Source organism: Oceanisphaera sp. W20_SRM_FM3 (assembly GCF_052119705.1).
In the GTDB taxonomy this organism is placed as follows: domain Bacteria; phylum Pseudomonadota; class Gammaproteobacteria; order Enterobacterales; family Aeromonadaceae; genus Oceanimonas.
Map to the genome: position 1 here is coordinate 1 of NZ_JBGQOP010000029.1, position 41,924 is coordinate 41,924.

The 41,924-nt window shown below is 51.3% G+C and carries 38 protein-coding genes, 2 tRNA genes and 1 pseudogene; 19 read left to right on the top strand and 22 right to left on the bottom strand.

Annotation, left to right across the window (positions count from 1 at the left end; translation table 11 throughout):
* Window positions 1–2: 2 nt before the first annotated feature.
* The 15 genes from ACEN2G_RS12905 to ACEN2G_RS12975 all read right to left on the bottom strand — a co-directional run bounded on the left by ACEN2G_RS12905 (window position 3) and on the right by ACEN2G_RS12975 (window position 13,209).
* Window positions 3–75: transfer RNA gene (locus ACEN2G_RS12905), tRNA-Lys, on the bottom strand.
* Between the two features lie 209 nt (window positions 76–284).
* Window positions 285–1,082 (bottom strand): tol-pal system protein YbgF, encoded by a 798-nt coding sequence (ybgF, locus tag ACEN2G_RS12910; protein WP_442022182.1) that lies wholly within the window; start codon window positions 1,080–1,082, stop codon window positions 285–287.
* 16 nt (window positions 1,083–1,098) lie between these two features.
* On the bottom strand, window positions 1,099–1,626 hold the full coding sequence (gene pal, locus ACEN2G_RS12915; RefSeq protein WP_442022184.1) for a peptidoglycan-associated lipoprotein Pal: 528 nt from the start codon (window positions 1,624–1,626) through the stop codon (window positions 1,099–1,101).
* Between the two features lie 28 nt (window positions 1,627–1,654).
* Entirely contained in the window at window positions 1,655–2,953 is a 1,299-nt protein-coding gene (gene tolB, locus ACEN2G_RS12920) for a Tol-Pal system beta propeller repeat protein TolB (RefSeq protein WP_442022186.1), read from the bottom strand.
* Between the two features lie 2 nt (window positions 2,954–2,955).
* Entirely contained in the window at window positions 2,956–4,245 is a 1,290-nt protein-coding gene (tolA, locus tag ACEN2G_RS12925; protein ID WP_442022188.1) for a cell envelope integrity protein TolA, read from the bottom strand.
* A gap of 7 nt (window positions 4,246–4,252) precedes the next feature.
* Entirely contained in the window at window positions 4,253–4,678 is a 426-nt protein-coding gene (gene tolR / locus ACEN2G_RS12930; RefSeq protein ID WP_442022190.1) for a protein TolR, read from the bottom strand.
* Window positions 4,678–5,358, bottom strand: coding sequence for a protein TolQ (tolQ, locus tag ACEN2G_RS12935; RefSeq protein ID WP_442022192.1), 681 nt, complete (start codon window positions 5,356–5,358; stop codon window positions 4,678–4,680). The genes tolR and tolQ overlap by 1 nt, the downstream gene beginning before the upstream one ends.
* On the bottom strand, window positions 5,348–5,758 hold the full coding sequence (gene ybgC / locus ACEN2G_RS12940; RefSeq protein WP_442022194.1) for a tol-pal system-associated acyl-CoA thioesterase: 411 nt from the start codon (window positions 5,756–5,758) through the stop codon (window positions 5,348–5,350). Before ybgC ends, tolQ begins: the two co-directional genes overlap by 11 nt.
* A gap of 315 nt (window positions 5,759–6,073) precedes the next feature.
* Complete coding sequence (ruvB, locus tag ACEN2G_RS12945; RefSeq protein WP_442022196.1) at window positions 6,074–7,111, bottom strand: Holliday junction branch migration DNA helicase RuvB; 1,038 nt, start codon at window positions 7,109–7,111, stop codon at window positions 6,074–6,076.
* 16 nt (window positions 7,112–7,127) lie between these two features.
* Window positions 7,128–7,733, bottom strand: a complete 606-nt coding sequence (gene ruvA / locus ACEN2G_RS12950) for a Holliday junction branch migration protein RuvA (protein ID WP_442022198.1) — start codon at window positions 7,731–7,733, stop codon at window positions 7,128–7,130.
* A 246-nt stretch (window positions 7,734–7,979) separates the two neighbouring features.
* Window positions 7,980–8,501 carry a crossover junction endodeoxyribonuclease RuvC gene (gene ruvC, locus ACEN2G_RS12955; protein WP_442022200.1) on the bottom strand — a complete coding sequence of 174 codons (522 nt, stop codon included), beginning with the start codon at window positions 8,499–8,501 and terminating at the stop codon, window positions 7,980–7,982.
* A gap of 76 nt (window positions 8,502–8,577) precedes the next feature.
* A complete protein-coding gene (locus ACEN2G_RS12960) occupies window positions 8,578–9,318 on the bottom strand; it encodes a YebC/PmpR family DNA-binding transcriptional regulator (RefSeq protein WP_442022202.1) in 741 nt (246 codons plus the stop codon).
* 53 nt (window positions 9,319–9,371) lie between these two features.
* On the bottom strand, window positions 9,372–9,818 hold the full coding sequence (gene nudB / locus ACEN2G_RS12965) for a dihydroneopterin triphosphate diphosphatase (protein WP_442022204.1): 447 nt from the start codon (window positions 9,816–9,818) through the stop codon (window positions 9,372–9,374).
* Window positions 9,819–9,820: 2 nt separating this feature from the next.
* The gene (gene aspS / locus ACEN2G_RS12970; RefSeq protein WP_442022206.1) at window positions 9,821–11,638 is read right to left on the bottom strand and encodes an aspartate--tRNA ligase; all 1,818 of its coding nucleotides are present in this window, start codon (window positions 11,636–11,638) and stop codon (window positions 9,821–9,823) included.
* 287 nt (window positions 11,639–11,925) lie between these two features.
* Window positions 11,926–13,209, bottom strand: a complete 1,284-nt coding sequence (locus ACEN2G_RS12975) for an MATE family efflux transporter (RefSeq protein WP_442022208.1) — start codon at window positions 13,207–13,209, stop codon at window positions 11,926–11,928.
* Window positions 13,210–13,486: 277 nt separating this feature from the next.
* On the opposite strand from ACEN2G_RS12975, the gene ACEN2G_RS12980 reads away from it, so the two are divergent.
* The 6 genes from ACEN2G_RS12980 (at window position 13,487) to ACEN2G_RS13005 (ending at window position 19,752) form a co-directional block, all read left to right on the top strand.
* Window positions 13,487–14,329 (top strand): DUF72 domain-containing protein, encoded by an 843-nt coding sequence (locus ACEN2G_RS12980; protein ID WP_442022210.1) that lies wholly within the window; start codon window positions 13,487–13,489, stop codon window positions 14,327–14,329.
* 279 nt (window positions 14,330–14,608) lie between these two features.
* Window positions 14,609–15,337 carry a carboxy-S-adenosyl-L-methionine synthase CmoA gene (gene cmoA / locus ACEN2G_RS12985; RefSeq protein ID WP_442022212.1) on the top strand — a complete coding sequence of 243 codons (729 nt, stop codon included), beginning with the start codon at window positions 14,609–14,611 and terminating at the stop codon, window positions 15,335–15,337.
* Window positions 15,338–15,395: 58 nt separating this feature from the next.
* On the top strand, window positions 15,396–16,406 hold the full coding sequence (cmoB, locus tag ACEN2G_RS12990; RefSeq protein WP_442022214.1) for a tRNA 5-methoxyuridine(34)/uridine 5-oxyacetic acid(34) synthase CmoB: 1,011 nt from the start codon (window positions 15,396–15,398) through the stop codon (window positions 16,404–16,406).
* Entirely contained in the window at window positions 16,399–17,175 is a 777-nt protein-coding gene (locus ACEN2G_RS12995; protein WP_442022216.1) for an ATP-dependent zinc protease family protein, read from the top strand. The genes cmoB and ACEN2G_RS12995 overlap by 8 nt, the downstream gene beginning before the upstream one ends.
* Before the next feature lie 5 nt (window positions 17,176–17,180).
* Window positions 17,181–18,746, top strand: coding sequence for an inactive transglutaminase family protein (locus tag ACEN2G_RS13000; protein WP_442022218.1), 1,566 nt, complete (start codon window positions 17,181–17,183; stop codon window positions 18,744–18,746).
* Window positions 18,739–19,752 (top strand): alpha-L-glutamate ligase-like protein, encoded by a 1,014-nt coding sequence (locus ACEN2G_RS13005; RefSeq protein ID WP_442022220.1) that lies wholly within the window; start codon window positions 18,739–18,741, stop codon window positions 19,750–19,752. The genes ACEN2G_RS13000 and ACEN2G_RS13005 overlap by 8 nt, the downstream gene beginning before the upstream one ends.
* Before the next feature lie 198 nt (window positions 19,753–19,950).
* Here ACEN2G_RS13005 and ACEN2G_RS13010 read toward each other — a convergent pair whose 3' ends face one another.
* The 4 genes from ACEN2G_RS13010 to rnm form a co-directional block, all read right to left on the bottom strand.
* Window positions 19,951–20,400 (bottom strand): REP-associated tyrosine transposase, encoded by a 450-nt coding sequence (locus ACEN2G_RS13010; RefSeq protein WP_442022222.1) that lies wholly within the window; start codon window positions 20,398–20,400, stop codon window positions 19,951–19,953.
* Between the two features lie 263 nt (window positions 20,401–20,663).
* Complete coding sequence (gene rluB / locus ACEN2G_RS13015; protein ID WP_442022224.1) at window positions 20,664–21,602, bottom strand: 23S rRNA pseudouridine(2605) synthase RluB; 939 nt, start codon at window positions 21,600–21,602, stop codon at window positions 20,664–20,666.
* 22 nt (window positions 21,603–21,624) lie between these two features.
* Window positions 21,625–22,245: an L-threonylcarbamoyladenylate synthase gene (locus ACEN2G_RS13020; protein WP_442022226.1), complete on the bottom strand. Its 621-nt coding sequence runs from the start codon at window positions 22,243–22,245 to the stop codon at window positions 21,625–21,627.
* A 33-nt stretch (window positions 22,246–22,278) separates the two neighbouring features.
* Window positions 22,279–23,103 carry an RNase RNM gene (rnm, locus tag ACEN2G_RS13025; RefSeq protein WP_442022228.1) on the bottom strand — a complete coding sequence of 275 codons (825 nt, stop codon included), beginning with the start codon at window positions 23,101–23,103 and terminating at the stop codon, window positions 22,279–22,281.
* A gap of 417 nt (window positions 23,104–23,520) precedes the next feature.
* Here rnm and ACEN2G_RS13030 point away from each other — a divergent pair, with 417 nt between their 5' ends.
* The 8 genes and pseudogenes from ACEN2G_RS13030 (at window position 23,521) to ACEN2G_RS13065 (ending at window position 32,553) form a co-directional block, all read left to right on the top strand.
* A complete protein-coding gene (locus ACEN2G_RS13030) occupies window positions 23,521–25,089 on the top strand; it encodes an anthranilate synthase component 1 (protein ID WP_442022230.1) in 1,569 nt (522 codons plus the stop codon).
* A pseudogene (locus ACEN2G_RS13035) lies at window positions 25,082–25,678 on the top strand (aminodeoxychorismate/anthranilate synthase component II); the annotation flags it as partial. The gene ACEN2G_RS13030 and the pseudogene ACEN2G_RS13035, both read left to right, overlap by 8 nt.
* Window positions 25,679–25,687: 9 nt before the next feature.
* Window positions 25,688–26,683 (top strand): anthranilate phosphoribosyltransferase, encoded by a 996-nt coding sequence (gene trpD, locus ACEN2G_RS13040; protein WP_442022252.1) that lies wholly within the window; start codon window positions 25,688–25,690, stop codon window positions 26,681–26,683.
* Complete coding sequence (trpCF, locus tag ACEN2G_RS13045) at window positions 26,677–28,089, top strand: bifunctional indole-3-glycerol-phosphate synthase TrpC/phosphoribosylanthranilate isomerase TrpF (protein ID WP_442022232.1); 1,413 nt, start codon at window positions 26,677–26,679, stop codon at window positions 28,087–28,089. Before trpD ends, trpCF begins: the two co-directional genes overlap by 7 nt.
* Window positions 28,089–29,279, top strand: a complete 1,191-nt coding sequence (trpB, locus tag ACEN2G_RS13050) for a tryptophan synthase subunit beta (protein ID WP_442022234.1) — start codon at window positions 28,089–28,091, stop codon at window positions 29,277–29,279. The genes trpCF and trpB overlap by 1 nt, the downstream gene beginning before the upstream one ends.
* Entirely contained in the window at window positions 29,279–30,085 is an 807-nt protein-coding gene (trpA, locus tag ACEN2G_RS13055) for a tryptophan synthase subunit alpha (protein ID WP_442022236.1), read from the top strand. Before trpB ends, trpA begins: the two co-directional genes overlap by 1 nt.
* Window positions 30,086–30,609: 524 nt before the next feature.
* Window positions 30,610–30,684, top strand: a tRNA-Arg gene (locus tag ACEN2G_RS13060).
* Between the two features lie 660 nt (window positions 30,685–31,344).
* Window positions 31,345–32,553 carry an ammonium transporter gene (locus ACEN2G_RS13065; protein ID WP_442022238.1) on the top strand — a complete coding sequence of 403 codons (1,209 nt, stop codon included), beginning with the start codon at window positions 31,345–31,347 and terminating at the stop codon, window positions 32,551–32,553.
* A 1,129-nt stretch (window positions 32,554–33,682) separates the two neighbouring features.
* Here ACEN2G_RS13065 and ACEN2G_RS13070 read toward each other — a convergent pair.
* Entirely contained in the window at window positions 33,683–34,447 is a 765-nt protein-coding gene (locus tag ACEN2G_RS13070; RefSeq protein ID WP_442022240.1) for a MauE/DoxX family redox-associated membrane protein, read from the bottom strand.
* 336 nt (window positions 34,448–34,783) lie between these two features.
* On the opposite strand from ACEN2G_RS13070, the gene ACEN2G_RS13075 reads away from it, so the two are divergent.
* The gene (locus ACEN2G_RS13075; protein WP_442022242.1) at window positions 34,784–36,496 is read left to right on the top strand and encodes a 2-isopropylmalate synthase; all 1,713 of its coding nucleotides are present in this window, start codon (window positions 34,784–34,786) and stop codon (window positions 36,494–36,496) included.
* A 204-nt stretch (window positions 36,497–36,700) separates the two neighbouring features.
* Here ACEN2G_RS13075 and ACEN2G_RS13080 read toward each other — a convergent pair whose 3' ends face one another.
* Window positions 36,701–37,189: an MgtC/SapB family protein gene (locus tag ACEN2G_RS13080; protein ID WP_442022244.1), complete on the bottom strand. Its 489-nt coding sequence runs from the start codon at window positions 37,187–37,189 to the stop codon at window positions 36,701–36,703.
* Window positions 37,190–37,509: 320 nt separating this feature from the next.
* Here ACEN2G_RS13080 and ACEN2G_RS13085 point away from each other — a divergent pair, with 320 nt between their 5' ends.
* The gene (locus tag ACEN2G_RS13085) at window positions 37,510–38,340 is read left to right on the top strand and encodes an SDR family oxidoreductase (protein ID WP_442022254.1); all 831 of its coding nucleotides are present in this window, start codon (window positions 37,510–37,512) and stop codon (window positions 38,338–38,340) included.
* Window positions 38,341–38,385: 45 nt separating this feature from the next.
* Here the strand turns inward: ACEN2G_RS13085 and ACEN2G_RS13090 are convergent, their stop codons facing one another.
* Window positions 38,386–38,724, bottom strand: a complete 339-nt coding sequence (locus ACEN2G_RS13090) for a DUF1904 family protein (RefSeq protein WP_442022246.1) — start codon at window positions 38,722–38,724, stop codon at window positions 38,386–38,388.
* A 117-nt stretch (window positions 38,725–38,841) separates the two neighbouring features.
* Between ACEN2G_RS13090 and ACEN2G_RS13095 the strand changes: the two genes are divergently transcribed.
* The 3 genes from ACEN2G_RS13095 to ACEN2G_RS13105 all read left to right on the top strand — a co-directional run bounded on the left by ACEN2G_RS13095 (window position 38,842) and on the right by ACEN2G_RS13105 (window position 41,758).
* Window positions 38,842–39,738, top strand: coding sequence for a TraB/GumN family protein (locus tag ACEN2G_RS13095; RefSeq protein WP_442022248.1), 897 nt, complete (start codon window positions 38,842–38,844; stop codon window positions 39,736–39,738).
* A 161-nt stretch (window positions 39,739–39,899) separates the two neighbouring features.
* Window positions 39,900–40,025: a DUF3149 domain-containing protein gene (locus ACEN2G_RS13100; protein ID WP_442022256.1), complete on the top strand. Its 126-nt coding sequence runs from the start codon at window positions 39,900–39,902 to the stop codon at window positions 40,023–40,025.
* Window positions 40,026–40,282: 257 nt separating this feature from the next.
* Window positions 40,283–41,758, top strand: a complete 1,476-nt coding sequence (locus ACEN2G_RS13105) for a carboxypeptidase M32 (RefSeq protein WP_442022250.1) — start codon at window positions 40,283–40,285, stop codon at window positions 41,756–41,758.
* Window positions 41,759–41,924 lie beyond the last annotated feature (166 nt).

Below are 41,924 nucleotides of genomic sequence, written 5' to 3' on the forward strand. Positions count from 1 at the left end.
GGTGGGGCATGCGGGATTCGAACCTGCGACCAATTGATTAAAAGTCAACTGCTCTACCAACTGAGCTAATGCCCCGAGCGTGCTCTTTACATACTCTTACTTACTACTTAATTCTGCTTTTTCTCGTCCACATTCAAGCCACTAAAGCTCCCCTGCCAACGGCGGCCTATATTACGGATTTTATTTTTCGGTGCAACAGCTAAATCATCATTTTATGCTGTTTGCTTAAGGAGTGAGCACTCAAGGTGCTCAGTAATGCCAAATACCCTAGTTAAAGCTCGTCGTTATAGCCCGTCTAGCGTTTGCTTTGCCAGTGCGGCTGAACTACTGCTGCCGTATTCACTCAATACTTGCTCTAGATACAAACGCGCTTGAGGGATATTTTTTTGCTCTTGCGCTATCTGGCCTAGTTTTAATAACGACTCGGCACGCTTGGTTGATTGAGGATAGGCTTCTACCACTCGCGCAAACTGAGCCTTAGCCTGATCGAAGCGCTTTTGCGTAAACAGCAGCTGCCCCAACCAATAATGGGCATTGGGCACATAACTGGACTCTGGATATTGAGTGATAAAACGAGCGAAGGCAGGAATCGCCGCCGCATAGTCTTTATCCTGCAACACCAAATTTACCGCACTATCGTAGGCCGCTTGTTCATTACCGTGGGCTGTCGTAGTACTGCTGCTGTTAGTGCTAGCAGCAGGTTCGGCTTTGTTACTGGTACTTGCCGTCTTGGTGTCAGGCTCAGGCTTATCAGGAGCGGGCGCAGCTGGCGTGGCCGCCGCTTGAGGCTGTGCCATATCTTGTAACTGCAATAAGATATCTTTTTGCCGCTCAATAACTTGCTCGAGACGATAACCTTGTTCTTCCAATGATCCTCGCAGCTCATTCACTTCACGCTGCATAGAATTCAGCTGGTTCTGTTGGGTAATTTGCGCTTGGCTACGGGCATTAAACACCCGCTCTAGTTCTGCCAATCGATCATTAACCGAGCCGCTGCCACCCACGTTGCCTACTGGCGCTTGCGCCAAGCAGGCGGTGGATAAAACAGCGGCCATTACTATGGCCGCTAATTTATAGGTCATAAGATCAATCTAAACCTTAATAAACCAGAACCGCACGACGGTTCTTAGAGAACGCAGAGTCAGTGTGTGATGCGTCTGCTGGTTTTTCTTCACCGTAGCTAACGATGGCCAACTGAGCACCACTTACGCCCAAGCTCTGCAGGTAGCTGGTGACGGCTTTCGCACGACGCTCGCCCAGGGCAATGTTGTATTCTGGCGTGCCGCGCTCATCGGCGTGACCTTCCACCAAAATACTTACAGAAGGGTTAGAACGCAGGTAGTTAGCATGCGCTTCTAACACTTGAGCATAATGACCGCTCACTTCGTCTTGGTCAAATTCAAAGTAGATCACGTTTTCACGACGCAGGGCTTCGTACTGCTGACGCATCTGCTCGTCGGCTGACATAGCGCCGCCATTTTGCATGCCGCCAGTTTGTACGCCACCGCCGTTCTGATAGCTGTCGTCTGCGCCCATAGAATCTGAGTCACTGGTAGAGCTACAAGCGGCTAAGGTCAACATTGGCAAGGCTATGGCCAGACTCTGCAGCAATTTCTTCATTTGCATTTTTTATTTCCTTTCGTTTGTTATTAGATTAGTTGAGGTACGGTGACCATGCTGGAGCACGAACATCACCATTTCGTGCTGGAAGCCTGGCCTTAAAGCGACCATCCATAGACACCAAAGACAGCACCTGACGGCCCTGGTAAGTCGTACTATAGATAATCATAGTGCCGTTAGGAGCTGGGCTTGGGGATTCGTCGAGCTGTGTTTCGGTTAACACTTGCAACTGACCTCCATCCAACTCTTGACGAGCAATGCGGTATTTTCCTTGTGCGCGGCTGACCAGCACCATGCTTTTGCCATCACCGGTAACACGAGGACCTAAATTAGTGTCACCTTGAAAGGTGACGCGGCGCGCTTCGCCAGAGTTAACGTTCGCCTGATAAACTTGCGGCTTGCCACCGCGCTCAGACACGAAGTAGACCGACTGACCATCCGCCGCCCAAGAAGGCTCAGTGTCTATGCTGCGGTTATTGGTAACGCGCGTATATTGTTTGTTGCCTAAGTTCAGCACATAAATTTCTGGCTGGCCATCACGAGATAATACTATCGCCAATTTACTGCCATCCGGTGAAAACTGCGGTGCACCGTTAATGCCCTGCTGTGAACTCACCACTTGGCGCTGTTGGCTATAGATGTCTTGTACCACAATCTCCGCTTTTTTGTTCTCAAATGAAACATAAGCAAGTTTGCGGCCATCTGGTGACCAAGCCGGCGACATTAGGGGCTCGCGAGAGCGCAGTAATAACTGCTCATTAAAGCCATCGTAATCGGCAATCATCAGCTGATAGGGGAATTCGGCACCGTGCTGCACATTAACATAAGCAATACGGGTCAAAAACGCGCCCTTAATGCCGGTCAATTTTTCAAATGCAATATCGGCCATGCGATGCGCGTATTGGCGTAACTGATTAGCAGGCACAGTCGCGGTGCGGCTTTCCAGTAACTGGGCGCCGTTTTGACCTAACACATCGGCCAACTCAAAGCTGATGCGATACTGATTGTTACCAGCAGGCTCAATAGAACCCACAACCACAGCATCCACTTGCTGTTGGCGCCACAGATTAGGATCTAACTCACTGGCGCTGGAGACGTTTTGCGGCAAACGATTACGATCTAACGGGCGAAACATGCCGCTGTTACGAAAATCACTGGCAATCACCTCAGCCACATCTTGTGGCATGGCGCCACCGCCGGTCCATTTAAACGGCACCACGGCCACTGGGCGCGCGCTGTCGGTGCCGCCAGTTATCTCTATTTCAAAGGCGGCATTAGCCTGACTTGTTAAGAACAGCAGCGGTATCCATAGCCACATCCATCGTTTTGTCATCGTTATAACCTCGGTTTCAGTGTTAGATTTAGGTTTTGTATTTGCTTAATTAGTTCTGGGTTCTTTGGCATCGGCAACGGGCTGGCCTTGCGGATTGCCACTATGCCCGCTTGGCACACGGCGTTATCGCCACTGCCCTCGCCTACCTGCAACACTAAGCCATCACTGGCCAAGCGCACATTCACTACGCACTGTTTACCTTGCATGGTTGAACTGGTTTGAAAATGGCGTTCAACCGCTTGTTGGATCATGGCGCGGGCTTGGTCAATTTCACCCTGTGACGGCGCGGCAGGGGCACTGCTCTTGCCGGCGTCGTCGCCCATCATGGCTTCTAAATCTTTTAATGCTTGATCGTTGCTGGCTGCGGCTTTGGCATCGGCCGCCGCCTTAGCTTTGGCATCGGCAGCAGCTTTAGCATCGGCTGCTTTCTTAGCTTCAGCAGCCTTAGCGTCTGCGACTTTCTTAGCTTCAGCGGCTTTAGCATCGGCTGCTTTCTTGGCTTCAGCGGCCTTGGCATCCGCCACAGCTTTAGCTTCTGCCGCTTTCTTGGCTGCTACGGCTTTGGCATCGGCGGCCGCTTTAGCATCTGCCGCGGCCTTGGCATCGGCAACCTTTTTCAGTTCCGCCGCTTTAGCATCGGCTTGCTTTTTAGCTTCAGCATCGGCCTGCGCTTTTGCATCTGCCGCCTTTTTAGCCTCTTGAGCTTTCGCATCGGCCTGCTTTTTGGCCTCGGCATCTGCGACCGCTTTTTCCTCCGCCAGCTTCTTCGCGGCTAAAGCTTTGGCATCGCTCACGGCTTTAGCTTCGGCGGCAGCCTTTGCATCAGCGGTTTTTTTCGCTTCTGCCGCCTTAGCGTCCGCCGCCGCTTTGGCCTCGGCGGCTTGTTTTTCTTGCGCGGCCGCTTGGCTTTGGGCTACTTTTTGTTGCTCAGCTTTGGCTGCGGCTTGCGCTGCTGCCACGGCTTTTTCTTGGGCTGCAGCTTGTGCCGCAGCTGCCGTTTGGGCCTGCGCTTGCGCTTGTTGGGCCGCTTTCGCTTCGGCCGCAGCCTCAGCAGCAGCTTGCGCCTCTGCTGCGGCTTGCGTTTGTGCTCGCTCGGCGCGCATCGCGTCTAACTGCTTCGCTTGTTGGGACATAATGCCGCTGTCAATCATGGTGGCTTCAATAATAGAAGCTTGCTGGGTCGGTCGCTTAGGCGCTTGAAAATCCATGCCAACCAGCAAGACCACACCCACCACCACATGTAACACCAGCGAGATGATGATTGATCTTTTGACTCCGTCTTGCTCCGTCATCACAGCCTTATGACTCCGGCTGCGTCATGAGGCCCACACTCGGCACGCCGGCCGCTTTTAGGGTGGCCATCAACTTGATCACCGCATCATAGGGCACCTGAGCATCACCTTTTACGACCACAGGAGATTTAGGCGTGACCTGTAATTGCGTCATCACCGCCTCAGATAAGGTCAATAAATCCAAAGGCTGCTCGTTATTGTCACCCGTATCGAGATAATAAATACCGGCCGCATCCACAGACGCCACAATTGGCTTGTCGCTGTCTTCGGGCAACATTTCCGCTTCGGCTTGCGGTAAGTCCACGTTCACGCCTTGGGTGATCACAGGTGCTGTGGCCATAAAAATAATCAGCAGCACCAACATAACGTCGATATAAGGCACTACGTTGATCTCGGCCACACTCTTACGTCGTTTGCGCTTGTAGCCTTCCATTATGCTTTACCTGCCGCCACTTGGCGGTTCAAGATAGTGGAAAACTCATCCATAAAGTTAGCCATGTTAGTCTCTTGGCGCTCCACCTGATAACTAAAGCGGTTATAGGCGATAACGGCCGGAATAGCGGCAAACAAACCCAGTGCCGTTGCAATCAAGGCTTCTGCAATACCCGGTGCCACCATGGACAGCGTGGCTTGTTTCACTTCTGCCAAGGCGATAAAGGCATTCATGATGCCCCATACGGTACCGAACAGGCCAATATAAGGACTGATCGAACCTACGGTGGCCAACATAGACAGGTTAGTTTCTAAGCGGTCCACTTCTCGAGACAGGGCTACGCGCATGGTGCGATAGGTGCCATCGAGCAAGCTTTCTTGCGAGCGACCTTGTTTTTGTAGACGAATAAACTCTTTAAAGCCGGCGTAAAATATTTGCTCCATGCCCGCCAAATTATCGCGGCGCGCATTGCTCTCATGGTAGAGGCGGCTTAAGTCTGAACCAGACCAAAATTTATCTTCAAAGCTCACCGAATCTTGTTGTGCCGTAGTCAATATCTTGCGGCGATTAAAGATCATGGCCCACGACAACACCGACATGCCCAACAAGAGCAACATCACAAACTTAACCAGCAAGCTGGCCTGTAAAAAAAGACCTATAAACGATATTTCAGCGTGCACCTGATATTACTCCCATCAGCGGTTCAGGAATGGCAAAGGGTTTCATATGAGCTATTTGAACACATGCAATCAGCACGGTTCCCCGCACCAGAGAAAGGCCCGCATCATCCAGAATTTCTTGTTCAAACACAATAGAGGCACGTTTCAGCTTTTTCACCGTGACGGTGACCGTTAGTGCATCATTAAAACGGGCTGGCTTCAACATATCCAACTCCACCTTGCGCACCACGAAAGCTATGCCCTGTTCAAGTAAGGTATCTTGTTCTACGTCCAGTGCTCGCAACCACTCGGTGCGCGCTCTTTCCATATATTTCAGATAATTAGCGTTATAAACAATACCACCGGCGTCTGTATCTTCGTAATAAATACGCACCGGCCATGTAAAGACTGCGTCAGACATAATTTGTTCAGCTCATTTGTTCAGCCCGACGGCTCAACCCATTTGTTTAGACAGTAAGAGAGGACCAAAAAGATGTGCTTACTATACCTGAGTGCAATTTAGGTGAGAAGACAATGCCCGATAGCGACGACAATTTTCGGCATTGATGCGCAAGGTGGGGCGTAAAGGGTGAAGGGTGAAGGGTGAAGGGTGAAGAGTGAAGAGTGAAGGGAACAAGCAAACTCGCTTTACGCCATACGCGATACGCGATACGTTGAGACCAATAACAATTTTATCTGCAACGTAAGGCGTACGACGTATAACGAAAGTCGGCGCTTAGCGCTGGGCGCTGGGCGCTATCAGTCGTCCTTCTGGCAACTCAAAACCAAAGTGTAGAAAAGCCCGTGGCGTGGCCATGCGTCCGCGCGGTGTGCGCTGTAAGAAACCTTGTTGGATCAAAAACGGCTCTATTACGTCTTCTATGGTTTCTTTTTCTTCACCTATGGCGGCGGCGAGGTTATCAAGCCCCACAGGACCGCCCATAAACTTATCGAGCAGAGCCAGCAACAGCTTACGGTCCATGTAATCAAAGCCTTGCTTGTCCACATCCAGCATATCCAGCGCTTGGCCAGCAATATCGGCATTGATCTGGCCGCTGCCTTTTACTTCGGCAAAGTCACGCACCCGGCGTAACAAACGGTTGGCGATACGCGGCGTGCCGCGCGCACGACGAGCCATTTCATAGGCCCCTTCGTCGTCAATAATCAGGCCTAACTTATTGGCGCTGCGACTGACGATATGCGCCAAGTCCGCCACCTGATAAAACTCCAGCCGTTGCACTATGCCAAAGCGATCGCGCAGCGGTGAGGTTAAGGAGCCGGCACGCGTGGTCGCGCCCACCAGCGTAAAGGGCGGTAACTCCAGCTTAATGGAGCGTGCGGCAGGCCCTTCACCTATCATGATATCCAGCTGATAATCTTCCATCGCCGGATACAATATTTCTTCGACGACTGGGCTTAAGCGGTGTATTTCATCGATAAACAGCACGTCGCCCGCTTCCAGATTGGTCAACATGGCCGCCAAGTCACCGGCTTTTTCTAATACCGGACCGGACGTCGTCTTAATGCTTACGCCCATCTCTAACGCTACTATATTGGCCAAGGTGGTTTTACCTAACCCCGGCGGCCCAAAAATCAGCAAGTGATCGAGCGCTTCTTCACGGCGGCGCGCCGCCTCAATAAAGATCTCCATTTGGCTGCGCACATGATCTTGGCCGCGATAATCCGCCAATGAACGCGGGCGAATGGCGCGATCGATCACTTCCTCTTCATGAGGGACAGGTGCGGGGTCAATAAAACGGTCTGCTTCTATCATGCTTATACCTGAGTGCTTATGCCAGAGATCGTAGTGCTTCGCGGATCAACTGCTCAACGTCAAGGCCAGGCTTGGCGACGTTAGTGATCATGGCTTCAGCGGCAGCAGGTTTATAACCCAGTGCTTGGAGTGCTGCTATGGCTTCATTCTTGGCGCCATCAATCTGGCCGGCTTGGGTGACTGAGTCGGGGCCCGGATTAAAGAGATCATAACCACCGAAGTTTTTCAGACGATCGCGCATTTCTACAACCAAGCGCTCGGCAGTTTTTTTACCCACACCCGGCAATTTCACCAGCGCTTTAATATCACCTTGATCGATATGATAAATAAATTGATCCGCCGTCATACCCGACATAATACCCAGCGCCAATTTGGGGCCCACGCCGTTGGTTTTGATCAGTTCGCGAAACAGCGCCCGCTCAGTTTTGGTAATAAAACCAAACAATAGCTGGGCATCTTCGCGCACCACAAAGTGCGTCAGTACAGTCGCCGTCTCGCCCACATTGGGCAAGTCATAAAAACAGCTCATGGGTAAGGTCACTTCATAACCTACGCCATTAATATCAATCAGCACCTCTGGCGGCTGCTTCTCACTGATGATCCCTGTTAACCGACCAATCACGGCATTTCTCCTAAACCTAAAACAAGGGCCAAGAATAATAAAATACTGGATGAATATCCAGTGAAACCCAAAAGTAGCGCCCGGCGCCCAGCTAACAAAAGACACCGCCCTTTGCCGTCTTACCGAACCTCGACCGTATCTCGGTTTTATATTATTAAAAGCGAGACCCTGATTTTCGTCAGGATGACGGCTTAACCACAAACACCCTTCTCTGTTTAGCTGGGTGCCGGGCGCTCGGCGCTGTATTCAACGCAACCTCCCCCGCACCGTGCCTCTTACTTGGCCGGCCATGCTGATCAGGCTCTGAAAAGTGTGGCCGTGGCACAGCGCCACCGCCAAGCCATCGGCCGCATCTTCTTGCGGTGTGCCGGGTAGGTTTAATAAGCGCACCACCATGTGTTGCACCTGCGCCTTAGCGGCACCGCCCTGCCCCACCACGGCTTGCTTGATTTGCCGCGCCGAATACTCGGCCACTTCCAAGCCCGCATTGGCGGCGGCAACTATGGCGGCCCCCCTAGCTTGGCCAAGCTTTAAGGCGGAGTCGGGATTTTTCGCCATAAACACCTGTTCTATGGCAAATAAGTCTGGTTGAAACTGTAAGATGATTTCGCTCACGCCGTCGTAGATTTTCTTTAAGCGCGGCGCTAATTCTGTGTCTGTCATGCGAATGCAGCCCGAGCCAAGATAGGTCATTTTACTGCCCTCTTGGCGAACCACGCCGTAGCCGGTGATGCGCGAGCCCGGATCTATGCCCAAGATGATGGCCATAATTGATAGCTATAAGCTTGAAGCTAAAAGCAAGAAGCCGGAATTTCTTCCAGCTTCAGGCTTATCGCTTCAAGCTTTAAAGCAACTCCGCCAACTCGTCGGAGATATCGGCGTTGTGATACACCTCTTGCACGTCATCCGCGTCTTCTAGCATGTCGATGAGTTTCATAAACTTAGGCGCACTGTCTTCATCAAGCTGCGCACTGGTGGTGGGGATCATGGTGACTTCGGCATTCACCGCCTCTAATCCTGCCGCGTCCAGCGCGTCTTTTACCTGACCGAAGGCTTCCCACTGGGTATACACATCAATAGAGCCGTCGTCGTTCACTTCAACGTCATCGGCACCGGCGTCTAACGCGGCTTCCATGACGGTGTCTTCATCCAGATCTTGATAACTGATCACGCCTTTTTTCTCAAACAGGTAAGCCACCGAGCCATCTGTGCCCAAGTTGCCGCCGTTTTTAGAAAAAGCGTGGCGCACTTCGGCCACAGTACGGTTACGGTTATCCGTCATACACTCCACTATGACAGCCGTGCCTGCTGGGCCGTAACCTTCATAAATGATGGTTTCCAGCACTTGGCCGTCCAGCTCTCCGGCACCGCGCTTCACCGCGCGATCGACAGTGTCGCGGGTCATGTTATTAGACAGCGCCTTGTCCACCGCTGCCCGCAGCCGTGGGTTAGTCGCGGCATCTGAGCCGCCTTCGCGCGCGGCCGTGGTGAGTTCGCGGATCAGTTTAGTGAAGATTTTACCGCGCTTGGCATCCTGTGACGCCTTGCGGTGCTTGATATTGGCCCATTTGCTATGACCTGCCATCAGTATTCTCTCCGTTTTTTATTAGCTAAGAGTGATTAAGAGCTTAGGTTTATTCAGAGCTGAGCGTTATTCCGAGCGAGTATTAGTCTGTCGATGGCCAGCTTATTAGTCCAAGAGCTGGCTTGCTCTCGGGCCTGCTCAAAAGGCAGCCAACACTGAGCCTGATGCTCGGTGAGTACGGCCGCAAGCGGCGTCGACAGTCGACAGTAAAATTCGTATTCCCAATTATGGGTCACGCCGGGCCGGTATCTGTGGCGCCAGCGTGGGTAAATCTCAAAGCGCACTCGGCGCCCAGTTTCAATCAGCTCGATATCCGGCCCCCATTGCAGGCCGGTTTCTTCTAGCAATTCGCGCGCGGCGGCTTGAAAGCGCGTTTCCCCCGCTTCTAGGCTACCGGTTACCGATTGCCAAAAGTCCGGATTGTCCAAGCGTTGCAGCAGCAACACCTGATCTTCGGTGTGGATCAACACCAATACCGACTCCGGGTGCTTATACGCCATGCTTATTGGTCGATCTTATCAGTTTGTCCAGCTGCGGCTTGCTCGTTCTTATCTGCCTTTGGCACTATGACGGTGCGCAATGCCAACTCTATTAAAGAATCAGGATTCGGCAAGCTAGGCGCATCGGTCAGCAAGCAAGACGCTGTGGTGGTTTTCGGGAAGGCAATCACGTCACGAATGTTGTCGGTGCCGGTCAGCAACATCACCAAACGATCCAGACCAAAGGCAAGACCCGCATGTGGCGGCGTGCCGTACTTCAGCGCTTCGAGCAAGAAGCCAAATTTCTCTTGCTGCTCGTCGGCATTAATACCCAGCAAGCGGAACACAGTTTGCTGCATGTCATTGTTATGAATACGCACAGATCCACCGCCCACTTCATAGCCGTTGATCACCATGTCATAAGCATTCGCCAGCGCAGTTAAGGGCGCGGCTTCCAGCTCATCTATGGTTAAATCTTTCGCCGCAGTAAAGGGGTGATGCATGGCATACAAACGGTCATTACCCGCTTCTTGTTCAAACATAGGGAAGTCGACCACCCACAGTGGGCGCCAGCTGTCTTCGAACAGGTCTAAGTCTTTACCTAACTTCAAGCGCAGCGCGCCTATGGCGTCACTCACTATCTTGGCTGAATCTGCACCAAAGAAGATGGCATCGCCGTCCACCGCGCCGGTGCGCGCCAGCAATTCCGCTACTATTTCTTCGTTTAAGAACTTAGCTATGGGTGACTGCACGCCTTCTAAGCCTTTGGCGACCTCATTCACTTTCATCCATGCCAAGCCTTTGGCGCCGTAGATGGTGACAAACTTGCCGTATTCATCAATTTGCTTGCGTGACAGTGCGGCACCGCCCGGTACGCGAAGTGCTGCAACGCGGCCATTGGCATCGTTAGCCGGACCTGAGAATACTTGGAAGTCCACGTCTTTGACCAAGTCGGCAATGTCCACTAATTCGGTAGCGATACGCAAGTCTGGCTTATCGGAGCCAAAGCGGCGCATGGCTTCTGCGTAGCTCATTACCGGGAAGGTGCCTAAATTCACACCCAGCACGTCTTGCCAAAGGCCGGTCACCAACTGCTCCATGATCTCGCGCACTTGATCGGCGGTCATGAAGGAGGTTTCTACGTCGATTTGGGTAAATTCAGGCTGGCGGTCGGCGCGCAAGTCTTCATCACGAAAGCATTTCACGATTTGATAATAACGGTCGAAGCCGCTCATCATTAATAATTGTTTAAACAGCTGCGGCGATTGTGGCAGCGCATAAAAGTGACCTTTATGCACTCGGCTTGGCACCAAGTAATCACGCGCGCCTTCAGGGGTTGCCTTGGTCAGCATAGGGGTTTCTATGTCTAAGAAACCTTGATCATCCATAAAGCGGCGCACTAGGCTGGTCACCTTAGCGCGGGTCTTTAAATACATGGCCTGCTCGGGGCGACGTAAGTCGAGATAGCGATACTTAAGGCGCTGCTCTTCCGAGTTATTTTGGTTGAAGTCGAGTGGCAGAGCCTCGGCGCGGTTGATAATGGTCAGCTGGTGGGCAAAAATTTCCACCGCACCGGTCGCCATGTCTTTGTTGACTTGAGACTCGGGGCGCGCGCGCACCACGCCTGTCATTTGAATACAAAATTCCGCGCGCAAAGTAGAGGCAAGTTCATAGGCCTCGGCTTTATCGGGATCGAAAAACACCTGCACTAGGCCTTCGCGGTCACGCATGTCGATAAAAATCAAACCGCCTAAGTCGCGGCGACGATTTACCCAGCCGCTAAGAGTCACGCTCTGGCCTACCAGAGCTGCGTCAACCTGCCCGCAATAATGAGTGCGCATGGAGTTTTCCTATTATGTTGTGGTGCGCTAAGTGAGCACACCGCTTGAATGTGTTATTGAATAGCGCGCTAGTATAAGGGAAAGCAGCGAGCTTGGTAAAATCTTAAAGGACAACGCCCAGCACTCAGCTAAAAACGTGAAGTGTAAGGCGTGAAGAGTGAGGCGACAAACCCAGACATCAACAGCGTAAAAGATGAAATCGAGATCCTGATGTGCATCAGGAAGACGGCTAAAAGATAACACCTTGCTGAGTTTAAAATCACCGATCGGCTCTTTCTCCTCCCCCTTTACCCTTCACTCCTCACCGCCTGTAAGTGCCCTAAGCCGCGCTGGTAAAACTGCCAAGAGACTATTCCCGCGGCCACATTGCCCAGCAACACACCTATATATAAGCCGCTCATGCCGCCTAAGGTGGCCCCCAACCAAAGGGCGGGTAAATAGCAGGCAAACAAACGCAGCACCGAGATCCACACAGCGCGCATTGGCATGCCCAGCGCATTACACACCGACACCATCAGCATGCACACGCCAAGCGGCGCATAACTGATGGGCACCCATAATAAATAGCTGAGCAGATACTGCTCGGTATCGGCATCGGGCGCCAGCGCAGGCGCAAAGAGCACACGACTGGCCAGCCAAAATACGGCGATAAACACTTGTAAACCCAACACAAAGCGCAGCGCAATCAGCACCAAAGCCTGCACTCGCGCTAACTGCTGGGAGCCGAATAAACGTGCCACCATAGGCGGCAGCGCCATGGTTAGCGCCAGCACTATCACGATGGAAAATAATTCTAAGCGACTGCCGAGCGTCCAGGCTGCTATAGCCGAGCCGCCAAAGCCGGCGATTAAGCGAACGGCCAATAACGCCGCCAGTCCTGGCATTAATTGGCTGAGCATGGCGGGGGCACTGGTGTTAAAAATATCGCGCAGCGCCGGTGCTATCGGCAGCTTACGGGGGTTAAAGTCCAGCCAATGGCGCCGTAAGATGCGTGAAAACATAATGCCAGTGCCGACTACACAGGCGACAACAGTGGCATAAGCGGCTCCCGGTAACCCCCAGCCAAAGGTAAAAATAAACAGCGGATCCAGCACTATATTAATGAGGCTAGTGACCACCATCATTAAGCCGGGTAAGCGCATATCGCCATTAGCCCGCGCTATACTGCTGGCAAAATATAACAGCGCGCCCAACCAAGCACTGGCAAGCCAAGGGAGCCAATAGCTTGCTGTGTAGGGGAATAGTTCTGCACTAGCACCCAGTGCATTAAGCAGCGGAATACGCAGCCACCAGATCAGCGCGCACAATAAAAAAGTCACGCCACAGCCCACCAGCACCACCAAACCCGCCATGTGCTTAGCTCGGGTTGAACTACCCGCCCCCAAGGCACGAGAGATCAGCGCCGTTGCCGCTATTCCTATGCCCACTTGTACGCCAATCAGCAGTTGTTGCATGGGTAGCGTAAAGCCGAGTGCGGCCAACGGCTCTGTGCCCAACATACTGATAAACACGCTGTCGGCCAGCTGAAAACTCATTAACGCCACCACGCCAAACAACATAGGCCACGTCATGCTAAATAAGGCGCGGGGCAGCGATTGGTCCGCGAGATACTTTGTGGAGGTAGGCGTACTAATTAATGAGGGCTGAGAGGATGACATAACTGATTAAGCGCAAACAAAGGGTGGCGTATAGTAGCACTCATCACCTCTTTATGTGATGCTCTTGAGGTACAGCGCTAAGCGTCCAGCGTCCAGCTAAAAAAACGCTTGCTGTCATCTCTATTACCCAATAAATATCCGCTTTTATCTCATGTTAATCTGTAGCTCGGCGCTTCTGTAAGGATATTCTGTGTCGTTATATATTGGTTTGAGTCAGTGGTCACATCCGGCTTGGCCGGGTCAGCTGCTGAGCAAAGGTATTAAAAGCACCGAGCATTTACTGGATTACGCTCAAGTTTTTAACTGTGTCGAGGGGAATACCAGCTTTTATGGCGTCCCTGATACTCAAAGCTTAACGCGCTGGGCCAAGCAGACTCCCGATGACTTTCGCTTTACCTTTAAATTTCCCGCCACCGTCAGCCATCAAGGCCAACTGCTCGATAAGGTGCCTGAGGCCTTATCCTTTATCGAAGCGTTAGCACCACTGAGTGAGAAGCTGGGCATGCTAATGCTACAATTGCCCGCCAGCAGTGGCCCTGAGCAGCTTAATGGCCTCGCCCACTTATTAAGCGCCCTGCCCAATAACCTGCAATACGGTGTCGAAGTACGCCATTCGGCATTTTTTGCTAAAGGCGAAGCCGAGCGCATGCTTAATCGCTTATTAATAGAGCACAATGCCAATCGCATTATCATGGACTCGCGCCCTCTGTTCTCCTGCCCAGCCACTACGCCGGCACTGGCGGAGGCGCAGCACAAAAAGCCGCAAGTGCCGGTGCACATTATTAGTACTGGGTCAGCGCCCGTGATCCGCTTTATTGGCCATCCCGAGCCCGACTATAATCGCCGTTTTTGGCAGGCTTGGCTGCCGCGTATTCAAGGTTGGCTAGATGAGGGCAAGTCTGTGTATGTGTTTGTGCACACCGCCGATAATCAATTCGCGCCCATATTGGCGGCAGAGATAGCTGGCGCGCTGCAACAACCCTTGCCCGACTTTCCGGGGCTGGCACCCAGCCCACAAGGACATTTATTTTAGCCCCATAAACGGACTTTTTTTAAGCATGATGACGACTGAAAATAAGCCCCTAAGCGCTGAGGTTTAGACTAATTCCCCCTTCGCTTTCGTCGATTGAGGGACAAATAAATTCTTAGCATTTAAAAACGGCTATTTCCCGTCTTTAAAAATCCCAATCTCGCATAAATTGCGCTATTTTCACTCACGTTCAGCAAGACAACCCTGAGCGCTTCTTTTACAATAGCCGCCATCAAGTGCAGCCTAGGGCTGTCGTACACCACAGGTTATTAGTCGTTCGTTATGCAAGCAAAAGATCACATCTTCGCCGCCCCCATTGCCGAGCTTGGCGACTTTAACTTCGACCAAAAAGTGGCAGACGTTTTTCCTGACATGATAAAGCGCTCTGTGCCCGGTTATTCCAATATTATTGCCGCCATCGGCATGATGACGGCGCGCTTTGCTCAGCCCCACACGCAGCTCTATGACCTAGGCTGTTCGCTTGGTGCCGCCACCCAAGAAATGCGCCGTAACTTAACCCAGCCCGGTTGCACCATAGTCGCGGTGGATAATTCAGCCGCCATGTTGGCGCGCGCCGCCAGTCATTTGGCGTCGTTTAAATCTGAGGCTGTGGTTGAACTAACTGAAGCGGATATTTGCGAGATAGCCATTGAGAACGCTTCCGTGGTGGTATTGAACTTTACGCTGCAATTTATTGCCCCCGATAAGCGGGAAGCCTTATTGACGCGCATTTATCAGGGGCTAAATACAGGCGGCGTACTGGTGTTAAGTGAAAAGTTCATCAGCAGTGATGACACTGTTAACGAGCTGCTTATCGACTTGCACCACGACTTTAAGCGCGCCAACGGCTATAGCGAGCTGGAAGTCAGCCAAAAGCGCACCGCGCTTGAAAACGTGCTGCGCCCAGATACCCCTGAGCAACATAAGGCCCGCTTGGCCCGCGTCGGCTTTAGTCATGTGGACATGTGGTTTCAGTGCTTTAATTTTGGGTCTATGGTTGCAATAAAGTAGGGTTGCCATTAAGTAGGTTGCCATTAAGCAAGCTGCCATAAACAAACGGTTTTATTAAATGATTGATTTTAGTGATTTTTACCAGCAGATAGCCAAATGTCGACTGCAACATTGGCTGCATTGTTTGCCGGCTCAGCTACATGATTGGCAAAAAATACATCTGCACGGCGATCTTGCCCGCTGGGTGCGTGCGCTGCATAAATTGCCGCATCTAGAAACCGAGCGTATCGAATTGACGGACAGCGTCAGCATTGGACGCCCCGGCGAGATAAGCTCAGGCGAACAAAAAAAGATAACCAGCTTATTGGATCAGTTTCATCCGTGGCGTAAAGGCCCATTTGAAATACACGGCGTACACATAAATACCGAATGGCGTTCCGATTGGAAATGGGATCGGGTGCTGCCGCACATTACTCCACTCAAGCATCGTTATGTGTTGGATGTAGGTTGTGGCAATGGTTATCACCTGTGGCGCATGCGCGGTGCCGGCGCCAAGATGGCGGTGGGTATCGACCCTTCTGCGTTGTTTTTATGCCAATTTGAAGCCACCAAGCACTTCACCAATGGCCATAAAGGCATTCAAGTGTTGCCGTTGGGAATCGAAGATCTGCCCGAGCTGCGGGCGTTTGATACGGTTTTTTCCATGGGCGTGCTCTATCACAGACGCTCCCCTATCGATCACCTGCTGCAGTTAAAAGCGCAATTGTGTGATGGCGGCGAGTTGGTGCTAGAGACGCTAGTGATCGACGGCGATGAAAACCAAGTATTAGTGCCGGGCGAGCGTTACGGAAAAATGCGCAACGTCTGGTTTATTCCCAGCTCAGCTGCACTGGTGGGCTGGCTGCAAAAATGTGGCTTTGAAAACATCCGGGTGGTGGATGAAAGCACCACCAGCCTAGACGAACAAAGACGCACCGAGTGGATGCGTAACGAATCACTTGCGGACTTTCTAGACCCGAATGACGCGAGTAAAACCATAGAGGGTTACCCGGCACCTAAACGGACGATTATTATCGCCAACAAACCGGTTGACTCACAACATCACCAACAAGAGGCACAATATGAATAAAGTTGCGGCATCACTGATTTTTCCTTTGTTGCTCACCGCCTGTGTTAGCAATACATCACAGGTGGACACGCAGCCCCAGCCTCAACCTATCACAGAGCCGGAGCTCAGTGCGGGTTTGGCCAGTCTAGAAACCCGACTATTGAGCAGCATGGCTGAACAAAATCAGCAACAGAGCAACAATAGCCATGCTTTTATGGCGGCTTTGCAACAGGATATTAAAAATTTGAAAAAACAGATCAATCGTCCGATAGTCATGCCACAAACTACGGCCAGCACGGCTAAGGTCACAGAGCAGCGTAAAGAAGAAACCCTAGACGGCAAGCTAGTGGTCGGTGAAACCGAACAAGTGTGGCTGGATATCGTCAACGATAACTTTGCCGCCCGTATCGATACCGGTGCCACTACCTCATCTTTGAGCGCCCAAGACATTACGGTGTTTGAGCGCGATGGCAAACCTTGGGTCAGCTTTAACATGGCCCACGAAGGCGTGGATGAAAAGCTGCAGGTCGAAACGCCCTTAGTGCGTTATGTGCGCATTCGCCAAGCCTCCGCCGAAGACATTGAGCGTCGCCCCGTGGTCGAGCTAACCATGCGCTTGGGTCGTTTCGCCCAAAAAACCGAGTTCACCCTGACCGATCGTAGCCAGATGACGTATTCGGTGCTATTGGGTCGTGAATTCTTAAAAGACATAGCCGTGGTCGATATTGCCCGTCAAAACGTCCAAGGCAAACCGTTGCGCCCAGCTGCTGCTGCCGCTAAAAGCGAGTAACCCACATGTATTCTCGTAAACCCTTTTATATTATCGTGGCCGCGCTGTTTTTGATCGGCTTCGCCCTGATGTTACAGCGTCACTTCGTCTATGAAGTGCCGTGGCTGCCCGGCGAAAAACGCCAAATTTGGTCGATTGAAGCCAAAGTAGAATTTGAAGCCAAGGGCAAACCGGTGAAGGCCTCACTGGCGATTCCTGGCAGTCAGCCCGGTTTTACCCTGATGAATGAGTCGGCCGCCTCCCCTGGCTACGGCTTAGCCTTTGTTGAAGCCAAGGGGGGCAGCCGTGCCGAGTGGAGCATACGTAATGCCTCAGGCCCCCAAGAGCTGTACTACAAAGTAGACATGATGCACGACCCCTTCGCTAAGGCACCTTTGTCTACCGAAGTACCGCCCATTAAGCTTATCGAAGTGCCAGAGCCCTATGCTACCGCCATGGATCAGGTGCTGATGCAGGCTCAAGAGCGCTCGGCCGATGGCATAACGCTTACCCGTGAGTTGCTAAAAGAGCTGAAAAACAACAGCCAAAACGCCGTATTATTGGCGCAATATCAGGCGCCAGCTCCTTTGCTCATAGAGATGCTGCACAGAGCCGCCGTGCCCGCCCGCTTACTGCAAGGTTTGCAGTTAGAAGATGGTCGCCGTCGCCAGCCGCTGATTAACCTAGTGCAGGTATATGAAGGCAAGCAGTACGAGATTTTTAATCCCGAAACCGGTGAGCAAGGTAACCAAGACCAGCTATTAATGTGGGAATATCATTCTTCTCCGGTGCTGGACTTAGTGGGCGGCAGCAATTCCCGCGTCACCTTCACCATGCTCGAACAAGACCAACCGGTGAACGTGGCCTTGGCGAAAAAGTTTGACCAGCCACACTGGATTAACGTGTCGCTCTATAACTTGCCGCTCGAAGAGCAAGCGCTGTTTAAAGGCATATTGTTAGTACCGATTGGCGTACTGGTAGTGGTGTTCTTACGCATCATTATCGGTATCAAAACCTCCGGTACCTTTATGCCGGTGTTGATCGCCATGGCCTTTATTCAAACCAGTTTAATTACCGGTTTGGTAGGCTTCTTGATTATCGTGGGCACGGGTCTGGTACTGAGGTCGTATCTGTCGCACCTTAACCTACTGCTGGTGGCGCGAATATCGGCGGTGATCATCATGGTAATCGGCATTATTGGCTTCTTTAGCATTATTGCCTATCAACTCGGCTTGACCGAGGGCATGAAGATCACCTTCTTCCCGATGATTATTTTGGCTTGGACCATAGAGCGCATGTCGATTCTGTGGGAAGAAGAAGGCCCGAAAGAAGTCATTAAGCAAGGCGGTGGCTCACTCATGGTGGCGGTGGTGGCGTTTTTAGCCATGAACAGCGAAGTGGTGCGCCACATTACCTTTAACTTCTTAGGCCTGCAGTTAATCGTGATGGCTGTGGTATTACTGCTGGGTAACTACACCGGCTATCGTCTGACCGAGCTTAAGCGCTTTAAGCCTTTGGTAGACGAATACAATACCGACAGTAAAGCCGAGATTAAAACCGATAACAAAATCGAAGATAAAAAGCATGATTAAACGCTGGCTAGCCCAATACGCCTCCCCGTTTGCGCTGGGCGACATGGGCATTATGGGCATGAACCAGCGTAATATTTCTTATATCAGCCGCTATAACCCGCGTAATTTATATCCGCTGGTGGATAACAAGCTGGAAACCAAACGCATAGCACTGAATGCGGGCGTGACTGTGCCAGACTTAATTGGCGTGATTGAGTTTCAGCATCAGGTAACCGGCCTGCTGCAGCTGGTTAAAGACTGGCCGGGCTTTTGTATCAAGCCCGCCAAAGGCTCAGGCGGCAAAGGCATAGTGGTGATCGTCAGTCATGACGGCCAACACTTTATTAAGCCCAGCGGCAAGCCGGAAACCATAGTGGATCTGGAACGCCATGTGTCTAACATTTTGGCAGGCCTGTTCTCCTTGGGCGGCAAGCCAGATGTGGCGCTAATTGAAGCTTTAATTAACTTTGACGATGTGTTCGACGGCTTCTCTTATGAAGGCGTACCCGACACTCGCGTCATCGTATTTAAAGGTTTTCCAGTAATGGCCATGATGCGCTTATCTACCCAAGCCTCTGACGGCAAAGCCAACTTGCACCAAGGTGCGGTGGGCGTAGGATTAGATATTAACAGCGGCAAGGCCATTCGCGCCGTGCAGCATAATCTGCCAATCCGTTTTCACCCAGATACCGGCCGTGACTTGCTGGAGCTGGTGGTGCCAAACTGGGAGCAGATCTTAAGCTTATCTGCATCTTGTTATGAGATGTCGGGCTTAGGCTATATCGGCACCGACATGGTACTGGATAAGTTTAAAGGCCCCATGTTGCTGGAGCTAAACGCTCGCCCAGGCTTGGCGATTCAAACCGCCAACGGTGCCGGATTGGTGCCACGGCTGCGTACGGTCGAAAAGCTTGGCCGTAAGGCCACTTTTAGTCCAGAAGACAGAGTCAGCTTTGCGCGTCGCGAATTTGCCGCCGAAGTGCAGCAGTCCATGAAAACAGATCCGCCGATGCCGGAACCAAGCTAGAAGCTAGAAGCTAGAAGCTAGAAGCTAGAAAATAATAACCAACACCCAGCCTAGGCTGGGTGTTTTCTTATCTGGATAGGAATGCCTTCTATTGTAAGGTCGACTTATTTTAGGTAAGAGTATTCGACCAAAAACACAGGCACGGCCTGAAACGCAACGGCGTCTGTAGGGTCGAATTTATTCGACCGCGTTAACGTTTCATAGCCAGATTGCATCCCAGTGCGGATAGTCTTCTATTCGTTCTACCAATCCTTTACGCAAAGGATTGGCCACTATGTAGCGAGCTATAGGCTTAATCTCTTCTTCATGCCGTAGTGCATGATCAAAAAATCCTTTTTGCCAAATACTACCTTGCCTATTCATGGCCAAGTTTAGCTGTCTAGCAGTTCTACCTTTAAGTAATTTAATAACCTCAGATAATTCTAATGGATTACGTAAAACGAACAGCCAATGCAGATGATCCGGCATGAGTACCCAAGCCAGTGAACTTACAAAGTTAGCATCATGGATGCTTTTAAGTTCATTGATAGCCAGCCGAGCGTAGTAAATATCGGCAAATATGGGTCTACGCTGATCAGTGCAGACAGTAATATGGTAAGCGGTATTAGGCATAGAATAACGGCCTAAAAGAAGATTATCTCTCGACATAACGCCACCGCTAAATGGATGAGATTTATTTAAGATTAGGCATGTTTGGACGCGAGGACAAAATAGGGCTAGTGCACTGAATTTACTCATAAAACTATATAGCGTTAAAGTTTTTAAGCCGTGCCATGATTTTTAGTCGAATAAATTCGACCCTACAAAAAACGCGCATAAAAAAGCACCGAGTCTGATATAGACTCGGTGCTTTTTATTTAGCTGGGCGCTGTTTTTTCTTCACGCTCTCAGCTTCAAGCTTCGCGCTTAGATTAAATCCGCGTCTTCAGCTTTTGGCGAGGATTACGCGCGCGGCTTGCCGCAGGCTTTTTCTTCGGGCCGGCACCCGTGCTGGCGCCGGTACCTGTGCCACCAGTCTTGGTACGGGAGTTATGGCGGCGTACGGCCTTGCGAATTTGTGCCACTTGCTTGTAACGCTTAGGCGCGTCTACATCGACCTTAGACTCCACTTCTGGCGCTAAACCTACTTCACTACGCAAGTAGTTTAATTGGTCCAACGGCATTTCTATCCAGCCACCGCGCGGCACGTTGCGCGGCAACTCGATTTTGCCATAGCGTACGCGGATCAAACGGCTCACCTGCATCTCTTGGGACTCCCAAAGGCGGCGCACTTCGCGGTTACGGCCTTCTTTAAGGGTGACGTGGAACCAGTTGTTCATGCCCTCGCCACCGCTGTATTTAAGGGTGTCGAATTTACCCATGCCGTCTTCCAGCATGACGCCTTTGCGCAAGCGCTGCAGCATGGCTTCATCCACTTCACCAAATACGCGTACCGCATATTCGCGGTCTATTTCGTGGCGCGGGTGCATCAGGCGATTCGCCAGCTCACCGTCGGTGGTAAACAGCAATAAACCTGAGGTATTTACGTCCAAACGGCCCACAGATATCCAACGCGCGCCCTGTAATTTAGGCAGACGATCAAATACCGTTGGTCGGCCTTCTGGATCTTTACGGGTGCTCATCTCGCCTTCTGGCTTGTGATACATCAATACGCGGCACAATACGTCTGCTTCGGCTTGAGTTTCTACCTGATGGCCGTCTAAGCGAATTTGCTCTTTACCGGTCACGCGGTCACCTAATGCAGCTACCTTACCGTCAACACTCACTCGCCCTTGGCTGATCAGCGCTTCAATTTCACGGCGTGAGCCTTTACCCGCTCGCGCTAGCACTTTTTGTAATTTTTCAGTCATATTTTCACTTTTACCAAGGGACTTATTCAAAAGGAGTGGTGTCGCCGGCGCCAATGCGGGCAATCACAGGGGTTTCGTCGTAGAGCTCGATGACGGTAGTGGGCTTAGCGTCCAGCACGCCGCCATCTATGATCAAGTCCACCAGCTTCTCAAGCTGCTCACGGATCGTTTGCGGATCAAATTCCGCATCGGTTTCACCGGGCAAGATCAAACTGCACGACATTAACGGCTCGCCTAAGGCTTCTAACAACGCCAAGGTGATGGGATTATTTGGCACTCGCAGGCCGATGGTTTTACGTTTCGGATTTTGTAAGCGCTTAGGCACTTCTTTGGTGGCGCGCAAAATAAAGGTGTACGCGCCCGGCGTGTTATTTTTCATCAAGCGAAATGCGCCGTTATCTACCCGAGCGTAAAACGACAGCTCAGATAAATCGCGGCACACCAGCGTGAAATTGTGATCTTTTTCTAGCTTACGGATGCGACAAATGCGCTCCATAGCATTTTTGTCGCCCACCAAACAGCCAATGGCATAGCCAGAGTCGGTGGGATACACCAAGACGCCGCCTTGACGAATAATAGCCACCGCTTGATTGATCAGGCGTGGCTGGGGGCTCTCGGGGTGTAGTTCAAAATACTGACTCATGATTCCTCCCGGAATGATTAGGGTCTGTTGACCCTATATAAAACGCGTCCACACGGGCGTTCCTTCTTTGGGCAGCCATAACTGGCGCCCCAATTCGCGCCACTGGCTCGGAAAATGAAAATCCGATCCCACTGACGCCGCTAAATTATATTCTTTGCTCCACTCGCCCAGGGTAGCTCTTTCTTGCGGGCTTTGCTGGCCCATGGACACTTCCATGGCGTCACCGCCCGCCTCAGCAAAGGCGACGATCATTTTTCTCACCCACTTGTTCGACAAGTCATAACGGGTGGGGTGCGCCAACACCGCCACGCCACCGGCTTGCTGAATGGCAGCGATGGCCTCTTCTAGAGAACACCAATTGGGTGGCGCGTAGCCGGTATTGCCACGACTAATAAATTTCTTAAACACCTTAGGGATAGAATCAGCCGCTCCCTGACTCAATAACCATTTGGCCATGTGGGTACGGGTAATGGGCGCATCCCCGGCCAAGGCCCGCGCGCCTGCATAGGCACCGGGAAAATTGGCTTTCTCTAAGCGCTCGGCCATTAAGTGGGCGCGGCTTTCGCGGCGGTTTTGCTGCTCGGCCAACAAGGCATTTAAGCCCTCATTATCCAGCGTAATATTCAGCCCCACCACGTGGATTTCGAGCGCTTGCCATAAACAGGATATTTCTACGCCGTTAATTAACCGCACGCCATGTATTTCTGCCGCGACGGCCGCTTCTTTGAGGCCACCGAGCGTGTCATGATCGGTTAGCGCCAACACATCCACCTCTTTTTCGGCGGCGCGGGCCATTAATTCGCTGGGCGTTAATTGACCATCGGAGGCAGTAGAATGACTGTGCAAATCGATGCGCATAAAAAAATCCTGTTCTTAGGGTTGACTGGCCACCCTAATATCGTTTAACTGTATGCAGTTTCAGTTTAACGAGCAGAGCGACATGATCCAGCAAATTTCCACACAGCCTATTGCTGCACAAGGCATTACTTGGTGGTGGCACACTCCTTAATTGCGGGTGTGATTTGCTGTCTTCGTCTCAAAGTCTCAGCGAACATAAAAGCCCGCCCCAGTGCGGGCTTTTTATTATCCAGCAAAAGGTGGCGTGATGAAACCAAAGCAGCGTAATTTTTGGCGATGGCAAGGCCAAACAAGACTAACTCCCCGAATTGGGGCATCAAGCACGGGCTTCGTCAGTATCATAGATGAAGACATTGCCCGCCAGGTGATCAGGCAGATCCCTGATGACCGAGACTAACTAATTAAAGGAATACCCAAATGGCGTCAGCTCAGCTCCACGTCTTATTGCAAGCAGCACCTTATAATCAGGATCCATTAGCCTTATTTGCCGCCCTCAGCCAAACCGGCGACAACAGCATGCTACTGGAGTCGGCAGAAATTGATACCAAAGCCGGCACCCAAAGCCTGTTAATGCTCGACGCCTGCGTGCGTTTAGTCTGCCAAGGCCGCACCGTTACCTTAACCGCTTTAAATGCCAACGGCGTACCGGCGCTAAACTTGGTCGAGCGGCAGCTGGGTGGTGAACGCGCAACGCACGCCACCAGCGCACTCCCGCAACTGACCGTCACTTTCGCGCCCGCAGACGATACCCTAGACGAAGATAACCGCTTAAAGGCACCGTCTGTGCTGGAAACCTTGCGCCAAATCTTAACCGGTTTTCACGCAGATCTCGGCCAGCAGCATGTGTTTATGGCCGGCACCTTCGCCTACGATCTGATTGCCTCTTTTGAAGAGATAACGGCCGTGCCTGAGGGCATTAACGCCTGCCCCGACTTTTGCTTTTATCTCGCCGAAACCCTGATCACACTGGATCATAAGCAAGAAAGCGCCCAGCTTAGCGCCTGCGTGTTTGAGCCAGCCGAGCAAGACCGTTTGCAAGCGCGCCTCGATGCGCTGGCCATTGCCTGTGGCGAGCAACATCCACAACCGGCGGCCGATACTCAGTTACAAGGTAAGATCCACGCCAGTAAGAGCGACGCCGAATTTAAGGCAGATGTCGAAAACCTAAAAGAGCACATTAAGGCCGGCGATATTTTTCAAGTGGTGCCTTCACGCAGCTTTAGCCTACCCTGCCCACGTCCACTGGCCGCCTATCGTAAGCTCAAGCAGACCAATCCCAGCCCGTATTTATTTTTTGTAAACGACCAAGACTTCACCCTGTTTGGTGCCAGTCCAGAAAGCTCGGTGAAATTTGATCATGCCAGTCGCATGGTGGAGATGTACCCCATAGCCGGCACCCGCAAACGTGGTCTCAATAAAGACGGCAGCGTCAATCTCGACTTAGACGGTCGCATCGAATTAGATTTACGCCAAGACGCCAAAGAAACCGCTGAGCACTTGATGCTGGTGGATCTGGCGCGCAACGATATCGCCCGCATCAGCGAGCCAGGCAGCCGTTACGTCAAAGATTTATTGAGCGTGGACCGCTACAGCCATGTGATGCACTTAGTCTCGCGCGTAGTGGGCACACTGCGCCATGACCTAGATGCACTGCACGGTTATCAAGCCTGCATGAACATGGGCACGCTCACAGGTGCGCCTAAAATTCGCGCCAGCCAACTCATTCGAGAGGTGGAGCAAGCGCGCCGTGGCAGCTACGGCGGTGCCGTGGGCTATGTAAACGGCAACGGCGACATGGATACTTGTATCGTTATTCGCTCGGCCTTCGTAGCCGACGGCGTGGCCCACGTGCAAGCCGGTGCCGGCGTAGTGTATGACTCTAATCCCCAAGCAGAAGCCGACGAAACCCGCAATAAGGCGGCCGCGGTACTTAACGCCATCGCACTGGCCCACGGCAGCACACTGGCGGAGGTGAGCCATGACTAATACCATTTTCTTACTCGATAACTACGACTCTTTTACCTACAACTTGGTTGATCAATTTCGCTCACTCAAAGCCGAGGTGAAGATCTATCGCAACACTGTTCCCATGGCGCAATTGATTGCCGCCATGGAAAGCTGTGAACAAGCAGGTGAGCGGCCGATTCTGGTGCTCTCGCCAGGCCCTGGTGAGCCCAGTGCGGCGGGCATAATGCCCGCCCTGATCGGCGCCTGTATCGGTCGTTTCCCGATCTTGGGTATTTGTTTAGGCCATCAAGCCTTAGTCGAGCACTATGGCGGTGTGGTAGAAAGTGCTGGTGAAATTAAGCACGGCAAAAGCTCCCTCATTACTCATAACGGCAAGGGCGTGTTTGCGCACCTATCTAATCCGCTGCCCGTGGCCCGTTATCATTCGCTGGTGGGCACTCACATTCCCAATACCTTGAGCGTGATTGCCGACTACCAAGGCATGACGATGGCGGTGCAAGATACCGCCAAGCGGGTGTTGGGTTTTCAATTCCACCCAGAGTCCATTATGACTACCGAAGGCGAGCAGCTGTTGGCCCAGAGCTTGGCGTTTTTAAGCGCGCCGGAAGGCAAGGCCATGGATCAGCTGTTTCGTGGCGAGCACATTAGCCGCACCCAAGCTCAAGGCTTATTTAGCGAGTTGCTCAAAGGCGACATGGATCAAATGACCATGGCCTCATTGCTGACGGTGCTAAAAATGAAAGGCGAAACGCCGGATGAGATCGCCGGTGCCGCTCAAGCCTTGCTTGATGCCGCCTCGCCCTTCCCGCGCCCCGCATATGCCTTTTGCGATATCGTGGGTACCGGCGGCGATGGCATGAACACCATTAACGTCTCTACCACATCGGCACTTGTGGCCGCCGCTTGTGGCATTAAGGTGGCCAAGCATGGCAACCGCGGCGTGTCGTCTAAGTCGGGTTCGTCTGACTTACTCGAGCAGCTAGGTATCGATTTAAACATGAGCCCAGAGCGCGCGCGTCACTGCTTAGATGAAGTGAACGTCTGCTTCTTGTTTGCGCCCAATTATCACGGCGGTATTCGCCACGCCATGCCGGTGCGCCAAGCGCTAAAAACCCGCACCATCTTTAACGTGCTCGGCCCCTTAATTAATCCAGCGCGCCCCGACTTTATGTTGCTCGGCGTTTACTCCGAGCACCTAGTGCGCCCCATCGCCGATACCTTATTAGCCATGGGTCTCAAACGCGGCATGGTAGTACACGGCAGCGGCTTGGATGAAATTGCCATTCATGGCCCCACCACGGTGGCGGAGATTCTCGACGGCGTGATCAGCGAATATCGCATCACTCCCGAAGAGTTAGGCCTAGAGCGCTTTGATATCAGCGCCATTGCCGGCGGCGAGCCTAGCGAAAATAAAGCCATTACCCTTGAGCTATTACAAGGCCGCGGCACACCGGCGCAACAAGGGGTGATTGCCTTAAACGTGGCACCCTTATTGGTGATGAACGGCCAAGCCGAGACCTTAAAAGAAGCCGTAGCCCAAGTGCTGGCTGTGTTAAAGTCGGGCAAAGCCATGGATGTGGCCAATAAACTGGCGGAGTTGAGTCAATGTTAAGTACCGTATTAGGCAAAATCGTTGCCGACAAAAAAATCTGGGTGCGCGATCGCAAAGTCAGCCAGCCCTTAAGCGGCTTCGAGGGTACACTAGCGCCCAGCGATCGCCCGTTTGTGGCGGCACTGGCAGCCAAGAGCCCGGCTTTTATTTTGGAATGTAAGAAGGCCTCGCCCTCTAAAGGCTTAATTCGCAAAGATTTTGATTTAGATGCCATCGCCCAAGTCTATGGCCGCCATGCCTCGGCGATTTCGGTACTCACCGATGAAAAATATTTTCAGGGTCAGTTCGACTTCGTCACTCAGGTGCGCAATCAGGTCACCCAGCCGGTGATCTGCAAAGACTTCATCATAGACGCTTATCAAATTAAGTTGGCCCGCCACTATCAGGCAGACGCCATCTTGCTGATGCTGTCGGTATTAAGCGATGAAGAATACGTGGCGCTGAATGCCGTGGCCGAGTCGCTGAGCATGGGCGTACTCACCGAAGTGATCAGCGAAGAGGAAGTGGCCCGCGCCATCGCGCTGAACGCCAAAGTGATCGGTATTAACAACCGCGACTTGCGAGATTTATCTATCGATCTCGATCGCACCAAGCGCTTATCTGCGCTGATCCCCGCTGATCGTATCGTGATTTCTGAGTCCGGTATAAATCATCATGCCCAAGTACAAGAACTGTCTGCCTACGCCGATGGCTTCTTGGTCGGCAGTTCACTGATGGCCCAAGATAATATCGAGCTGGCGGTGCGCCAGCTGATCTTAGGTGCCAATAAAGTTTGTGGCCTCACCCGCCCGCAAGATGCGGCCAGCGCCTATACGGCCGGTGCCGTGCACGGCGGCCTAATTTTTGTGACGCAAAGCCCGCGCTACGTGACGACCGCTCAAGCCAGAACCATAATGGCCGCCGCACCCTTGCACTATGTGGGCGTGTTTCAAAATCACGACTTAATTGAAGTCAGCAATACCGCTCGCGAGCTAGGCTTGCATGCTGTGCAATTACACGGCGACGAAGACGACGCTTTTATTACCGCACTTAAGCAAGCTCACCCTGAGCTGCAGGTGTGGAAGTCGGTGCCGGTTAGCACACAGCTGCCTAGCTTGCCTCAAGGTGCGGATCGCTTATTGTTTGATACTCAAGCCGCGGGCATAAGCGGTGGCACCGGCCAAGCCTTCGATTGGGCTTTGCTTGATAAGGTAACGGGCCGCAGCCAAGCCATGCTGGCGGGAGGCTTAAATGCTGACAACGCCGCGCAAGCCGCCGCACAGGGCTGTGCCGGTTTGGATTTTAATTCAGGTGTAGAAAGCGCGCCCGGCCAAAAAGATGCCGAGAAATTAGTCGCCGCTTTCACTGCTCTTCGTTCATACGGCCGTAGCTCAAGCCGCAAGCCAGGCCACAAGGAAACTAAATAATGACCTTACTCGATCCCTTCTTCGGTGATTTTGGTGGCATGTATGTGCCACAGATCCTAATACCCGCTTTGCTGCAATTAGAAAAGGCCTTTGTCGATGCCCAGCAAGATCCAGAATTTGATCGCGAGTTTCGTGAGTTACTCACCCACTACGCCGGTCGCCCCACGCCATTAACTCGGGTACGTAATCTTGCAGCAAATACCAAGACTCGCATTTACTTAAAACGTGAAGACTTGCTGCACGGCGGCGCGCACAAGACCAACCAAGTGTTAGGCCAAGCATTACTTGCCAAGCGCATGGGTAAAACCGAAATTATCGCCGAAACCGGTGCCGGCCAACACGGCGTGGCCACAGCCCTTGCCTGTGCGCTGATGGGCTTAAAATGCCGCATCTACATGGGTGCCAAAGATTGTGCTCGCCAAGAGCCCAACGTGTTTCGCATGAAGCTAATGGGTGCCGAAGTGATACCGGTGCATTCAGGCTCTTCCACGCTGAAAGACGCCTGTAACGAGGCGCTACGTGACTGGGCCGCCAACTACGAAACCGCCCACTATATGCTGGGTACCGCCGCCGGCCCACACCCCTTCCCGACCATAGTGCGCGAGTTTCAACGCATGATAGGGGAAGAAGCAAAGGTACAAATAATGGAGCACGAGGCACATTTACCGGACGCCTTGATCGCTTGTGTAGGCGGAGGCTCTAACGCCATTGGCTTGTTTGCCGATTTTATCGATGAGCCCAATGTGCGCCTGATTGGCGTTGAACCTGCGGGCAAAGGCATTAGCACAGGTGAGCACGGCGCTACCTTGGGCGAGGGTACCAAAGGCATCTTCTTTGGCATGTTGTCACTCATGATGCACAACGAAGACGGTCAGGTATCTGAGTCTTATTCAGTGTCCGCCGGTCTCGACTTTCCGTCTGTTGGCCCACAACACGCGCATTTAGCCACCACTGGCCGCGCCGAATATGTGTCGGTTACCGACGATGAAGCACTGGATGCCTTCCAAGCCTTGGCGCGTTCTGAGGGCATAATCCCAGCATTGGAGTCTTCTCACGCTCTGGCTTACGCCTTAAAAATGGCCGAAGCAGAGCCGGAAAAGGAGCAGGTATTAGTGGTTAACTTATCAGGCCGTGGCGACAAGGATATTTTTACTGTGGCCGACATATTAGCGCAGAAGGGAGTAATGTAATGAGCCGTTATCAACGCTTATTTGACCGTTTGGCCACCGCCAAACAAGGCGCCTTCGTGCCCTTTATTACTCTAGGCGATCCAAACCCTACAGACTCACTCAGGGTGATCGATGCCTTGATCGAAGGTGGCGCCGATGCGTTAGAGCTTGGCATTCCGTTTTCCGATCCGGTGGCCGACGGCCCCACCATTCAAGCCGCCAGTATTCGCGCCTTGAATGCCGGCACTCGCACCCAAACTTGCTTCGAAATGCTGACCCAAGTGCGCGCTAAATACCCAGAAATCCCCATGGGATTGTTGGTTTACGCCAACTTGGTGTACGCACCCGGCATGGACAACTTTTATGCTCGCGCCGCTGCAGCCGGTGTGGACTCGGTATTGGTAGCCGATGCGCCATTAGAAATGTCGGCGCCCTTTAAAGCCGCCGCCAGCAAAGCAGGCATAGAAACCATTTTTATCGCCCCGCCTAATGGCGACGAAGCCACGCTAAAAGCCATCGCCGAAGCCGGTGCCGGTTATACCTATTTGCTGAGCCGTGCCGGCGTAACCGGTACCGAGACCAAAGCCGGCAAGCCGGTGGATACCTTGCTCGCCACGCTGACTAAATATAATGCACCACCTTCCCTACTGGGCTTTGGTATTTCCACGCCCGAGCAAGTACGCGAGGCCATCAAGGCCGGTGCTGCCGGTGCAATATCGGGCTCCGCTATCGTGAAAATCATCGAGCAACATCAAGATGATATAAACGCGCTAACGGCGGCACTGACCGCGTTTGTGAAAGAGATGAAGGCGGCAACTAAAAAATAACGCCCAGCACCAAGCACCAAGCACCAAGCACCAAGTGCCGAGCTAAACAAAAATACCGAGCCACAAGCTCGGTATTTTTTTGCCTGCCCCTTGCCGTCTTGCCGGGCTCGACCCGGCATCTCGCCTTAAAAACAAAGAGCTAAAGGTTTTTGCAACGCCTCTTTGTTTCGAGATTGTTTCGAGAGTCGCAGAACACACGGAACAATAGGGATCAAATCTGAAAGGGATTGTGATGGCTAGAACAGGCTCTTCGGGCAGCGGTTTTATGTAGGGTGACGCTTTAGCTGGCACTCCCGTCTCAGCGGGATTTATAAACCATGCTGCTTCGCAGCACTTGCAGCTAAAGCGCAAGACTACAAGGTTAGGTGTTTATTGTTAGCCGTCATACTAGCTATGGACCCAGTACCGATATAACGGCGTACAGCGTAAGGCGTATATCGGTATTTACCGTCGAATAAACCGCCACTTAACCACCCGCGTATTGTGCTGCTTACCCAAAAAACGTTAGTATACGAGCCTGCGCAGCCCCCATAGTTAAATGGATATAACAAGGTCCTCCTAAGACTTAGTTGTAGGTTCGATTCCTGCTGGGGGCGCCACATATCCATATAAATCAACACCTTAGATTAAAATCTTAAACTAGCCCCTCAAACAGCCCCATATACTTAATTCAAGCCATCACTTAACCACTGCAACTGATCAGAACGCTGGCGTGAATAAAGCCGTCTTAAATACGCCTTAGTTCAGCCTTAGTTCAGCCTAAGCTCACGTACTTCTGCTCAGCCCTTCCTTTGTCTGGTCATAGCTTCCTGTAATGCGCAATCTGCATGAGTCTTAGTTGATCAGGATTACAAATAAGCTCAATTTGCTCACCGAATGAAAATAGCAGATTAAACATCTTGATTGGTGCGGGACTAAATCGAGCATTATGGATGATCATGCAATAAACGCAGCCTCTGCTAATCAGCCACCTCACGATAAGTATCACCCCGCTCGCCAGACGACCCCATCTCGATAGCCGCTATAAATTTTTTGGCATTATTTATGCACTTATCTTCATGCGACTCTCTTGATAGAGACTAGGCGCCAGCGTGAAGAGGGAGAATATTCCGCTTTTATCTTTCCCAGCCCACAGCTACCAAGTGTTAGTCGCTACTTGGCCAACAGGAATACGCACCATGTTGGACAGCGAGCAACAAACGAAGCACCAAAATAGTGCAAATCACGCACCTAATTAAGGCATGAAGGAGAACGCATTAATGGACAGCATTAGTAGCGCCATAGATACTCTAGCAAGCAGCGCTAATACCCTTTTTTTATTAATGGGCTCAGTCATGGTGTTTGCCATGCACGCCGGTTTTGCCTTTTTAGAAGTCGGCACTGTGCGCCATAAAAACCAAGTGAATGCCTTGGCTAAAATCATGACCGACTTTGGCTTTTCTGCCGTCGCCTACTTCTTCGTCGGCTACTGGGTCGCCTATGACGTCACCTTTTTCCAGGATGCTAAAACGCTGGCGGCCGACCAAGGCTATGAGCTGGTCAAGTTCTTCTTTTTGATGACCTTTGCTGCTGCCATCCCTGCCATCGTCTCGGGGGGTATTGCCGAGCGAGCCAAATTTTTACCTATTTTGTGTGCTTCCTCTCTAACGGTAGCGCTGGTCTACCCCTTTTTTGAAGGCATTGCTTGGAACAATAATTTTGGCTTGCAAGACTGGCTGATCACCACCTTTGGCGCCGCTTTCCATGACTTTGCAGGCTCTGTGGTAGTGCATAGCGTGGGTGGCTGGATTGCCCTAGTGGCGACCTTACTGTTAGGGGTGCGCAAAGGCCGTTATCGTGACGGTAAACTGGTGGCCTTCCCTCCATCCAATATTCCCTTTCTAGCATTGGGTGCCTGGATCCTCTCTATCGGCTGGTTCGGCTTTAACGTAATGTCGGCTCAGACATTGGATAATATTTCGGGGCTGGTCGCGCTCAACTCTATGATGGCGATGGTCGGTGGCATTATCGCCGCTCTGCTGCTGGGTAAAAATGACCCAGGCTTTATCCATAACGGCCCGCTTGCCGGTTTGGTGGCCGTGTGTGCCGGTTCCGATGTCATGCATCCTATTGGCGCGCTTGTGGTCGGCATGATTGCTGGCGGCCTGTTCGTTTGGCTGTTTACCTTGCAGCAAAACAAATGGAAAATTGATGATGTGCTGGGTGTTTGGCCGCTGCATGGCATTTGTGGTGCTTGGGGTGGTATCGCCACTGGCATTTTTGGCCAAAAAGCCCTAGGTGGCATGGGTGGCGTGAGCATTTTCTCTCAATTACTTGGCACGCTGACCGGCATTACCATAGCTCTGTGTGGAGGCTTGCTGATATACGGCAGCATAATGCTGTTAGTCGGCATTCGCCTCACTGCCGAGCAGGAATTTGATGGTGCCGACCGCAGTATTCATAATATTTCGGCGACCTATAACGATTGATGTTTGCCGGTTATAGCACTGATTATCAGGCTAGGTGCCACCAGTAAAACTAATGGTGGTACTTAGCTGACGGTGGTACTTGACTCGCCGCTCATCGCCTGTCTCTTAGTCACACCTGATTACCCAGAAAGCTCAGCCATATTTCAGTTAATTCAGCATCAATGAATTCAATAAGTTACAGGGAGATGCCCGTCTCCTCTCTTGTAGGTGCCCGTATCTTCGGCGAAGAAGACTTCGGCACGGTTTTGGTTTTATTCTTAAACCTCACAAACAGCCAGCGGAGCTGGCCAGCCGAAGTCCTCTTTATTAAAGAGACGGGCTGCTACAAGTGCTAGACCCTTGGCCTTGGAGTCAACCGGGCAGTGAGAAAAAACAAACCCAAACATCGGACATAATGGCTGAGGTTCATAAGTAATCAGGTAGTCACAAGTTTCTGTCGATTTTAATAATGCACCCTGAACAGTCGGGTTGTACGTTTCACACGCTGTTGGGTGTGTAGAAGCAGAGCTTGTAGCCGCCCGTCTCTTTGGTAAAGAGGACTTCGGCGGCCCGCGTCAGCGGATGGTTTAAACAACACCCAAAACCGTGGCGAAGTCCTCTTCACCGAAGAGACGGCCACCTACAAGGGAGATATACCTATTTACAGTAGAAAGTCTGTCCACTTCACGTTTGCTTATAAGGCAAGAAAAAGATGTGACTAAGAGACAGGCTTATAGCATGAGTACTTGGGTGAGATACTGGCGGCGCCCGCATCACCTCAGGTTAACCACGTTTACTTGCTGATGGTCTTCTTTACGCAAAATCTGTTGCCATAGCCCAATATCCGCTATTGCTAGTTCAGGACATAGCCACTGTGTTGCAGAGCCATTTTTCGTAGTACAAGCCATATAGAAAGTACAAGCCATATAGAAAGCACAAGCCACACCGAAAGCTGAAGCCGTAAAGCAAACTGCTGCACCCGCCGAAGACCGCCAGACTCAGGGCGAGCAATCCTTTAAGTCTTGGCGTATGCAAATAAATGCGCATGCATTTGGTCATTCTCTTCCAGAAAGACTCACCGTGAGAGGCATCTTTGTGTCGAGGTAAGGTAACGGACAGCACCAGAGAGGCGCAAAGGATATTTCCCCGATTAAAGGAGCGTTGGCTTCAGTAGCATCCAGCAGCCCATAGCCACCATCAACAGGTTTTCAGTTAACGAAATAAAGCCTAACGGCACTTGGCTATCGCCGCCCACACAGGCACATTTAAGCTCGCGTTTATCAATATAAACGGCCTTGATAACCGAGACACTGCCAATACTGCCAATCAGAATGGCCACCGGCGAGGCCAGCCAAATAAAGGCGCTGGCCGTCATCAGTATACCGGCCAAGGCTTCGCCAAAGGGGTAGAGTTTGCTATAGCGCACCCAACGTTGCGCTAGCAGATCGTAATTAAGAAACATGGTGGAGAATTGCTCAATGTCTTTGAGCTTTTGTAGCGCGAGCAAGCACATGGCAATAGAAATAAACCATTCAAAGGCGCGCAGTGTAAACAGGCTACCAGAGTGATACCAAGATAAGCCGAGCGCCATTAGTAGCGCCATAGTAAAAATGGCTATCACGGGTTGATATGTGGTATTTGCGCGCTCGCTTTCCGGTTTTATCTCACCAAAATAGACGCGTAGTTCTTCATAACCACCAATGCGCTTACCCGCAATAAACGTTTGCGGCGTGGTGTTTACGCCCTGCTCTGCCATAAAGGCGTCTGTTTGTTCACGGGTAGTCAGGTGCTGGTCATCCACAACAAACCCTTGGCGCTCTAATAAATCTTTTGACTTAAGGCCATAAGGACAGGTGTGCTTGGGCATAACCATACGGTAAAGCGTGGCGCTTTTGTGCGGTTGATTAACAGGCATATATCCTCCTAGTATTTTTAGTCACATAACGATTCAGCATGCCGATTATGTTTAGCTTAACGAGCATGTCTAGCATAGCGTCGATAAGCACAGGTGCGTAAAAATTTAGCCCTCACGCCACTCTACTTAACAGGCTAGCACGTTAAAACTGCTCACCAAGCACACCACCTATGCACTCATTATTAAGTTACTGGTGACTATCACCCTATATAGACAAAAATAAGCAATGTTATTGCCAAAAATAGTGGTATGCAGCATTAGAACGCAATCTCTAGCCTAAGCATGTGCGCTACTCTAGTGGCATATCAAGGGGAATCAATTTTAAGGTGTCTGCACATGAGCGTTACTCATCAAAACTTTACTCATAAAAAGTACGTGGCCTTCAAGCCTGTGAGCAAAACTGACCGCCGCTGGCCAGACCGTGTGATCGAGCAGGCACCGCGTTGGTGTGCGGTGGATCTGCGGGATGGTAATCAGGCGTTAATCAAGCCGATGAACGTGGCTCAAAAGCAGCGCTTGTTTGATTTGTTGGTGAAGCTGGGCTTTAAAGAAATTGAGATTGGCTTCCCGGCTGCCAGCCAGCCAGACTTTGATTTTTGTCGTAAATTGATCGAAGAAAATCGCATTCCTAAAGATGTACGCATTCAGGTGTTAACTCAGGCGCGGCCTGAATTGATCGCCCGTACCTATGAAGCGTTAAAGGGTGCAGATAAAGCCATAGTGCATGTTTATAACTCCACCTCCACAGTACAGCGTGAGCAGGTGTTTGGACTGGACAGGGCAGGCATTCGTGAGATTGCCGTTAACGGAGCACGCTGGGTTAAAGAGCACGCAGATTTAGCACCCGAAACGGAATGGACGTTCCAGTATTCCCCTGAAAGCTTTACCGGCACCGAGCTGGATTTTTCCGTCGAGGTGATTGATAGCGTCAACGCAGTATGGCGACCGGATCTGGGTCAAGGGGTGATCATTAACTTGCCCGCTACGGTTGAGATGTCGACGCCCAACGTATTTGCCGATCAAATTGAATGGGTCTGTGATCATGTTGCTCATCGTGAGCACTTTAGTATTAGTGTACATACCCATAACGATCGCGGTTGCGGCGTGGCGGCGGCTGAGTTGGCAATCATGGCCGGTGCGGATCGGGTTGAAGGCACCTTAATGGGCAATGGTGAGCGCACCGGCAATATGGACTTGGTGACCATGGCCATGAACCTGTATTCCCAAGGCATAGATCCGCGCTTGGACTTATCCGGTATGGCGGAAATTGTGGAGACGGTTGAGGCTTGCACCGATATCGCCACCCATCCACGTCACCCTTATGCGGGGGATCTGGTGTTTACGGCATTTTCTGGCAGTCATCAAGATGCGATTCGTAAATGCTTGGCTCATCGTGAAGAAGGCGATATGTGGAATGTGGCTTATTTGCCGATAGATCCTGCGGATCTGGGCCGTCATTACGATGAAGTGGTGCGTATTAACAGTCAATCTGGCAAAGGCGGCGTGGCCTATATATTAGAGCGTGATTACGGCATTACGCTGCCGCGCTGGTTGCAAATTGAATTCAGCAAAGTGGTGCAAGCAGAGGCCGAAACTAATGGCGGCGAAATTGACTCCTTAACTATTCACCGTTTATTTGAAGAGAAATACCTGAAGGTGCAACCGAACTGGGCTTTGGTGTCTTACGACTTGCAGCGCAACCAAAGCGGCGTGCACGCCGAAGTCAGCGTTGGCACGTCCGCACCACAGGTGAAGTTTAAAGGCCACGGCTCGGGCGCAGTGGAAGCGGTAGCCTCGGCACTGCACACTCAGTTTGGGGTTGTAGTGGCGGTAGAGGCCTATGACGAATTTGCCTTAGGCGAAGGCACCAAAGCCAATGCCATGGCCTGTATCCGCGTGCGCATTGCAGACCGCCACTACAGTGCGGCGGCGCTGGCGGAAGACACCACTTTCGCCACCCTACAAGCGTTGTTATCGGCGGTAGCTCATCAAGTGGATTTACACGTTAAGCTTGATAAGCTCCAGCAAACCGCAGCAGTAACCGTTTAACGCCAGCTGTTTACTAGCGGGCTAACGCCTCTTTAATCTTTAATCTTTAATCTTTAATCTTTAATCTTTAATACCAATTTAGCTTCCGTGCTTGCCGCTTTGGCAAGCACGGTTTTTTCGGTTAGATTAAACGCTGACTCAAATCAAGCTTAACTGCGCAGCAATTACATGACTATTTAGCGATGAGTCTTACTGCGCTTTGCTTTATTCTTTATTAGCTGGTGATTTATTAGTTTGTTCTACGCGCATTTCAAAGGGCATTAACAATGCTAACGTAATCAGTGTAATAACGGTTCCCAACAAAGCGACCCCTAAACTGCCTAAGCCAGCCGCTACACCAATGGCCGCCGTCATCCACACTCCCGCAGCCGTAGTCAGCCCTTTGATATCTTGCTCATTGTTTAGCTTTAAAATAGCACCCGCGCCAATAAAGCCGATACCGGTTATTATGCCTTGAATGACCCGAGATAAGGCATCTAGGGTCATACCCACACTGGAGCAAGCAAGAATAAACAAAGCCGTACCTAGGCATACTAATATATGGGTTCTAAATCCTGCAGGTTTTCTGTATTTTTCTCGCTGTAAGCCAATCAAAGCGCCAAAAAAAGAGGCCGCCAGCAAACGAATGGCAAAGTGAGCTAACTCGCGCCAGCTCGGTATACCGTATATTAATGCTTCCCAAATATAGTCCATTGCTCTTCGCCTATCTGCAGGGTTTGGGTGATAACGCTAGACTGTATCTTTCTGCTATCGCTTTGCTTATTAAAGACATATTGTTGCAGACCTTATTGTTGCAGAAATACTACATAGGTGCCAAGTGCCATCTAACGTCAGTGGGCATGTCAAAAAAATATCTATTGAAACTGTAAAAAACTAATAGCCTGCTACGGCCATGCTCCGCTAAACGCTAACCTGCACCATGGGTTGCAGCCGATGGCAAGACTCGGCACAGTAGGCTGATATGGCTATTCCTTAGCTTGGCTCTCTTATTAGGTAGCAAGATGACGGAACAAATAAAAAGAAGTGTGTTGATCACCGGCTGCTCGTCCGGCATTGGCTTATGTGCAGCACATTTTTTAACGGCGCAAGGCTTTCAAGTGATAGCCTCGGCCCGCAGTGCTGACGATGTGGCGGCGTTAACCGCGGCGGGACTGACGGCAGTGCAATTGGACTTAAATAATGAAGCCAGCATAGAAGCCGCCGTAACAAAAACCTTGCAACTGACAGGCGGGCGTTTATATGGCTTATTTAATAATGGCGCTTACGGTCAGCCAGGCGCGCTTGAAGACCTACCGACGGCGGCCTTGCGTGAGCAATTTAATACCAACCTGTTTGGCACTCATCACTTAACACGCTTGGTGCTGCCAGTGATGTTGGCCGCAGGCGAAGGCCGTATTATTCAGAACAGCTCGATTTTAGGCATAGTGGCCATGCCGTTTCGCGGTGCCTATAACGCCTCTAAATTTGCGTTAGAAGGCTACACAGACACCTTGCGCTTAGAGCTCACGGGGACCGGAGTGCAAATCAGCTTAATTGAGCCGGGCCCGATAGAAACCCAGTTTAGGGCGAACTCTAAAACCGCGTTTCTCAACCATATAGATGCAGACCACAGCCGTCATCATGCCGGCTATCAACAAACCTTAGCCCGCTTACAGCGCCCCGGTCCCAGCTCAAAATTTAGCTTAGCGCCCGAGGCCTGCATGGCACCTTTATTAGATGCGCTAACCAGCAAACGGGCGAAAATACGTTATCCGATCACCCGCCCCACGCACATTATGAGCTGGCTGCGCCGCCTACTTAGCGCACGCGTGTTGGATCGTATTCTATTAAAAGCCGGCGGCTAGGCTGCCTGCGACTCGTAGCCAAAACTTGGCTTATTTGCCCTTATCTTACTTACCGTAGTGCTGGCCATTTTCGTAGTAGCTGTAGCCATCCAAAGGCGTAAAGATAATGCACAGGTCTTGCTCTGGGGCTAAGTGCTTTTTCAACTCGGCAGTGATAATAGAGGCCACTTGGTCTTGCAGTGCTTGAGGTCGAGTAAACCACAATACTTCGACTAAGGGTTGGCCTGCTACTATCTGACCATCTTGCACAAATTCGGCGGGGATAAATTCCAGTACGAAATGGTTTTCTGGGCTCTCAATAATGGGCGCTAAAGTAGTGACTAAGGTTTTGCTCACTTCTTTAACTATGGCTCGAGACATACCACGAAAGCGTAGATGAGGCATAATTGGCTCCTGTTATAAATGTTAGGGTTATGGCTATCAAAACGATAAGCGCAAAGTGTTAGACGAATAAAAACCCTCGCAGTGTATGTAAAGTCGGGCTACAAAACAGGATCTAAAATGAAAATATTTTCTTTTTTATTACTTTGGCTGTACAGCGGCTATGGCTTGAGCGCGCCGGCACTTTGGTCGGCCATCAAAGGCGATCAACAGTTGTGGCTATTTGGCTCTATTCATTTAGCGGATGCTAGGTTAGCCAAGTTACCAACCGCCTTAGCCGAGCGGTTGCAACGCAGTGAGCACTTATATTTGGAGGTCAATCCCAAGACAGTAACGCCGCAACTACTAACGCCATTTTTAACCTTACCCGCGGCAGATTCTTGGCAAACGCGTCTTGGATCACCGTTAAGCTTGGAACTTGAACACGCCTTGGCGGCGCTCAACTTATCTCACTTAAAGAGCATGCCGCCTTGGTTTGCCACCATGCAGCTCAGCCAAGCCCACGCCAAGCTGCAAGGGTTTGTCAGCAACCAAGGGGTGGACATGCAATTACTACAGCTTGCCGAGCAACAAGGTTTTACGGTGTCCGCCTTAGAGTCGCCCACCTTAGTATTTGAATTAATGGCGTCTTTAAGCGAGCGCAACTTAGAGCAAGACTTTGTACGCCATAGCCTCACCGAGCAAGCAGAGATGGCCGAGCACTTAGAGCTGTTATTTAGCACTTGGCAAAGTGGCGATGAGCGCGCTTTGCTTGCCTTACTCGACGACCAAGGCTCGCCGGCCCTCACCAACTTTATCCGCCAAGAATTACTTTGGGCGCGCAATAAACTGTGGCTTGCTGAGCTTAAACGCCAAGCCCCGACTCAGGCATTAATCGTAGTGGGTGCCCTGCATTTATACGGCGAGCAAGGCTTACTGGAATTACTGCAAGCAGACGGTTATCAGCTACAAAAAGTGCGTGATAAAACAACTAAAACCAAAAACGAGAAGCCGCAAATAAAAATAGCAGCAAATTGACGGCTGCCCGCTAGGTATTTATGGCCCTATAAAGCGCATTTTTAATAAATCACCGACAGTGCGCTTTATTGATCGAGATCAGCATAGTGTTATTTCCATTCGCTAAGATACCTTCATAGCGCACACGAAGGGAGACGACTATGGCTTTTTGGCTTGATTTAATGTTTGGTAGTGATATTGGCTTTATGTCTATGATGACTATCATAGTGACTACCATTATCGTCAGCACGATTTGCTGCTACTTTGTTTATAAAGTACGTACGGCTCCAACGCCAGAAAATGAGTAGCACTGCCCTCACCTCTTGATGGCTCGCAAAAAACGGTTAATTAAATAGCTTATCGATTAAATAAATCAACAAGCTAATCAATGCAATTTTATTATAATAATTTCAGTATTAATAACGGCAAGCTCCTCCTCCCCTAGGCTTGTCGTTTTCTTGTGTTTTTTTTCCTCAATAATAATGACAGCTCTGTTAGCAACTTGGCACTGTGGTGCGCTTTATGATTAACTTCAGCCTTTGCATGCACGCATTCTGGAGTCTTAATGTCGTACTCAGCCTTAACTCATCATTTTCAACAGCAATATCACTTGCAACACATTGCGGCCATTTGCGGCTGGGATCAGGCGACTATGATGCCCAGTGGTGGCAATCAAGCGCGCGCCGAGGCCATGAGCACGCTGGCTGTGCTTAGCCATCAGCAACTGCAAGCGCCCCAATTAGCAGACTGGTTTGCTGCCGCAAAAGCTGAATCATTAACCGCCGCACAAAGCGTAAGTTTAACCGCCATGCAGCGCCAATGGCGCGATGCCACTATGTTGCCTAGCGATTTAGTGGGTGCCTTTTCTCTGGCCGGATCTCGCTGTGAGCATGCGTGGCGCAGCCTGCGCCCAGCCAATGACTGGGCAGGCTTTTTACCGCTATTCGAAGAAATACTCAACTTATCGCGCCAAGTGGCCGCGGCGCGAGCCGATGCTTTGGGCCTATCCTGTTACGACAGCCTACTCGAGCAATTTGAACCCGGCATGCGCACCGCAACCCTTGATCCATTATTTGCCGGTGTAAAACAATGGTTGCCAGACCTAATAACAGAGGTGCAAGCCAAGCAAGCCCGTGTTCGAGTGCTACAGCCTAGCGGCACCTTTGCCACCGCTAAGCAAAAGGCGCTAGGCCTAGAGGTGATGCGCTTATTAGGCTTTGATTTTAATCACGGCCGTTTAGATGTAAGCGCCCATCCATTTTGTGGTGGCGTTAGCGAAGACGTGCGTTTAACCACTCGCTACGACGAGCAAGATGTAGCACAGGCGTTAATGGGCGTAATACATGAAACCGGTCATGCCCGCTACGAGCAAGGCTTACCCACACAGTGGCGCAGTTTGCCGGTCGGCCAAGCGCGCTCCATGGGCATACACGAGTCACAAAGTTTATTCTTTGAGATGCAATTGGCCCGTCATCCTGCCTTTATCGCCCAACTGGCGCCTATGTTAGTGCAACAATTTGGCGAGCAAGCCGCTTTTTCTCCCGACAATCTGGCCAAACTTTATACCCGTGTGCAGCCGGGTTTAATTCGTGTAGATGCCGACGAGCTCACTTACCCCGCCCACGTGATGCTGCGCTATGAAATAGAGCGCGACCTGATTGAAGGCCAGCTGCAAGCCAAAGACTTACCCGAGCGTTGGGATCAACTGATGCAGCAATATTTAGGCATTAGCACCCAGGGCAACTATAAAGACGGCTGCATGCAAGATATTCACTGGACCGACGGCAGCTTCGGTTACTTCCCCAGCTACACTCTAGGCGCCATGTATGCGGCGCAACAAGCGCAAGCGATACAAACTGAACTTGGCTCTTTTGAGCAACTGATTAGCCACAATCTGCCCAGCATTTTTGATTGGTTGCAGCGCAATATTTGGCAGCACGCCAGCTTGCTGGATACAGACGCGCTTATCACTCAAGCCTGCGGCCAACCGCTCACCGCCAATGCTTTTAAACTGCATTTAGAACAACGATATTTGGGCTAGACATAGCTGGAAGCTGAATGCTGAATGCTGAATGCTAGAAGCTAGAAGCTAGAAGCTGGAAGCTGGAAGCTGGAAGCTAGAAGCTAGAAGTGTGGAATGGCCCGACTAAAGTAGACACCAGTTTAAGCAGCATTAAGTTGCTGCGCATATGCGTTGGGGGTTAATC

Excerpts from the sequence above, each read along its gene's own strand:
- ybgF (WP_442022182.1), bottom strand. The coding sequence starts at position 1,082 with ATGACCTATAAATTAGCGGCCATAGTAATGGCCGCTGTTTTATCCACC.
- pal (WP_442022184.1), bottom strand. The coding sequence starts at position 1,626 with ATGCAAATGAAGAAATTGCTGCAGAGTCTGGCCATAGCCTTGCCAATG.
- tolB (WP_442022186.1), bottom strand. The coding sequence starts at position 2,953 with ATGACAAAACGATGGATGTGGCTATGGATACCGCTGCTGTTCTTAACA.
- tolA (WP_442022188.1), bottom strand. The coding sequence starts at position 4,245 with ATGACGGAGCAAGACGGAGTCAAAAGATCAATCATCATCTCGCTGGTG.
- tolR (WP_442022190.1), bottom strand. The coding sequence starts at position 4,678 with ATGGAAGGCTACAAGCGCAAACGACGTAAGAGTGTGGCCGAGATCAAC.
- ybgC (WP_442022194.1), bottom strand. The coding sequence starts at position 5,758 with ATGTCTGACGCAGTCTTTACATGGCCGGTGCGTATTTATTACGAAGAT.
- ruvB (WP_442022196.1), bottom strand. The coding sequence starts at position 7,111 with ATGATAGAAGCAGACCGTTTTATTGACCCCGCACCTGTCCCTCATGAA.
- ruvC (WP_442022200.1), bottom strand. The coding sequence starts at position 8,501 with ATGGCCATCATCTTGGGCATAGATCCGGGCTCGCGCATCACCGGCTAC.
- ACEN2G_RS12960 (WP_442022202.1), bottom strand. The coding sequence starts at position 9,318 with ATGGCAGGTCATAGCAAATGGGCCAATATCAAGCACCGCAAGGCGTCA.
- nudB (WP_442022204.1), bottom strand. The coding sequence starts at position 9,818 with ATGGCGTATAAGCACCCGGAGTCGGTATTGGTGTTGATCCACACCGAA.
- aspS (WP_442022206.1), bottom strand. The coding sequence starts at position 11,638 with ATGCGCACTCATTATTGCGGGCAGGTTGACGCAGCTCTGGTAGGCCAG.
- ACEN2G_RS12975 (WP_442022208.1), bottom strand. The coding sequence starts at position 13,209 with ATGACGTGGCCTATGTTGTTTGGCGTGGTGGCGTTAATGAGTTTTCAG.
- cmoA (WP_442022212.1), top strand. The coding sequence starts at position 14,609 with ATGCAAGCAAAAGATCACATCTTCGCCGCCCCCATTGCCGAGCTTGGC.
- cmoB (WP_442022214.1), top strand. The coding sequence starts at position 15,396 with ATGATTGATTTTAGTGATTTTTACCAGCAGATAGCCAAATGTCGACTG.
- ACEN2G_RS12995 (WP_442022216.1), top strand. The coding sequence starts at position 16,399 with ATGAATAAAGTTGCGGCATCACTGATTTTTCCTTTGTTGCTCACCGCC.
- ACEN2G_RS13000 (WP_442022218.1), top strand. The coding sequence starts at position 17,181 with ATGTATTCTCGTAAACCCTTTTATATTATCGTGGCCGCGCTGTTTTTG.
- ACEN2G_RS13005 (WP_442022220.1), top strand. The coding sequence starts at position 18,739 with ATGATTAAACGCTGGCTAGCCCAATACGCCTCCCCGTTTGCGCTGGGC.
- ACEN2G_RS13010 (WP_442022222.1), bottom strand. The coding sequence starts at position 20,400 with ATGTCGAGAGATAATCTTCTTTTAGGCCGTTATTCTATGCCTAATACC.
- rluB (WP_442022224.1), bottom strand. The coding sequence starts at position 21,602 with ATGACTGAAAAATTACAAAAAGTGCTAGCGCGAGCGGGTAAAGGCTCA.
- ACEN2G_RS13020 (WP_442022226.1), bottom strand. The coding sequence starts at position 22,245 with ATGAGTCAGTATTTTGAACTACACCCCGAGAGCCCCCAGCCACGCCTG.
- rnm (WP_442022228.1), bottom strand. The coding sequence starts at position 23,103 with ATGCGCATCGATTTGCACAGTCATTCTACTGCCTCCGATGGTCAATTA.
- ACEN2G_RS13030 (WP_442022230.1), top strand. The coding sequence starts at position 23,521 with ATGGCGTCAGCTCAGCTCCACGTCTTATTGCAAGCAGCACCTTATAAT.
- trpD (WP_442022252.1), top strand. The coding sequence starts at position 25,688 with ATGGATCAGCTGTTTCGTGGCGAGCACATTAGCCGCACCCAAGCTCAA.
- trpCF (WP_442022232.1), top strand. The coding sequence starts at position 26,677 with ATGTTAAGTACCGTATTAGGCAAAATCGTTGCCGACAAAAAAATCTGG.
- trpB (WP_442022234.1), top strand. The coding sequence starts at position 28,089 with ATGACCTTACTCGATCCCTTCTTCGGTGATTTTGGTGGCATGTATGTG.
- trpA (WP_442022236.1), top strand. The coding sequence starts at position 29,279 with ATGAGCCGTTATCAACGCTTATTTGACCGTTTGGCCACCGCCAAACAA.
- ACEN2G_RS13065 (WP_442022238.1), top strand. The coding sequence starts at position 31,345 with ATGGACAGCATTAGTAGCGCCATAGATACTCTAGCAAGCAGCGCTAAT.
- ACEN2G_RS13070 (WP_442022240.1), bottom strand. The coding sequence starts at position 34,447 with ATGCCTGTTAATCAACCGCACAAAAGCGCCACGCTTTACCGTATGGTT.
- ACEN2G_RS13075 (WP_442022242.1), top strand. The coding sequence starts at position 34,784 with ATGAGCGTTACTCATCAAAACTTTACTCATAAAAAGTACGTGGCCTTC.
- ACEN2G_RS13080 (WP_442022244.1), bottom strand. The coding sequence starts at position 37,189 with ATGGACTATATTTGGGAAGCATTAATATACGGTATACCGAGCTGGCGC.
- ACEN2G_RS13090 (WP_442022246.1), bottom strand. The coding sequence starts at position 38,724 with ATGCCTCATCTACGCTTTCGTGGTATGTCTCGAGCCATAGTTAAAGAA.
- ACEN2G_RS13095 (WP_442022248.1), top strand. The coding sequence starts at position 38,842 with ATGAAAATATTTTCTTTTTTATTACTTTGGCTGTACAGCGGCTATGGC.
- ACEN2G_RS13100 (WP_442022256.1), top strand. The coding sequence starts at position 39,900 with ATGTTTGGTAGTGATATTGGCTTTATGTCTATGATGACTATCATAGTG.
- ACEN2G_RS13105 (WP_442022250.1), top strand. The coding sequence starts at position 40,283 with ATGTCGTACTCAGCCTTAACTCATCATTTTCAACAGCAATATCACTTG.